This is a genomic window from Dactylosporangium sp. NPDC000244 (assembly GCF_040300725.1).
Classification (GTDB): Bacteria; Actinomycetota; Actinomycetes; order Mycobacteriales; family Micromonosporaceae; genus Dactylosporangium.
Map to the genome: position 1 here is coordinate 1 of NZ_JBEPEH010000023.1, position 55,959 is coordinate 55,959.

Sequence of the window (55,959 nt, forward strand, 5' to 3'; positions counted from 1 at the left end):
CCGAGGACGCCGTCTCACGTCAGTCCTCACAGGACAAGCGGCCAAAGCGTTCCTCGGGAGCTCCCGATGACAAAAGAAGGTAATGCCATCAGCGGTCCGGAGCGGAGCGGAGGGGCCGCTCACCAGAGGCTCAGTTTGACCGCGTCGGCGCCGGAGCTTGCGGAGGCGACGACGTGAGCATTGCCCTGCTCGCTCTGGCGGGTCTGCTGCTCGGCGGGGCGCTCTCGCTGCGGCAGCAGAGCAAGTCGAAGGTACCGTTCGTCATCACGCTGCTGCTGGCCGCGATCTCCGCGGCCGCCGGCGTGCTGTGGCTCAACTAAGGGGAGGCGGATCGTGGCGAAACGCGTGGTGATTCTCGACTACGGCTCCGGCAACCTGCGCTCGGCGGAGCGGGCCGTGGCCCGCGTCGGCGCCGACGTCGAGGTCACCGACGACCTCGGCCGGGCCGCCCGCGCGGACGGCCTGGTCGTGCCGGGCGTCGGCGCCTACGCGGCCTGCATGGCCGGCATCGAGACCCTCAGCGCCGGCCCGATGATCGCCGAGCGGGTCCGCACCGGCGCGCCCGTGCTCGGCATCTGCGTCGGCATGCAGATCCTGTTCGACGCCGGCGAGGAGCACGGCGTGGTCACCAAGGGCCTCGGCCTCGCGCCCGGCACGGTGACCCGCCTGCACGCGCCGGTCGTGCCGCACATGGGCTGGAACACGGTCACCTGGCCCGGGGGCTCGGTCCTCGGCGCCGGCCTGCCGGACGACACCCGCTTCTTCTTCGTGCACTCCTACGCCTCGACGGTCACCGACGCCCAGACCGAGGCCGGGGTCCGTGTCGCGACCGCGGTGCACGGCGAGCAGTTCGTCGCCGCGTTCGAGACCGAAGTGCTGCGGGCCACCCAGTTCCACCCCGAGAAGTCCGGCGACGCCGGGGCGACCCTGCTCGCCAACTGGCTCGGGACGCTCTGATCCCGCTTGTCCAAGGAACGGGCGAAACGGCGCGCGCTGCTGGAGGCCGAGCGCGCCGAGCGGATGCGCCGGCACGAGCGCAAACGGGCCCGCCGGGCCGCCGTGCGCCGGCTGGTGCCCAAGGTCCGCCTAGGGCGGACCGGTAAGATCTTTGCGCGCCGCTCCTGGAAGCAGCGCATCATCATCGCCATCCTCGTGCTGGCGGTCCTGACCCTGGTCTGGACGTCGATCGACTCCTGGCCGGCCCGGATCGGCATCAGCGCGATCCTCATCGTCGCCACCCCGGCGCTCACCGTGCTCGTTCTGGACCGAAGGATCTGACTCTCATGGCCCTGCAGCTCCTGCCCGCCGTCGACGTCGCCGACGGCCAGGCCGTCCGTCTCGTCCAGGGCGCCGCCGGCAGCGAAACCACCTACGGCGACCCGCTCGAGGCCGCCCTGGCCTGGCAGCGGCAGGGCGCGGAGTGGATTCACCTCGTCGACCTCGACGCCGCCTTCGGCCGCGGCTCCAACGCCGAACTGCTCGCCGACGTGGTCCGCCGCCTCGACGTGCAGGTGGAGCTCTCGGGCGGCATCCGCGACGAGGCCTCGCTCAAGGCGGCGCTGTCCACCGGCGCGACCCGCGTCAACCTCGGCACCGCGGCGCTGGAGAACCCCGACTGGTGCGACCACGTCTGCGCCACCTACGGCGAGCAGGTCGCGGTCGGCCTCGACGTGCGCGGGCACCAGCTCGCGGCCCGGGGCTGGACCAAGGAGGGCGGCGACCTCTTCGAGGTGCTCGACCGGCTCGAGAAGGCGGGCTGCGCGCGGTACGTGGTCACCGACGTGATGCGCGACGGCACGCTCACCGGCCCGAACCTGACCCTGCTCCTCGAGGTCACCGGCCGGACGAAGAAGCCGGTGATCGCCAGCGGCGGCGTGTCCAAGCTCGACGACCTGCGCCAGCTCGCGGCGCTCGCGCCCGCGGGCGTGGAGGGCGTGATCGTGGGCAAGGCGCTGTACGCCGGCGCCTTCACCGTCACCGAGGCCCTCGCGGCGCTGCAGGAGTCGGCGTGAGCGGTCCGGAGCGGAGCGGAGGGGCCGCTCACCAGGGGCTCAGTCTTCAGTCGTGCCGTTGCCGGAGCGAAGCGGAGGTGACGGCATGACCGTAGCTGTTCGGGTCATCCCGTGCCTCGATGTCGACGCGGGCCGGGTCGTCAAGGGCGTCAACTTCCTCAACCTGCGTGACGCCGGCGACCCGGTCGAGCTGGGCGCCGCCTACGACGCCGCGGGCGCCGACGAGCTCGTCTTCCTCGACGTGACCGCCTCCTCGGACGGGCGCGCCACGATGCTGGACGTCGTCCGCCGTACCGCGGAAACGGTCTTCATCCCGCTGACCGTCGGCGGCGGCGTGCGCAGCGTCGGCGACGTCGACACGCTCCTGCGCGCCGGCGCGGACAAGGTCGGGGTCAACACCGCCGCGATCGCGCGCCCGGAGCTCATCGCCGAGATCGCGCAGCGCTTCGGCAACCAGGTCCTCACGCTCTCGCTCGACGTGCGGCGCGGCGAGGGCCAGCTCAGCGGCTTCGAGGTCACCACCCACGGCGGGCGCCGGGGCGCGGGCCTCGACGCGGTCGAGTGGGCGGCCCGGGTCGCCGAGCTCGGGGCGGGGGAGATCCTGCTCAACTCGATGGACGCCGACGGCACCAAGGACGGCTTCGACCTGGAGCTGATCCGGGCCGTGCGCGAGGTCGTCGACATCCCGGTGATCGCCAGCGGCGGGGCCGGGAAGGTCGCCGACTTCGCGCCGGCGGTCGAGTCGGGCGCCGATGCCGTGCTCGCGGCCAGCGTGTTCCACTTCGGCGAGCTGACGATCGGCGATGTGAAGGGTGCCCTGCGCACGGCCGGGCACCCGATCCGGTAGGGGTCAGTCGGCCTTCTTGCCGGCGGCGACGGCGATGCCGACGATCCAGCCGACGAACAGGCCGTAGCCCGACGCCGCCGCGGCGGCGTTGAGCGCCCCGAGCATCGTCGGGTCGGCGATGATGAACGCGGTCGTGAACGCGGCGAGCGCGGCGCCGAAGATCAGCGCCGCCCAGCCCACCACGACCGCGCCACCGCCGCCGGCCACCGTCTTGGCGGAGACGGCGAGGACCAGCGCGACGAACAGGATCAACAGCAGTGCGCGCAGGTCGTTGGCGAGCAGCTCCCGGGCGGCGTTGCCGGAGCCGTCATGCGGGCTGATCCACCAGCGCGGCCAGGCCAGCATGCGCAGGAAGAAGCCCCAAACGGTCGAACCGTCGCTGTGCCGGTCGACCCACTCAGTGAAAATCTGGTTGCCGAAGATCAGCACCAGCAGGACCGTTGCCAGAATGCCGGCGCCGGTCGCGGTCCGGGAACGGAAGAGGGCCATGCCAATGAATGTAAGGGGCGGCCCGAATCCGCGCAGAAGTGAACACGCTGAATGAACAGTGGGCGCGAACCGGGCCCGGCCCAGGTTTACGACCTGGGAAAACTTGCCTCACACCACATGAATTCCGGCCCCGCCGGTCACCCAATCGGGTAGATCACCCGAAGTCGGGCGCAGCGCCCAGGCCTCCTGCAGGGCCGTGACGGTCGCCCCGATCGCCGGCCGGGTCGCGGCCGCCGCCCGCCACGCGACGCTCACCCGCCGGGCCGCCTCCGGGGCCACCGGGCGCGCGACCACCCCGGGCGGCAGCGCGGTGCGGGCCAGCCGCGGGATGAACGCCACCCCGAGCCCCTCGGCGACGAACGTCAGCTGCGTCTCGAACTCGTTCACCAGGATCGCCGGGCGCAGCCCCGGCAGCATTCGCAGCAGCCACTCGTGGCAGACGGTCCCCGGCGTCGAGCCGATCCAGCGCTCCTCGCGGACCTCGTCGAGGGTGACCGGGCCGGCCCCGTCGGCCAGGGGGTGCCCGGCCGGCAGGATCAGGTCCCCGACGTCCAGGCCCAGCTCGACGCTGGCGATGCCGGGCGGGTACGTCACCGGGATCTCCAGCCACTCGTCGATCAGGGCGACGTCGACGATCCCGCGCAGGATGCCGGCGAAGCTCGCCTCCCGGTCCGTCTCCAGCAGCGTCGGCTCCAGCGCCGGATGGTCCGCCGCGAGCCGGCGCAGCGCGTGGGGGAGAAGGCCCCGGCACGCCGTCGGGAACGACGAGATGCTCAGCCGCCCCGACACCGTCTCCTGGTGCGCGGCGAGCGCCGCCTCGGCCTCCTCGACCGCCGCGAGGACCCGGCCCGCGTGCTCGGCGAGGACGCGCCCGGCCTCGGTCAGCCGCAGCCGCCGGCCGTCCTTCTCCACGAGCGTGGTGTGCGTCTCCCGCTCCAGCTTCGCGATGTGCTGGGAGACCGCCGACGGGGTGATGTGCAGCGCGCCCGCCGCGGCCGTGACCGTGCCGAACGTCTGGACCGCGCGGAGCGCCTGGAGGCGCGACAGGTCGAGCATGAAGCAATGCTAAAACCTTGATGCAGTACTTTTCGATGGTGCTTCACGGTTCGGGGGCCAATCATCGAGCCATGAAACCTCGCGACCTCGCCCTGGCGCTCGTGGTCTCGGTCATCTGGGGCGTCAACTTCGTGGTCATCCACGTGGGCCTGGACAGCATGTCGCCGCTGCTGTTCTGCGCCCTGCGCTTCGGGGTCGCGGCGCTGCCCGCGGTGTTCCTGGTCGGCCGGCCCAAGGCGCCCTGGCGCTGGGTGATCGCGACCGGGATCGCGCTCGGCGTGGTGAAGTTCTCGCTGCTGTTCGCCGGCATGGCGGCCGGGCTGCCGTCCGGGCTGTCGGCGCTGGTCCTGCAGAGCCAGGTCGTCTTCACGCTGGTCTTCGCGACGGTACTGCTGCGCGACCGCCCCGGCCCGAGGCGCATCGGCGGCGTGGTGCTGGCCGGGGCCGGGATCGTGCTGATCGCCACGCAGCTCGGCCTGGACCGCCCGCTGGGCGCGTTCCTGCTGGTCGTGGCGGCCGGCGCGGCCTGGGGCCTGGCCAACGTCGCGATGCGCAAGGCCGCGGCCGCCGACATGCTCAACTTCATGGTGTGGGTGAGCGCGGTCGCCACCCCGCCGCTGGTGCTGCTGACGCTGACCGTCGACGGGCCCGCGTACGTCTGGAGCGCCCTTCGGGGTCTTGACCTCGTCGCCGTCGCAGCGATCGCGTACATCGCCTACCTGAGCACGCTGCTCGGCTTCGGGGTGTGGGGGCGGCTGATCGGCCGTTACGGGGCCGGGACCGTGGCGCCGTTCGCGGCCCTGGCACCGGTGTTCGCGATCCTGTCGTCGGCGCTGTTCCTGCACGAGAGGATCCACTGGTACGACCTCGTGGGCGGCGCCGCGATCCTCGGCGGTGTGCTGTTGGGCGCAATGGCGAAATTGGACTTGCCCTCGGGAGCCACTGATGCCAGTCTGAGGCCAATCGAGCGCGTTTAGGGGGCCAATTTTGTCAGCGATTGTCCGCGGTGCCCAGCTGGCCCGCATGCTCAACGCCTGGCAGGTCGCCGTCGGGGTGCGCGGCCCGGGCGGGAAGCGGCCCGAGTACGTCGTGCTCGCCAACGCCGTGCGCGGCCTGCTCATCGACGGCCGCCTGGCCCTCGGCGTGCGGCTGCCCGCGGAACGGGAGCTGGCCGCGGCGCTGGGCATCAGCCGGACCACCGTGACCGCCGCCTACCGCGAGCTGCGCGAGAGCGGGCACGTGTCGAGCCGGAGGGGCGCGGGCAGCTGGACCGAGCTGCCGGCCGGGCACCGGGTGGGCACGTCGGGCCTGTGGACCCCGAGCGACGACGCCGGCCTGATCGACCTGGGCTGTGCCGCGATGCCGGCCCCGCCGGAGCTCGCGGCGGCCGCGGCGGAGGCGGTGACGGACCTGGAGCCGTACCTGTGCGGCCCCGGCTACCAGCCCATGGGCCTGCTGGTCCTGCGCGAGGCGATCGCGTGCGCCTACACCGCCCGCGGCCTCCCCACGGCCCCCGACCAGGTCATGATCACCGGCGGTGTCCAGCAGGCCCTGGATCTCCTGCTGCGCCTCCTGGTCGCACCGGGTCAGCGCGCGCTGGTGGAAACCCCCACGTACCCGAACGCCTTGAGCGCGTTCGTGGCCGGCCGGGCGAGGATCAGCTCCTACGCCATCGGCCCCGACGGCTGGGATGCCGACCTGCTGCTGTCGACGGTGCGGGCCGCTCAGGCGCGGGTGGCGTACCTGATTCCGGAGTTCCACAACCCGACGGGCCACCTGATGCCGGCCGCGCTGCGCGAGAAGCTCCCGCCCGCGGCCCACGCCGCCGGCACGGACCTGATCATCGACGAGTCCTTTGTGGACCTTGCTCTCGACCCGGACGTGGCCGCCGCGATGCCGCCGGCGGTCGCGGCGTTCGACCGCACCGCGCGGGTGCTCACGATCGGCGGCATGAGCAAGGCCTTCTGGGGCGGCCTGCGCATCGGCTGGGTGCGCGGCCCGGCCCCCTTGATCGCCCGCCTAGCGGCGGCCCGCGTCGGCGTGGACATGGCCTCGCCGGTGCTCGACCAGCTCGTGGCCGCACGCCTCTTGCAGCGCCGCGACACGATCGTGGCCGCGCGCCGCAAGCAGCTGCTGGTCCAGCGCGACACCCTGGCCGCGGCGCTGCGGGCCGAGCTGCCGGAGTGGCGCTTCGTCCTGCCGCGGGGCGGGATGGTCATCTGGGCCGAGCTCGACGCGCCCGTGTCGAGCGCGCTGGCCCGCTCGGCCGAGGAGCTGGGCGTGCGCGTGGCGCCGGGCCCCCGCTTCGGCGCGGACGGCACCATGGAGCGCTTCATGCGGCTGCCGTTCACGCTCCCGGAGGCGGACCTGGTCGAGGCGGTGCGGCGGCTCGCGGAGGCCCGCACCGACCTGGACCGGCCGCGCCGCCACTCCTGGTCCGCGCAGACGGTGCTCGCCTGATCTGCAGTCCGGGCTCGGCGCGATCGCGGCGGGTCCGGACTTCGGCCAGAGCCGCGTGATCGAGCCCCGAGGGCCGCGCCGCCACTCCTGGTCGACGCCCAGACGGCGCTCGCCTGACCCGCTCCCGCCCCCGGCGCGCGGGCAGTGCTCGTCTGACCCGCGCCCCGGCGCAATCGCGGCGGGACCGGACCTCGGTACGAGTCGCGCGATCGAGCCAAAAACCCACGCCGATCGAGCTCGCGGCCCGCGCCGAACAAGCCCGAAAGCTCCAGGTCGGAGCCGTGATCCAGGATCAAGCCGCGTGGCTCGCGCGGGCGTGCGCGCACTCAGCAGACTTCGAGACCAGGACGACTGCGACTGGCCAATCCAAGCGCGAACCCCATACGAGCGAACACGAGGACCACGCCGCGTCGGTGCCGTTCCGTTTCATTCACCACGGTACACCCGGCCTCCAAGTCGATCTCAGGTCGCGTGACCGGGCGATTACGCGTCGTGGCCCCCGGGGATGGCGGTTCCCGGGGGCCACGACACTGTGGGGTGTGAATAGAGGTCCTTATATCTCCGCGAGCGTCCCGGCGTACATCCGGTCGATGTCGGCCGCGAAGGACTTCTCCACGACCCGGCGCTTCACCTTCAGCGACGGCGTCAGCTCGCCGTCCTCGATGGACAGATCCCGGCCGAGGATGCTGAACTTCTTGATCTGCTCCCAGCGGTTCAGCTTCGCGTTGAGCTCGCGCACGTAGCCGTCGACGAGCTCGAAGGCCTCGGGGGAGGAGACGATCTCCGCGTAGGACTTCCCGGCGAGCGGCGTGCCCGCGGCCCAGCCGATGATCGCGTCCGGGTCGAGCGAGACGAGCATCGTCACGTAGTTGCGGGCCTGGCCGACGACGATGGCCTGGGAGGTGTACGGGCAGACCGACTTGAACAGGCCCTCGATGTGGCTCGGTGCGACGTACTTGCCGCCCGAGGTCTTGATCAGGTCCTTCTTGCGGTCGGTGATGCGCAGGTAGCCGGCGTCGTCGAGCTCGCCGATGTCGCCGGTGCGGAACCAGCGGTCCTCGGTGAACGCGGCCGCGGTCTCGTCGGGCAGGTTGTGGTACCCCCGCATCACCGGCGTGCCCCGCAGCAGCACCTCGCCGTCGGAGTCGAGGCGGATCTCGAGGTCGCCGAGGGCCTGCCCGACGGTGCCGATGCGCGCCTTGCCCTCCCGGTTGACGAAGGAGCCCGCGGACGTCTCCGTGAGCCCGTACCCCTCCAGGATCGGCAGCCCGGCGGCGAAGAAGAACTCGGCGATCTCCGGGGCGAGCGGCGCCGAGCCGGAGACCATCGCGCGCATCCGGCCGCCGAGGCGGGCGCGCAGCTTGCTGAAGACCAGCTTGTCGGCGATGCCGAGCTGGAACTTGAGCAGGCCGCCGGGCTCGCGGCCGGCCAGCCGCTCGGCGGAGGCGCGCTTGCCGACCTTGAGGGCCCAGGTGAAGATCTTGAGCTTGGCCCCGCCGTCGGCCTGGGCGCCGGTCACCACGCGGTTGTAGACCTTCTCGAAGACTCGCGGCGCCGCGCACATGAGCGTGGGGCGGATCCGGCCGAGGTTGTCGATGAGCTTGTCCACGCGGCCGTCGACGTACGTGGGCAGCCCCACGTACAGGACCCCGCACAGCAGCGTCTTGCCGAACGAGTGCGACAGCGGCAGCCAGAGGTACTGCAGGTCGTCGGCGGTCAGCACGCCCGTGTCCTGCTGCGTCTTGCCCTGCCAGACCCAGCCGGCGTGCAGCAGTTCGACGCCCTTCGGGCGCCCCGTCGTGCCGGACGTGTAGATGAGGGTCGCCAGGCGGTCGCCCTCGATGCCCGCGACGATGCCGTCGATGAGCCCGGGGTCCGCGGCGATCGCGGCGCGTCCGGCGGATTCCAGGTCCGCCATGGTCATCGTCGGTTTGGCTTCGGTACCGTCCGGAGCCCCGTCGATCAGCACGATGTGCGTGAGGTTCGGCAGTTCCGCGTCCTTGAGCTTCGCCGCCTGCTCGGGGTTCTCGGCGAAGAGCACCTTGGAGCCGGAGTCCGCGACGATGTACACGGCCTCCTCGGGCTCGGTCGTGGGATACACGGTCGTCGTCGCCGCGCCCGCGAGCATCACGCCGAGGTCGGCGAGGATCCAGTCCAGCCGCGTGCTCGACAGCACCGCGACCCGGTCCTCGGGCGCGACTCCCAGCGTGGTCAGGCCGGCGGCGATGGCCCGGGCGTGCTCGTCGACCTCGCGCCAGGTCATCCAGATCGGGTCCCCGGCGTCGTCGGGGGCGGGGCGGCCGAAGGCGTGGGCGTCGGGGTTCTCGGCGACCCGGTGCAGGAACATGTCCGGGATCGAGCGGTACGGCAGTACGAGCCGCTGGGTCTGGGTCATGATCGGGCTGCCTTCCGGGCGGTCCGGGAGAATACGCCGCCGGCCGTGAGCATCGTCACGTCCGTCGGTTACCAGACCGTAAACCGTCAATCCCGTTACCGGCTAGACCCGAAACCGAAACGTGAGCAAGCCGCGAAACGCGTGCTCTGGAACCAGATTCAAGACCCAGCAGTCGTACCTCAGATGCCGAGCCGGGCCCCGCGGAGCTTTTCGGCCAGATCGTCCGGGCCGGTCACCGATACCTCGGCGGCGGACTGGCGCCCGCTGAAGAACAGCACCAGCTCCCCGGGCGCGCCCGACACCCGCACGACGGGCTCCCGCTTCGGGTTGACCGTGAACGGCTCCACGCCGGGGCCGGAGACCTCGATGCGGGCGGGGAAGCGGCGGGCGGACAGGCGGGCCGTGGTCTTCGCGCGGGCGGCGAGGGCCTGGGCGTACGACGGCGGAAGGTCGCGCGGCGTCCACCCCGGCGCGGCCCGCCGCACGTCCTCGAGGTGGACGAAGAACTCGGTCACGTTCATCGCCTCGTCGAGCGGGCGCAGCAGCAGCGGCCCGCGCCGCACCCGGTCCACGAGCGCCGGGTAGTCGCCCGCGGCCAGCGCGTCCTGCACCTTCTGGGTGTGCCCGGCGGCGGCCTTGAGCATGATCCCGGCGGCGGCGTCCGGGCGGTGCTCGCGCAGCACGAGATGTGCGGCGAGGTCACGCGTCGCCCAGCCCTCGCACAGCGTGGGCGCGTCCGGCCCGGCGGCGAGCAGGGCGTCGGCGAGCGCCGCGCGCTCCGAACGGGCGAAGGCAGTCATGGGCATAACGCTAGCCCCGAAATTGTCGTACCTCGTCGGTAAGGTTTGTCGTGCGCTCGGGTCGCTTACCGGCGCGGAACCAGGGAGCGTGTGTTGACCAGTGGCAAGGTGCTCGCGAAGGGCTTCCGGGTGCTCGGCCACGCGGTCCGTGACGAGCCTCACATGTTCGTGTGGTCCGTCCTCGGCAGCGTGCTGTTCAGCCTGCTGACCATCGCCACGGCGTTCGTCTCGGGGCGTGTGGTCGGCGAGCTCGTGGTGCCGGCGTTCGACCGGGGCAGCGTCGCCACCGGCACGCTCGTGCTGGGCGGCCTGGCCGTGCTCGCGGTCAGCCTCGGCAAGATCGTGGGCATCTTCGGCCGCCGGCTCGGCGCCGGCGCGATGCAGTTCAACCTGCAGGCGAAGTATCGCCGGGCCGTGACCCGCCGCTACCTGCGCCTGCCGCTGGCCTGGCACCAGCGCCACGCGACCGGGACGCTGCTGTCCAACGCGAACGCGGACGTGGAGTCGGCGTGGTATCCGATCGCCCCGTTCCCGTTCGCGGTCGGAACCGTCGTGATGCTCGTGGCCGCGGTCGCCTCCCTCTTCGTCACCGACTGGGCGATGGCGCTGGTCGGCGTGGCCGTCTTCCCCGCGCTGCTGCTGGTCAACGTGGCCTATTCGCGGCGCATGTCGCCGCGGGTGGCGCGGGCCCAGCAGCTGCGGGCCGAGGTCAGCGCGGTCGCGCACGAGAGCTTCGACGGCGCCCTGGTCGTCAAGACGATGGGCCGCGAGGCCTCGGAGACCGAGCGGTTCGCGGCCAAGGCCGTGCAGCTGCGCGACGCCACCATCCGGGTCGGCCGGGTCCGGGCCATGTTCGACCCGGTCCTCGACGCCCTGCCCAGCATCGGCACCCTGGCGGTGCTGGTCGTCGGCGGGTATCGGTACCGCTCCGGCGCGGTCGGGGTCGAGCAGGTCGTCAGCGTCACGTTCCTGTTCACCGTGCTCGCCTTCCCGGTCCGGGCGATCGGCTGGGTCCTCGCCGAGCTGCCCCGCAGCGTCGTGGGCTGGGAGCGCATCCGCCGGGTGCTCGACGCCGAGGGCGACACCGTCTACGGCACCACCGCCCTGACCGGCACCGGCCCGGCCGCCCTGCGCTTCGAGGGCGTCGACTTCGCCTACACCGACGAGACGGGCACCGGGCCCAACGTGCTCACGGGGGTCACCTTCGACGTTCCCGCCGGGCGCACGGTCGCGCTGGTCGGGCCCACCGGCTCGGGCAAGTCCACCATCGCGGCGCTCGCCGCGCGGCTCGTCGACCCCGCGGCCGGCTCCGTGACGCTCGACGGCGTCGACGTGCGGGAGCTGCACCAGGACGCGCTGACCGGCAGCACCGCGCTCGTCGCGCAGGTCCCGTTCGTCTTCGACGACACCATCCGCGGCAACATCACCCTCGACCGGCCCGGCGTCGACGACGAGGCGGCCTGGAGCGCGCTGCGGCTGGCCCAGGCCGACGGGTTCGTCGGGCACCTCGCCGACGGTCTCGGCACCACGGTCGGCGAGCGCGGCACCTCCCTGTCCGGCGGGCAGCGGCAGCGGCTCACCATCGCCCGGGCGCTGGCCGGGTCGCCGCGGCTGCTCGTGCTCGACGACGCCACGAGCGCCGTCGACCCGCGGGTCGAGGCCGCGATCCTGGCCGCGCTGCGCCGCGACGACGGCTCCGCCCCGGCCCTGGCCCCGGAGACGCCGCTCGCGGGTCGCCCCGGCGCGGGGTCCCCGGGCCTCGAGTCCGGCTCGTCGGCGGCGGGCGCCGTGTCCCGGCCCGCGACCGGGGCCGCCGGGTCCGGCCCGGCCCCGGCGGCGCTGCAGGTGGACCGGCCGGCGCAGGCCGCCTCGATCCTCGTCGTCGCCTACCGCCGGGCCACGATCGCCCTCGCCGACGAGGTGGTCTACCTCGAACGCGGCCGGGTCGTGGCCCGCGGCACCCACGCCGAGCTGCTGGAGACCGCGCCCGGCTACGCCGACCTGGTCACCGCCTACGAGAAGGCGGAGGAGGAGCGGGAGCGCGAGCACGCCTTCGACGGCGACCGGCTGGACGACGGCCGCGACGGGCCCGGGGCCGGGCTCGGCGCCCAACGCTTCGACGAGGACCGCGACGGCCGGCTGGACGAGGAGACCCTGAGCGCATGACCACCGTCGAGAGCGCCACCGCGCCCGCCGCGACCGCCCCCCGGGCCTCGGTGCTGCGCCGCGGCCTGGCCCTGTCCCCGGAGCTGTTCACCGGGCTCGCCGGCACGCTCGGCCTGGCCCTGCTCGCCACCGCCGGCCGCGTCGCCGTGCCCGTCGCCATCCAGCAGGGCATCGACCGGGGCATCCGCGCGCCGGGCGGCCCCGACCTCGGCGTGATCACGCGCATCGTGGCGGTCACCGCCGGGGTGCTGCTCGTCACGATGGTCTGCTCCTACCTCATGAACGTGCGCCTGTTCACCGTGAGCGAGACGGCCCTGGCCGGCATCCGGGCGCGCACCTTCCGGCACATCCACGATCTGTCGATGCTGCACCAGCAGTCCGAGCGCCGCGGCGCGCTGGTCTCGCGGGTCACCGGCGACGTCGACCAGATCAGCCAGTTCCTGCAGTTCGGCGGCCTGCTCTTCGTGGTCAACCTGGGCCAGCTCACGGTCACCACGATCGTCATGCTCTGGTACTCCTGGCAGCTCACCCTCGTCGTGTTCGCCGCGTTCGCCCCGCTCGTGTTCGTGGTCCGGTTCTTCCAGCGGCGGCTCAGCGTGCTCTACCTCGAGGTGCGCGAGAGCGTCGGCACGATGCTCGGCGTGATCGCCGAGAGCGTCGTGGGGGCGCCGGTCGTGCGCGCCTACGGCATCCAGGGCCGCACCGGCGAGCGGCTCGACGGCGCGATCGAGCAGGCACGGCGCAACCAGTTCCGGGCCCAGAGCAACAACGTGATCAGCATGAGCTTCGGCGAGCTGGCGGCCGGCCTCGCGCTCGGCGGCGTGATCGTCGTGGGCACCCTGCTCGGCGTCGGCGGCCACCTCACCGTCGGGCAGCTCACCGCGTTCCTGTTCCTGGCCACGCTGTTCGTGCAGCCGGTGCAGGTCGCCACCGAGGTGCTCAACGAGGCCCAGAACGCGATCGCCGGCTGGCGCCGCGTGCTGGACATCATCGAGACCGAGCCCGACGTCGCCGACCCGGGCAAGGACGGCCGCACGCTGCCCGACGGCCCGATCGACGTGCGCTTCGACCACGTCCACTTCGCCTACCCCGACGGCCCCGAGGTGCTCAGCGACGTCGACCTGACGGTCACGGCCCGCACGCGCGTCGCGGTCGTCGGCGAGACCGGCAGCGGCAAGACGACCTTCGCGAAGCTGCTGACCCGGCTCATGGACCCGAGCACGGGCCGCGTGCTGCTCTCGGGCGTGCCGCTGGACACCCTCCGCTTCGACTCGCTGCGCAGCCGGGTCGTCATGGTGCCCCAGGACGGCTTCCTGTTCGACGCGACGATCGCCGACAATGTCCGCTTCGCCCGCCCGTCGCTGACCGACGCCGACCTGCTGCACGCCTTCACCGAGCTGGGCCTGATCGACTGGCTGGAGTCCCTGCCCGACGGCCTGCGGACCGAGGTCGGCGAGCGCGGCGAGTCCCTGTCGGTGGGCGAGCGGCAGCTGGTGGCCCTGGCCCGCGCGTACGTGGCCGACCCCGACCTGCTGGTCCTGGACGAGGCGACGAGCGCCGTGGACCCCGCGACGGAGGTCCGCCTGCAGCGCACCCTGGACGCCGTGACCCGCGGCCGCACGACCATCGCGATCGCCCACCGCCTGTCCACGGCCCAGTCCGCGGACGAGGTCATCGTGGTGGACAAGGGCCGCATCGTCCAGCGCGGGCCGCACACGGCCCTGCTGACCGACCCGGCATCGATCTACGCCCGCCTCTACGCCTCGTGGCTGGAACAAACCCGCTGACGCCCTGACCCACCCGCCAACGCGACCGCCCCAGCCCCGGGGCGCTCTTCCAGCTCGGCGTCCGCGGCCCGGACGCGTTCGCCTCGCTTCGGCGCGTTGCGTTGCGGGCACGCGTCCGGCTCGGCGTCCGCAGGTCGGACGCGTTCGGCTCGCCAGGGTGCGCTTGCGGTTCGGGCGTCGTGGCCGGCTCGGCGTCCGCGGCTCGGACGCGTTCGGCTCGCCTCGGTGCGTTGCGCTGCGGGCACGCGTCTGGCTCGGCGTCCGCGGCTTGGATGCGCCCGGCTCGCCTTGGTGCGCTTCCGGGTCGGGCGTCGCGGCGGCTCGGCTTCGGCGGCTCGGAGGCATTCGGCTCGCCTCGGTGCGTTGCGCTGCGGGCGTGCGGCTGGCCTCTGCGGCTCGCCTTGGTCCGGTTTCGGCTCCGGCGCGCGTCTGGCTCGGTGCGTAGGTGTGCTGTGTGCGGCTCGGGCCCGAGCCGCGATCGTGGAAGGTGCGCGGGCGGGGCGGGATCTTGAACTCGAGAAGGTGCTAGGGCGCCTTGGCTCAACGATAAGTCGGGCGCTTCGCGCCGCGACTTATCGGATTTATACCCTGACGGGCCGTAAATCCGATCTGAGGGGATTTGCAGCGGGTCGATTCACGTCTGGCACTATGTGTCGGGCGTTCTCGCAGGCCGGGGATGGCCTACATTGGGCGCATGGCAGCCGGTGGGCGCCGATTCGTGCCGATGCAGGTGCGCGTCGCGGTGACGGGGTTCCACGCGGTGGGCGGGATCATGCTCACGCTCGCGCTCATGGCCCTCGGCGTGCTGCTGTCGGGGATGCAGGTGGATCCGGTGGCTCAGGGTGGTACCGGATATCTGGATTTTGTGCTGTTCTTCAACGCGGTGCTGTTCCTGTCGCCGCTGGCCGGGGTCCTGGTGTTCCTCGGTGTGCGGGTGCGGCGGGGCGAGCATTGGGCGTGGCTGGCGAGCCTCGTGTTCTGGGCGTTCGCGGGGACGATGACGCCGCTGCTCGCGTGGGTGCTGGAAGCGCCGGTGTCGCTGCGGTACGTGCCGGTCGTGTGCGCGGCCGCGATGGTCGGGCTGCTGCTGACCCCGCAGGCGCGCACGCACTGCGCGGACCTCGCGGACGACTGACGACCGGCGGCTCGTGGGCCCCGCGGACCTCGCCGACGACTGACGGCCGTGGCCGTGGACGCCGTCAGGGGAGCGGGTCGGCCAGGTAGCGCTGGATGGTCGGGGCGATGTAGCGCACCACCTCCTCGGGGGGCATGGAGGCGAGGGGTTCGAGCTTGAGGATGTACCGCAGCATCGCGAGCCCGATCAGCTGCGACGCGACCAGGGAGGTGCGGATCGGGGCCTCGGCGGGGTCGAGGTTCAGGGCCCGCGTCGCGCGGCGCAGGATCTGGCTCACCAGGAACTCGCGCAGCATGCGGGCGGACCAGTCGTGCTGCATCGCGCTGCGGACCAGGGCCACGACCGGCGTGCCCGCGGGCGAGTCCCAGACCGACACGAACATGCGGACCAGCCGCTCGCCGACGCCGTCGAGGCCGGGGTCGAAGACCTGCGGGAGGACCTCGCCCGGGTCGAACGGGGCGTCCATGGTCGCCAGGAACAGCCGGTCCTTGGCGCCGAAGTAGTGGTGCACCAGCGCCGGGTCCACACCGGCGCTGGTCGCGATCTGCCGGATGGACGCCCCGTCGAAGCCCCGCTCCGCGAACGCCTGGCGGGCGGCGTTCAGGATCGCCTCTCGGGTGTCCTGGTTGCCGGGGCGTCGTCCGGTGCGCGCCATATGCCTCTTCCTGATGTCGTACCGTGCGGTGCCCGCCGGCCCCGCCCAGCGCCCGATACCGGGCACAAGCCTATTCGGCCGGTATTCATGCTCCCGGGTCCCGGGCCTGGCGCACCGGACCTGGTGCGCGTTCGGCGCGGGCGGGCCGGAACCGGGTGCTACGCGGTGCGGCGGCGCAGGGTGGCCGCGCCGAGGAGCAGGGCGACCAGGACGCAGCCGACGATGATGGCCAGGTCGCGCCACATGACGGCGGTCGGATCGGTGTGGGTGCCCAGTTCGGTGAGGGCCTGCACGGCGTACGACATGGGCAGCACGTCGCTGATCGCCTCCATCCACCCGGGCATCCGGTCGCGGGGCTGGAGCAGGCCGCACAGCAGCACCTGGGGCAGCACGACGGCCGGCATGAACTGCACCGCCTGGAACTCGCTGTCGGCGAAGGCGCTCACCAGCAGGCCGAGCGCCATGCCGAGCACCGAGTTGCCGACCGCGATGACGGCCACGAGCCACGCCGGGCCGGCGGTGTCGAGGCCCAGCAGCCAGTACGCGAGCGCCGACACGATCGCCGCCTGCACCGCGGCCGCGACGGCGAAGGCCAGCCCGTACCCGAGCAGGATGTCGACCTTCCCGATCGGCGTGGTGAGGAGCCGCTCGAGGGTGCCGCTCGTGCGCTCGCGGAGCATCGCCACGCTCGTGAGCAGGAACATGATCACGAGCGGGAAGACCCCGAGCATGATCAGGCCCACGCGGTCGAACAGGAGGGGGTTGTCGTCGTAGAGGTACCGCAGCAGGGTGAGCAACACCGTGGGGACCACGAGGATCAGCGCGATCGTCCGGCGGTCATGGCGAAGCTGGCGCAGGATGCGCCCGGCGGTGCCGAAGGTCAGTCGCAGCGACATGGGATCAGCCCGCCTTGGTCGTGTGGCCGGTGGATTCGGGTGCGCCGGCACTCGTGCGGCTCGGCATCGCCGCGTCCCCGACCGTCTCGGTCTCGTGGGCCTGCACGAGCCTGAGGAACGCTTCGTCGAGGTCGTCGGTGCCGGCTGATGCGCGTACGGCGGCCGGGGTCTGATCGGCGATGAGGTGGCCCTCGCGGATCAGCAGCAGGCGGTCGCAGCGGCCGGCCTCGTCCATCACGTGGCTGGACACCAGCAGGGTGGAGCCGGCCTTCGCGAGGGCGTGGAAGCGTTGCCAGAGCTCGTTGCGCAGGACCGGGTCCTGCCCGACGGTCGGCTCGTCGAGCACGAGCAGCCGCGGCTTGCCCACGATCGCGCAGGCGAGCGAGGCGCGGGCGCGCTGGCCCCCGGAGAGGCGGCCGACGAGCTGGTCCTTGGCCTTGCTCAGGCCCACGTCGCTGACGGCCTCGTCGGCCTCGTGCGCGCCGAGGCCGTAGAGCGACGCGAAGTAGCGCGCGTTCTCGCGGACGGTCAGATCGGCGTACACACTGGGGGCCTGGGTCAGGTAGCCCACCTTGTCGCGCAGCGGCCGCGACCCGGCCGGGTGGCCGAGGACGGTGACGGTGCCGCTCGCGACCTTCTGCACGCCGACGACGGCCCGCATGAACGTGGTCTTCCCGCTGCCGCTGGGCCCGAGCAGGCCGGTCACGCTGCCGGAGGGGACGGCGCAGGTGAAGTCGTGCAGCACCCGCCGCTTGCCGCGCGCGACGACGAGGTGCTCGACCTCGATCGCGTTGTCCATCGTGGTTGGTCCTTCCTGGCGGAGGGGCAAAGAACTCAACGCTTGATGAAATCAACGGTAGATGAAATCGCGACCGCGGGCAACGATATGCATGCGGCAAGGGGGCGGACCGGTTGCCCGGTCCGCCCCCTTGTGCTGGGATTTGGGTCAGAGCGAGAGGACCCGCTCCAGGAAGTCCTTGTACTGCCGCAGCGCCACCCGCAGCGACTCGGTGTCGGGGTGCTTCGAGCTCTTGTTCGGGTTGAGCGCGTGCTGCTGCTCCTGCAGCTTCTCGGCGAGCGTCTCGATCGCGTCGCTGACCACGGCGCTGGCCCGGGCCACCGCCTTCACCGGGTCGTCGACGAACTTGGACTCGGCCTTCGCGATGCGCGTGCGGAACTTGTCGGCCCGCTTGCGCTTCCAGAGCACGATCCGCTCCTCGACGATGTCGCCGGGGCGCAGCTGAGCCGGGGCGACCGCCGCGTACTCGAGCTCGTCGTCCTCCTCGACCTCGTCCTCCTCGTCCTCGGCCACGATGAGCAGCACGCCGTCCGCGGCGTCCTCCTCGTCGCCCGCGTCGGCTACGAGGAGCACGACGTCCTCGACCTCGTCGTCTTCCTCGTCGTCCTCGGCCTCGGCCACGGGCTCACCCGCGTCCTCGTCCTCGTCCTCGTCTTCGTCGTCCGCCTCGGCCACGAGGTCGTCGGTGTCCTCGTCCTCTTCGTCGTCGGCTTCGGCTACGACGTCGTCGCTGTCGTCCGCAGCCTCGTCTTCGTCGTCGGCGGCTTCGGCCACGAGGTCGTCGCTGTCGTCCGCGGCCTCTTCGTCGGCTTCGGCCACGACGTCGTCATCCGCGTCCTCGGCGTCGGTCTCGGCCACGAGGAGCACGACTTCGCCGGCCTCCTCATCGCCGTCCGCCTCGACCACGACGAGCACGACGTCCTCGGTGCTGTCGTCCTCGGCAACCGGCTCCTCGGCGACGTCCTCGTCCGCGGCGTCGTCGGCCTCGGCCGCGATCTCCTCGGCGGCGTCTTCCTCGGCGGCGTCGTCGGCTTCGGCGGCAGCTTCCTCGATCGTGTCGGCGTCGTCGGCTTCAACCGCGACGAGCACGACGTCTTCGGCGCTGTCGTCCTCGGCAACCGGCTCCTCGGCGGAGTCCTCGTCCACGGCGTCGTCGGCCTCGGCCGCGATCTCTTCAACGGCGGCGTCGTCCTCGACAAGCACCACGTCGTCGGCAACAGCTTCGGCGTCCGCCTCGTCGGCGTCACCGGCCTCCGAGGCGACCTCCTCGACGGCGTCAACTTCCTCGGCGTCGGTTTCGGCGGCGGGCTCGTCGGTCGCGTCGCCTTCTTCGGCGTCGGTTTCCGCTGCAGGCTCCTCGGCGTCGTCGGCTTCGGCGGCCGGCTCCTCCGCGGCCTCCTCACCATCGGCGTCGTCGGCCGCGGCGACCTCCTCGGCCACGTCGGCGTCCTCGACCACGGGCACCGCGTCAACCTCGGCGGCGGGCTCCTCGTCGGCGACGACGACCGCGACATCCTCGACCGCGTCGCTCTCCTCGGCCTCGTCAGCCTCGGCGGCGGGCTCCTCGGCGGCCTCGATCTCTTCGGCGTCGGCTTCGGCGTCGCTCTCCTCGGCCTCGGCAACGGGCTCGTCCGAGTCCGCGGTGTCCTCGTCGGCGGACTCTTCCGCTTCGGCGGCGGGCTCCTCGGCGGCCTCGATCTCTTCGGCGTCAGCTTCGGCGGCGGGCTCGTCCGAGTCCGTGGCGTCCTCGTCGGCGGACGCTTCCGTCTCGGCCGCGGGCTCGTCGGCTTCGGCGGCCTCGTCCGAAACGACGACGGCAGCTTCGGCGTCCGGCTCGTCCGAGTCCGCGGCGTCCTCGTCGGCGGACGCTTCCGCCTCGACTACGGGCTCGTCGGCCTCAGCGGCTTCGTCCGACACCACGACGGCAGCCTCAACCTCCGGCTCGTCGGCGGTCTCGGCCTCAGCCGCGGGCTCCTCGTCGGCGTCGCTCTCCTCCGCGTCGACCGAGGCGGCAGGCTCCTCCTCAACGGCCGGCTCGTCGGCAGCGTCCACGTCCTCAGCAACAACGTCCTCGGCAACAACGTCCTCGGCGACGACGGCGTCCGGCTCCTCCGTAGCGTCCACGTCCTCGGCAACGACGGCGTCCGGCTCCTCGGCGGCAGCCGGCGAGTCGGAAGCGTCCTCAGCCACGACAGCCTCGGCGACCGGCTCCTCCGCAGCGCCGCCCTCCTCGGTCTCGTCGGCCGCCGACGTCACGTCCGCGGGTGCCTCGTCCGCAACCGCGACGTCCGTCGCCGCCGCAACCGGCTCGTCGCTCTCCGCGACCTCCCCATCCGAGCCCGGCGCGCCATCCTCCACCGCCTCGCTCTCCACGACGGCCGAATCGGTGACAGCAGGAGTGTCGTCGCCCGCGACGACCTCGGCATCCGCAACCCCAGTGGTCTCGACGAGGGCCGAGATGTCGTCCGGCACCGCGACGGAGATGGCCGGATCATCAGCGAGCGCCGCGGTTTCCTCGGCGGCGGGAGGGGCAGTGGCGGCAGGAGTGGCGTCGTCGAGCGGCTCGCGCGGCGCCGGTACGACGGCCTCGGCGGGCGCTTCCGCCTCGGGAGTGGAAGAAGACGACGACGAGGAGGGCGGCTGGTCGTTCGGCGGGGTGATGTTGGGGTGCATGGGTCCTCCGTCCGGCTCGGTCCGAACGGGGGCAGCCTCCCGGTCGGACTGCTGGTTGGCTCAGCGCAGGGGTCGCGGACGCCGGGAGGCCGTGCGGCGCCCGCAACCGACGACCGCATGGCCGGCGAGGGGGTGCCCCCTGGGAGACGGGTAGGGGGTGGCCGTCGGCAGGCGGGGAAGGGTGGGCGACCGCGCAGATCTTCCGTGCGGCGCACCGCCAAGGTACCCCCTCAACACCAGCAGCCATAGACCCCAAACTGCCGAGTCTGCGCGGTGCGGGAGAATTGCCGTCGTGCCGTCGAACCTTGATCCAGAAGTGGCCGACCGTCTGCGCCGCAACGAGGCCGGACTCGTGCCGGCGATCGTGCAGGAGCACGGCACCGGCGAGGTGCTGATGCTCGCGTGGATGGACGACGAGGCCCTGCACCGCACGCTCACGACCGGTCGCGCCACGTACTGGTCGCGCAGCCGCAACGAGTACTGGGTGAAGGGTGAGACCTCCGGGCACGTCCAGCACGTCAAGTCGGTCGCGGTCGACTGCGACGGCGACACGCTGCTGATCACGGTCGAGCAGACCGGCGCCGCCTGCCACACGGGCAACCACACCTGCTTCTACACCCCGCTGGAGGTATCCGGATGACGACCGGCGCCGTGGCCCCCGACGAGGCCACCTTCCGCGAGCTCGCCCGCACCCGGCGTGTCGTTCCGGTGACGCGGCGCCTGCTGGCCGACGGCGAGACCCCGGTCGGCGTGTACCGCAAGCTGGCGGGCGGCCCCGGCACGTTCCTGCTGGAGTCCGCGGAGCAGGGGGCGGGCGCGGCGGGTGCCGTCTGGTCGCGGTACAGCTTCATCGGCGTCCGCAGCATGGCCACCCTCGTGGAGCGGGACGGGCGCGCGCTCTGGCTCGGGGCGCCCCCGGCGAACATCCCGGCCGACGGGGCCCCGACCGAGGTGCTCCGCGCGACCATCGCCGCGCTGACCGCCGACGACGCCGACCTGCGCGAGCTCAACCTGCCGCCGCTGTCGGGCGGCCTGGTGGGCTTCCTGTCGTACGACGCCGTCCGCCGCTTCGAGCGCCTCCCCGAGATCGCCCTCGACGACCTCGGCCACCCCGAGCTCGGGATGATGCTCGCCACCGATCTCGTCGCGCTCGATCACTTCGAGGGCGCCGCGCTGCTCATCGCCAACGCGGTGCTGCCCGCGGCCGGGGCCGACGACGCCGCGGTCGCCGCCGCGTACCACCAGGCCATCGGCCGGCTCGACGCGATGACCACCGCGCTGTCCCGCCCGACACCGCCGCTGGTGTCCACTGTGGACCGGGTGCCGCTCGGCGACGTGGTGAGCCGGACGCCGGCCGGGGAGTACCCGAAGGCGGTCGAGGCCGCCAAGGAGGCCATCCGCGCGGGGGAGTGCTTCCAGATCGTGGTCGCCCAGCGCTTCGAGCGCGCGACCGACGCCGATCCCCTCGACGTCTATCGCGTACTGCGCACGACCAACCCCAGCCCGTACATGTACCTGCTGCGCTTCGACGGCTTCGACGTGGTCGGGTCCTCACCCGAGGTACACGTGAAGGTCGACGGGCGGCGGGCACTGCTGCATCCGATCGCGGGCACGCGGTGGCGCGGGGCGACGCCGGAGGAGGACGCGGCGCTCGCGGCCGACCTGCTCGCCGACCCCAAGGAGCGCTCCGAGCACGTGATGCTCGTCGACCTGGCCCGCAACGATCTCGGGCGGGTGTGCAAGCCCGGCACGGTGGAGGTGCCCGAGTTCATGACGGTCGAGCGGTACTCGCACGTCATGCACATCGTCTCGACCGTCGTCGGCGAGCTGCACGACGACCGCACCGCCTTCGACACCCTCGCGGCCACGTTCCCGGCCGGCACCCTGTCCGGGGCGCCGAAGGTCCGCGCGATGGAGATCATCGAGGAGCTCGAGCCGACGCGCCGCGGCCTGTACGGCGGCGTCGTCGGGTACTTCGGCTTCGGCGGCGACATGGACACCGCCATCGCCATCCGCACCGCGCTGCTGCGCGACCGCACCGCGTACGTCCAGGCCGGCGCCGGCATCGTGGCCGACTCCGACCCGGCGGCGGAGGAGACGGAGACGCGCAACAAGGCCGCCGCGGTGCTGGCCGCCATCGCGACCGCCGAGACGCTGCGGCCGGCCCGGTGAAGGTGAACCTGTCGGGGCGGCGGGGCCTGGCGACCACGACGGTGGCCTGTGCCGTGGCGGCTGCGGTCGTACTGTTCGCCGCCACCCGATCCTGGCAGACAGTCGTCACCGTGCAGCCGGCCCCGCTGCCGCCGCTGAAGGTCGACCGCACCGGCACCGAGATCGCGCCCTGGCTCACCGCGCTGGCCGTCGTCGGGCTCGCCGGCGCCGGCGCGCTGCTGGCCACCCGGGCCGCCGCCCGGCTCGCGGTCGGCGTCCTGCTCGTCGTCGCCGGTGCCGGCGTGGCCGTCGCGTCCCTGGTGGCCCTCGGCGACCACGTCCGGGTGGCCTGGCCGCTGCTGTGCGTGCTCGGCGGCCTCGTCGTGGCCGCGGCCGGCGTGGTCACCGTGCGCTCGGGCCGCTCGTGGCCGGGCATGGGCGCGCGCTACGAACGCACCTCCACGCCGGCCCGCCGCCAGCACGCGCAGACCGACATGTGGGACGCGCTCGACCGGGGCGAAGATCCGACGAGGGGTGATCGACCCGAGTAGGGTTCGGCCCATGGCGAGCAGCGCTGAGGAAGTGATCGAGGTCGCCGGGCGCGAGGTGACGATCACCAATCCGCACAAGGTGTACTTCCCGAAGTCCGGCCGCACGAAGATCGACGTGGTTCGCTACTACCTGGCCGTCGCCGACGGTGCCCTGCGGGGCGCGGGCGGGCGGCCGATGGCCCTCAAGCGATACGTCAACGGCATCGAGGGCGAGGCCTTCTTCCAGAAGCGCGCGCCCGCCAAACGGCCGGACTGGATCGAGACCGCGGAACTGCGCTACCCGTCCGGCCGCACCGCCGAGGAGATCGTCCTGCGCGACGCCGCCCAGCTCGCCTGGGTGGTCAACCTCGGCTGCCTGGAGCTGCACACCCACTCCGTGCTCGCCGAGGACCTCGACCACCCCGACGAGCTGCGCATCGACCTCGACCCGGTGCCGGGCGTGCCCTGGGGCCAGGTCGTCGACGTGGCGCTCATCGCGCGGGAGGTCCTCGAGGAGTACGGGCTCGCGGGCTGGCCGAAGACCTCCGGCTCCCGCGGCTTCCACATCTACGCGCGCATCGCGCCCCGCTGGACCTTCGCCGAGGTCCGCCGCGCCGCCGAGGGCTTCGCCCGCGAGGTCGCCCGCCGCGCCCCGGACCTCGCGACCGGCGCGTGGTGGAAGGAGGAGCGGCAGGGGGTGTTCCTCGACTACAACCAGAACGCGAAGGACCACACCACCGCGTCCGGTTATTCGGTACGCCCGTCGGAAGAGGCGAAGGTCTCGGCCCCCCTGAGCTGGGACGAGGTCCCCGGCTGCGACCCCGCCGCCTACACCGTGGACACCGTGCCCGCCCGCCCCGACCCGTGGACGGGCATCGAGTCCGCCCGCGGCTCGCTGGAGCCGCTGCTGGAGCTCGCGTCCACCTTCAAGAAGCGCGCGCCCGCCAAGAAGGGCGCCGGCCGCCGCCAGCCGAGCATGCCCCTGATCGAGATCACGCGCACCGCCACCCGCGAGGAGGCCCTGGCCGACCTCGACCGCTGGAAGGAGCGCCACGCGACGGTCTGGCCCCTCCTGGAGCCCGCCGACGTCCTGGTCGACTCGATGCGGGGGATCAACTCGGTCTGGTACCGCATCCGCATCAACCTCATCCACGTCCCCGAGGCCGAACGCCCGGAGCAGGAGCCGCTGGAGCACGAGTTCGACCCCTTCGCGAAGTGGAAGGAAATGCAGGCGAGGGGCGAGATCCCGGCCCGCTGGCGCCGCCCGGAGCCGGAGCCGGTCCCGGAGCACGAGGAGTCCTGACCGTCCCAGCCGCGACGCCCGCAAGTCCGCACTGCGGCCCGGCCGGTCCTGCGGCGCACGCGCTCGTCTTCGCCTTCGCCTTCGTCTTCGCCGAGGCCGACGGCAACGACTGGATCAGCGCCACCGCGAGCATGATCGCGACGGGCCGGGAGCGTGACGTGCTACGTCGTGCCGGAAGCAGCCGGATCCCGCGCGGACCACGGCCGGCGCGTGCGCTGAGGCCCGGCTGGCACGGCCCGGAAGGACGGCGCCGCAGGAGCCGGGACGAGCACGGGCGGTGCGGGAAAGCTGGCCCCGCGTGCATCGCGGCCGGAATGCGGTGTGCCGGAAGATCGGCGCCTGTCCGCGAGGTGCGAAGCCGAGGCCGGAAGCGATGCAGGAGCCGGGGACGAGTTGCGGGGTGTGCGGGAAGGCCGGTCCGCGTGTGGATCGTGGCTGGCGTGTGCGCGCTGCGGGCCGGCGCGGCGTGGTGTCGGAAGAGTGGCGCCCGTCCGCGAGGTGCGAAGCCGAGGCCGGGAGCGGTGCAGGAGCCGGGGCCGAGTGCGGGGCGGCGGAAAGGTCAGTCGCGTGTGGATCGTGGCTGGCGTGCGCGGTGCGGCCCGGTCGGCGCGGTGCCGGAAGAGCGGTGCCTGTCCGCGAGGTGTGAAGCCGGGGCCAGGAGCGGTGCGGGAATCGGCGGACGACCGGCAGAGGACCCGCAGATGAGGGGCGTGCGGCGCCTGTCCGCGAGGTGTGAAGCCGGGGCCGCGAGTGGCGCGGGAACCGGCGGGCGAGCCGCGGATGAGGCTGTGGAGGAAGACGGGCGTCACCGGGCCTCCTCGGGGGTGTCGACCCAGCCCGCCATGAGCACCAGCCCGGTCGGGCGGTGCACGGCGAGATAGCCGAACGGCTCGTCGAAGCGCACCGTCACCCGCAGCGCCCGGGCCGTGCCCTCCGCCGGACCCGGCAGCATCGGCACGACCGGTGCGCGCGTCACCGGCGCGGCGCGGAACCCGGGGCCGGTGAAGGCCGCCGCCACGCTCACCCCCGCCGCCGCCACCCGCAGCGGCTCGGTGCTGATGCCCGGGAACAGGCCGGGAGCGGCGGCCGCGCGCAGGCCGAACACGTCGGCCGCGCCGAGCAGGTCGTGGGCGGCCGAGGCCGCGAAGCGGGGCACCTTCACGACGAGCTCGGGCGCCGGGTCGTCGGCGTCGACGAGGGCCGCGGTGATCCCGGGGCCGCGGCGGCCGACGGGGGCGGCCGTGAACGTTTCCACGGCCGCGGCGAGCACGGCCGGTGCCGGGGCCGTGCCGCCCGCGGTGCACAGGACCACGTCGACGTCGCCGGTGCCGCGGACGGTGAGCAGCGTGACCGGGCCGGCGGGGGTGGTGGCGCAGCGCAGGGCGGTCAGGTCGGGGTCGCGGCGGTGCAGCGACGCGAGGCGCCGGCCCGCCCACGGGCCGGTCGCGGGGCGCAGCACGCCGTCGGTGAACGGGTCGGCCCAGTCGGCGGTGACGGCCAGGGCCGCGGCCAGGACCAGGGCGCCCTCGTCGGCGACGGCGAATCCGAACGGGGGCACCGGTGCGCCGGTCTGGGCCGCGGCCCAGGCGTCCAGCAGCGGGCGGTCGATCGCGGGGTCGCCGGTCAGGCGCGGGTCGGCGCGGGCGGCCCAGTCGAGGGTGAGCGGCACCCCCTCCCGCGCCCACAGCCCGAGCGCGCCGCGGACGGGAAGATCGAGCGGCGTGGGGGCGACCGCGAGCAGCTCGCTGCGGGCCCGGCCGCCGGCGACGGAGGCGAGCAGGGCCAGCAGGGGATAGATCGCCGCCGCCGAGAGGACCGCCGCGGCGGACACGGACGCCCAGGTGGCCGTCAATGTGTTCGCTCGCGTCACGCTCATGCCGACACCCTAGAGCGGGGGTACGACAAAACGCGGCGGCGAGGCATTATGCCCTAGTCCATCAGGTGATGTCGGCCATACCCCCGCGACCGTCCACTGACCGGGGGCGACCTAGCATCGGTCGCATGACCACCGGAGAGGGGAGCTCCTTGATCAACGCGGAAAGCGGCCGGGTGCTCGACGAGATCCTCGCCGGAGTGCGCGAGGACCTGGCGGTCCGCGAGGCCCAGGTGCCCCTGGCAGAGATCAAACAGCGCGCCGCCGAGGCCCCGCCGCCGAGGGACGCCTACGCCAAGCTGCGCGCCCCCGGCGTCGGCGTCATCGCCGAGGTCAAGCGCGCCTCGCCGTCGAAGGGCGCGCTGGCCGAGATCCCGGACCCGGCGGAGCTCGCGAAGGAATACGCGGCCGGCGGTGCCCGCTGCGTGAGCGTGCTCACCGAGGGCCGGTGGTTCGGCGGCAGCCTCGACGACTTCGCGGCCGTGCGGGCCGCGATCGACATCCCGATGCTGCGCAAGGACTTCGTGGTGTCGTCGTATCAGGTGCACGAGGCCCGGGCCTACGGCGCCGACCTGGTGCTGCTGATCGTCGCCGCGCTCGACCAGAACACGCTCTCCGGGCTCCTCGACCGCATCGAGAGCCTCGGCATGACGGCCCTGGTCGAGGTGCACGACGAGGAGGAGACCGACCGTGCGCTGGAGGCCGGCGCCCGGGTCATCGGGATCAACGCGCGCAACCTGCGCACGCTCGAGGTCGACCGGACGGTGTTCGAGCGCATCGCGCCCGGGCTGCCGGCCGAGGTCGTCAAGATCGCCGAGTCGGGGGTCCGCGGGCCGCACGACCTGATCCGCTACGCCTCCGCCGGCGCCGACGCCGTGCTGGTCGGCGAGGGCCTGGTCACGCAGAAGAGCCCGCGCGACGCCGTCGCCGAGCTCGTCACCGCAGGCAGCCACCCGGCCACCCCGCGGGCGGCCCGGTGAGTGCCGGCGCGTTCCTCTCGGCGGCGGGCCTGCTGCCCGACCCCGAGGGGCACTTCGGCACCTACGGCGGCCGGTTCGTCCCCGAGGCGCTCATCGCCGCGCTCGACCAGCTCGACGCCGCCTACCGCCACGCCCAGGCCGACGAGGCGTTCCAGGCCGAGTTCGGGCGGCTGCTGCGCGACTACGCCAACACGCCCAGCCCGCTCTACCGGGCCGAGCGGCTCGCCCGCGGTACCGGTGCGACGATCTTCCTCAAGCGCGAGGACCTCAACCACACCGGTGCGCACAAGGTCCGAAACGTCCTCGGCCAGGCGCTGCTGACCAAGCGCATGGGCAAGACCCGGGTCATCGCCGAGACCGGGGCGGGCCAGCACGGCGTGGCCAGCGCCACCGCCTGCGCGCTGCTCGACCTCGAGTGCGTCGTGTACATGGGCGAGGAGGACACCCGCCGTCAGGCCCTCAACGTCGCCCGCATGCGCATGCTCGGCGCCACCGTCGTGCCCGTCACGACCGGCTCCAAGACGCTCAAGGACGCGATCAACGAGGCCCTGCGCGACTGGGTGACCAACGTCGACGACACGCACTACCTGCTCGGCACGGCGGCCGGCCCGCACCCGTTCCCGGCGATGGTCCGCGACTTCGTCGGCGGGATCAGCGTCGAGGCCCGCCGGCAGATCCTCGAGCAGACCGGCCGGCTGCCCGACGCGGTCGCGGCCTGCGTCGGCGGCGGCTCCAACGCGATCGGCGCGTTCCACGCGTTCGTGCCCGACACGGACGTGCGCCTCTACGGCTTCGAGGCGGGCGGCGACGGCGTCGACACCGGCCGGCACGCGGCCAGCATCACCGGCGGCTCGACCGGCGTGCTGCACGGCGCGCGGACCTACCTGCTGCAGGACGAGGACGGCCAGACGGTCGAGTCACACTCGATCTCGGCCGGCCTGGACTACCCGGCGGTCGGGCCCGAGCACGCCTACCTGCACGACACCGGCCGCGCCCGCTACGAGCCGGTGACCGACGCCGAGGCGATGGACGCGTTCAAGCTGCTGTGCCGCACCGAGGGCATCATCCCGGCGATCGAGAGCGCGCACGCCGTCGCCGGGGCGCTGCGCGTCATCCCGGCCCTGGCCGCCGAGCTGGGCCGCGAACCGACCGTGGTCGTGTGCCTGTCCGGCCGCGGGGACAAGGACATGGACACCGCCCGGGAGTGGTTCGGCGTATGAGCGTCCAGACCGCGTTCGACAAGGCCAAGGCCGAGGGGCGCAGCGCGCTGATCGGCTACCTGCCGGCCGGGTTCCCGGATGTCGCCACCGCGACGGACGCCGTCCGCGCCATGATCGACAACGGGGTCGACATCGTCGAGGTCGGCCTGCCGTACTCCGACCCGGTCATGGACGGCCCGGTCATCCAGCGCGCCACCGAGGCCGCGCTCGCCGCGGGCTTCCGGGTCCGCGACGGCCTGGCCACCGTGGAGGCCGCGGCGGCGACCGGCGCGCCGATCCTCACCATGACCTACTGGAACCTCGTCGAGCGCTACGGCGTCGAGCGCTTCTCCGCCGACCTGGCCGCGGCCGGCGGGGCGGGCCTCATCACGCCCGACCTCATCCCGGACGAGGCCGGCCCGTGGCTGGCCGCGTCCGACCAGCACGGCCTCGACCGCGTCTTCCTGGTCTCGCCGTCCTCGACCGACGCCCGCATCGCGAGCACCGTCGCGGCCTGCCGCGGCTTCGTCTACGCCACGAGCGTCATGGGCGTCACCGGCGCCCGCGACCGGACCAGCAGCGCCGCCCCCGTGATCGTCGAGCGGGTCCGCGCGATCGGCTCGAGCGTGCCGGTCGCGGTCGGCCTCGGCGTCTCCAACGGCGCCCAGGCGGCCGAGACCGCGGCCTTCGCCGACGGCGTCATCGTCGGCAGCGCGCTCGTGCGGTGCCTGCTGGAGGCCGACAGCCCGGCGGCCGGCGTCGCGGCGGTGGCCAAGCTGAGCGCGGAACTGGCCGAGGGCGTTCGCCGCCACTAACGGGCGGGTGGGCTCGTTGAGTCCCCCGTGCGGCTTTCTTTCCGTTTTGTACCACACGTGCTCCTCCTGGCGGCCATGTCCTCCGCGCTGGTCTCCCTGCCCGGCGGGGCGGAGGCGGCCGGCATCGGCTACGGCTCCACCGCCGACGCCGACTGGCGGCAGGACGGCGGCGACCCCGGCCGCTCCGGTCACCAGGCGCTGACCGGCCCCCTGGACGCCGCCACCGCGAAGCACCTGCGTCCGGCCTGGGCCGCGCCCGCCACCCGCCCCGGCGAGCAGGTCGGCGGCGCGATCGTGATCGACGGCACCGTGTTCCGTTCGTCCGGCGGCCCGTCGGGGCAGATCCGCCGCTACGACGCCGCGACCGGGCACGACCTCGGCCCCGTGGCCGACGCCCCGGGCCTGGCGTTCGGGCAGCTGGCGGCGGCCGGGGACACGCTGCTCGTCGAGGCGATCGAGCGCCCGGCGCTGCGGCGCACGCTGCGCGCGTACACCTTGCGGGGCGAACGGCAGTGGACCGTGGACCTGCCCGACGCGGTCTCGGGCGGCTTCACCGCGGCCGGCGACCTGATCCTGCGCGCGGCCGGCGACATCCTCACCGCGTACCGCACCGCCGACGGCTCGGCCGCCTGGACCGCCCCGCTCGGCGGTGAGCCCGGCTTCCACGTCCCGGTCCGGCTCGGCGGCCTCGTCCTGCAGGGCATCGAACCGGGCGGCATCACGACGATCGGCACCGAACCGAACACCGTCGAGACGAGCGGGTCCAACGGCACCCAGCCGGGCATCGCGGCCTTCGACGCCCGCACCGGCGCCCAGGTCTGGCGGCGACCCGCGAGCGGCGCCGAGCTCGTGGCGGCCGGCGACGCCGTGTACGCGGTCGGCGAGCGCGGCATCTGCGCCTACGCCGCCGCCGACGGCGCCGTGCGCTGGTGCGACGCGCAGACCCTGGAGGCGCCGGTGCACGCGAGCCTCGGCGACGGCGCGCTCTTCGTCGTCGACGGCCACGGCGGCCTGGCCGCGTTCGACACCGGCACCGGGGCCCGGCGCTGGCGGACCTCCTACGGCCTCGGCGGGGAGGTCGACGCCTCCTACTGGGCGCCGGTGAACGGCGGTGGCGTCGTCTACGCGGTGGTGTACCACTTCGCGGTCCGTGGCGGCGTGAGCACCCACCGCGTCGAGCTGATCGCGGCCGACACGAGCACCGGCCGGCTCATCCGGCGCCTGGAGATCGGCGTGGACGCCATGCGCGGCGAGGAGCCCCTGCTGCTGGCCGGCGATCACGTGTACTTCGCCGCCGTCCAGAAGCTCCACGCGTTCTCAGCCTCGTAGCGCGGCCCGCCAGGTGTCCCGGATCGCCTGAGCGCCCCAGGCGTTCGGCTCGATGTGCCCGCACAGCCACAGCTCGCGGTTGGCCGGGTGCGAGTCGGACCGGGTGATGTCCCCGGCCTGCGCGCCGTGCCCGAGGAACGCCCCGTGCAGGTCCGCGACGGCCGCGCCGTGCCGGGCCGCCGCCGCCCGGATCGCCGCGTTCATGGAGTGCAGCAGCGCCAGGCCCTCGTCGACGTCGGGCAGCCCGGCCCACGAGAGGTCCCCGGTGCCGTCGGTGGGGTCGTACACGGTGCTCACCACGATCCGCGCGCCGGTCGCGGCGAGGGTCGCCAGGGTCGCGTCGTAGTTCGCGGCGGTCGCCTCGACCGCGGCCGGCACCTTGTCGGGGGACTCGACGATCGCGGTGAGCAGGTCGTTGCCGCCCATCGTGATGGTCACCAGGGCCGGGCGCCCCGCGACCTGGCCGAGCTGGCGGCGCACGACGTCATCGCTCGTCGCGCCGTCGCGCGCGAGCAGCTTCAGCTCGATGCCGAGGTCGTCGGCGAGCAGGGAGGCGGCGCCCAGTCCGGGCCCGCCCGCGTAGTCGTCGATCGACATCGAGTCGCCGAGCGCGTAGTACCGCGGGGCCATACCGAAGATCATCGCGGATGGGGGGCACCGCGATCCAGAGGGCGAGGCGGCGGTCCCGGTCCCTCATGAAAACTACGGGAAAACTTCAGGCGTCGATGACTTCGGGCTCGGGGTCGCGCTCGAGCTCGCGGATCACGCCGGCCCGCCTGGCGGCGGCGTCGGCGAGCGCGGTGCGCGTCGTCGCGGTCATCGGCTCGGGCAGCGCACCGGGGGAGTGCCACGACAGCCGGCTGATCCGGCCGGGGGCGTTGACGGCCGGGCCGCCGCCGTCGAGCCGGCCGCGGAAGACGTGCACGAACAGGTCGGGGGTGCTGCTGCCACACCCGTCGCCGGTCAGCTGATACATGCCGAGCAGCTCGACGACCTCGGTCTCCAGGCCGGTCTCCTCGCGGACGTCCCGGATGACTGCGTGTACCGGGCTCTCCTCCGCGCGGATCTTCCCGCCCGGCAGGCCCCACAGCCCGTGGCCGCCGGCCTGCCGGCAAAGAAGAACGCGGCCGGCCGCGTCCTCGATGACCGCGGCGACCGCGCAGGTCACCTTGCTACCGTTACTCAGCGTTGAGTAGCTCATGTCCCGACTCTAGGCCGACCTGCACAGCGTCGCGAGACCTTCGCTGGTGGTGATCTCTCCAGGGTGTCCACCCGGCCCGGGCATCGCTTCCTGGCGGATCGGCGGTAGCGTGTGCACCCGTGAATGCTGCCCTCTCTCCGCTGGCCGAGATCCCGAGCCCGACCCGTGGCGTCTGGGACCTCGGACCGATTCCCCTGCGCGCCTACGCACTCTGCATCGTGCTGGGCATCGTGGCCGCCTGCTACATCGCCGACCGCCGCCTGCGGGCGCGGGGCGCGCCGCCGTGGGTGATCCTCGACGTGGCGATCTGGGCGGTGCCGTTCGGCATCGTCGGCGCCCGGCTCTACCACGTGATCACGTCCCCGGAGGCGTACTTCGGGGAGAACGGCTCGATCCTCAAGGCATTCAAGATCTGGGAGGGCGGCCTCGGCATCTGGGGCGGCATCGCGGCGGGCGCGCTCGGCGCCTACATCGCGTGCCGCCGGATGAACCTGCCGTTCGCGATGACGGCCGACGCGCTCGCCGTCGCGCTGCCGGTGGCCCAGGCGCTCGGGCGCTGGGGCAACTGGTTCAACAACGAGCTGTACGGCAAGGAGACCTCCCTGCCGTGGGGCCTCAAGGTCTACAACTGGGACACCGAGCACGGCCGGGCCCTCGAGGCCGGCGGGCAGCCGATCGTCCTGGGCGTGTTCCAGCCGACGTTCCTCTACGAGTCGCTGTGGTGCATCGGCGTCGCCGTGGCCGTCTGGCTGCTCGACCGCAAGTACCGCTTCGGCCGCGGCCGCGCCTTCGCGATCTACGTGATGCTCTACACCGTCGGGCGCTTCTGGGTCGAGCTGCTGCGCATCGACGACGCGCACCACTTCCTGGGCATGCGCCTGAACAACTGGACGTCGATCATCGTCTTCGCCGCGGCGCTCGTGTACTTCCTGCGCGTGCGCGGCCCGCAGGAGCACGTCACGTACGACGAGGACGGCAACATCACGCTGGTCAACCCGGACGCCGCCCCGGCCGACGCCGGAGCCGGCGAGGAGCCGAAGGCGGTCGGGGCCGAGGCGGCTCCCGAGCCCGAGGAAGAACCCGGGGAAGAACCCGGGGAAGCGGCGAAGGAAGACCAGGAAACCAAGGAAACGCAGGGCTGATGCGCACGGCGGTAGTGGTCGGCGCCGGCATCGGCGGGCTCGCCGCCGCCGGCGCGCTGGCCCGCTCCGGCTGGAAGGTCACCCTGCTCGAACGCGACGACCGGCTCCGGCCCGGCCGCGCCGCGCTGGTCCTGTGGCCCAACGGGGTCCGCGCGCTGCGGGCCCTGGGCCTGGCCGCCGGCCTGGACGGCATCTCCACGCCGGTGCCGCCCGCGGGCATCCGCCGGCCGGACGGCTCCTGGCTGGTGCCGCCGGCCGCGGTCACGACCACCGGCGACGTCGGCTCGCCGCCGGTCGTCGTGCACCGCGAGGACCTGCACGACGCGTTCATCGCCGGCCTCGGCGACCAGGTCGACGTCCGCAGCGGCATCGCCGTGCAGAGCGCCCGGGTGCGCCGCGACCGGCCCGCGGTCGGCGACGGCCGGGTCACGTTCGAGGCCGACCTGATCGTGGCCGCGGACGGGCCGGACAGCGCGATCCGGCGCCGGCTCGCCGCCGCGACCACCTTCGCCAGCGCCGGGTTCGCGGCGTGGCGGGCGGTCATCCCCTGGTACCGCGTTCCCGAGCTCCCCGCCGGCCTCCCCGCGCACGGCGAGCTCCTCGGCTCCGGGCAGCGCTTCGCCTACGCGTCGCTGGGGGAGCGCGGCTCGGCCGGCGGCTCGACCCGCGGCGGTATCTACTGGGTCGCGACCGTGCCCGGGGCGCTGCGCCCCGAGCCGCCCGCCGGCCAGCTGGCCCTGCTGCGGCGCTGGTTCGCCGGCTGGCACGCGCCCGTGGCCCAGCTGCTGGACGCCACCGAGGCCGAGGACCTGGTGCAGGAGCCGGTCGGCGAGCTAACCCCGCTGCCGGACACGTTCGGGCCGGTGGCGGGCGCGGGCGGCTACGCGCTCGTCGGCGACGCGGCCCACGCCATGCCCCACCACCTGGCCCAGGGCGCCTCCCTCGCGCTGGAGGACGTGGCGACCCTGCAGACGGTGCTCGCGGGCGGGGCGGTGCCGGCGGCGCTGCAGGAGTACAACCGGCTGCGCCGTCCCCGGATTCTGCGGGTGCTGCAGCAGACCCGCAAAGCCGCGGCGGTGCTGCAGAGCCGCGGCCGGATCGCGGCCTCCATCGCCCGGGTGAACCCCCGCACGCTGGAGCGCGCCGCGGCCGCGGCGACCGAGTGGGGCGGCCCTACCTCGTGAGCACGCCGTGCTCGACGCAGGCGGCCGACCACCCGCTCGGCAGCACCTGGACCTTCATGCGGCGGCGGCAGTGGGTGCAGTACCGCGGCGGCTCGAGCGTCCTGGCCTGCGCACACGCGTCGTGCGAGCCGCCGGCCAGCGGCTCCCCGCACCGGTCGCAGTAGGTCACAGCGTCGCCGACAGGGCCTTGACCGGCATGCTCAGCTCGTCCAGCAGCGCCAGGTCCTGCTCGGGCGAGCGGCCCAGCGTGGTCAGGTAGTTGCCCACGATCACCGCGTTGACGCCGCCGAGCAGCCCGTCACGGGTGCCGAGGTCGCCCAGGGTGATCTCCCGGCCGCCCGCGTACCGCAGCAGCGTCCGCGGCAGCGCCAGGCGGAACGCGGCGATCGCCCGCAGCGCGTCCTTCGGGTCGAGCACCGGCTGCTCGGCCAGGGGCGTGCCCGGGCGCGGGTTGAGGAAGTTCAGCGGCACCTCGTGCGGGTCGAGCTCCTGCAGCTGGATCGCGAACTCGGCGCGCTGCTCGACGCTCTCGCCGAGGCCGAGGATGCCGCCGCAGCAGACCTCCATGCCGGCCGCGCGGACCATCCGCAGCGTGTCCCAGCGCTCGTCCCAGGTGTGGGTGCCCACGACGTTCGGGAAGTAGGACTTCGCGGTTTCGAGATTGTGGTTGTACCGGTGGATGCCCAGCTCGGCCAGCCGGTCCACCTGCGCCTGGGTGAGCATGCCGAGCGAGGCGGCGATGTTGATGTCCACGGCCGCGCGGATCGCCGCGACCCCGTCGGCGAGCTGCGTCATGAGCCGCTCGTCGGGCCCGCGCACCGCGGCCACGATGCAGAACTCGGTCGCGCCCGTCGCCGCGGTCTGCCGCGCCGCCTCGACCAGCGAGGGGATGTCGAGCCAGACGGCCCGCACCGGCGAGGCGAACAGGCCCGACTGGGAGCAGAAGTGGCAGTCCTCGGGGCAGCCGCCGGTCTTGAGCGACACGATGCCCTCGACCTCGACCTCCGGGCCGCACCAGCGCATCCGCACGTCGTGGGCGATCGCGAGGTATTCCGGCAGCTCCTCGTCGGCGCAGGTCAGCACCGCGAGCACCCCGTCGAGGTCGAGGCCCTTGCCGGTGTCCAGCACGGCCTTGGCAGCATCAAGCATGCTCGTACCTTACAAATCGTTCGGGTCGCCTGTCCGTACCCGATGACTTTGTGCACACCGCACAATCGGTATCGTAGGGGTCCTACAACGGCAGGGGGAGTCCCGGTGGAGTGGCTGACCGCGCTCGATGAGGAGGCCGCGGCCCGGCGGGCGGCCGGTCTGCGCCGTGAGCTGCGGCCCCGCGCTGCCGATCTGCTCGACCTGGCGGGCAACGACTATCTCGGCCTCTCCCGCCACCCGGCGGTGCTCGCCGCCGCCGCTTCCGCATTGTCGGCGTACGGTCTCGGCGCCACGGGCTCGCGCCTGGTGCGCGGGACGACCGCGCTGCACGAGGAGCTGGAGGACGGCCTCGCCGCGCTGCTCGGGTTCGAGTCGGCGCTGGTGTACTCCTCCGGCTACCTGGCCAACCTCGGCGCCGTGCGCGCCCTGGCCCGCCCCGGCGCGCTGATCGTCTCCGACGCCCACAACCACGCCTCCATCGTCGACGGCTGCCGCCTCGCCCGGGCCGGCCGCGACGGGACCGAGACCGTGGTCGCCCCGCACGCCGACCCCGACGCCGTCCGCGCTCTCCTCGCGGCGCACCCGGGCCGCCCGGCGCTGGTCGTGACCGAGAGCGTCTTCTCCGTCGACGGCGACCTGGCGCCGCTGCCCGAGCTCTACGAGGCCGCCCGCGCCCATGGCGCCCTGCTGCTCGTCGACGACGCCCACGCCCTCGGGGTCATCGGCCCCCGCGGCGCCGGCGGGGTCGCCGCGGCCGGCCTGGCGGGCGCGCCTGGCCTGGTGGTGACCGCGACCCTGTCGAAGTCCCTGGGCGCGTCCGGCGGCGTGATCGTGGGCCCGCCCCAGCTGCACCGCCAGCTCGTCGACACCGGCCGCACCTTCATCTTCGACACCGCCCTCCCGCCCGCCGTGGCCGCCGGCGCCCGCGCCGCGCTGGACCTGCTGGCCGGCGGCGACGACCTGCGCGCCGAGCTGCGCGCCCGGGCCGCCCGCGCGGCCGAGCGCCTGGAGGTCCCCACCCCGGCCGGCGGCGTCATCTCGGTCGCGGCCCCCGGTCCGGACGAGGCCCTGGCGTGGGCGCAGGCCTGCCGCGAGCGGGGCGTGGCGGTAGGCTGCTTCCGCCCACCGTCCACACCGGACGGACGTTCCCGCCTGCGCCTGACCGTCAACGTCGGCCTCGCGCCCGAGGCCTTCGACGAGGCGCTCGACATCATCCTGAAGGAACGCCCTTGAACGCCCCCCTGGACGCACTGTTCGGCGAGGAGATCCCGGGCCCGCTCACCGGCCCGCTCGTGATCACCGGAACCGACACCGGCGTGGGCAAGACCATCGCGACCGCCGCCATCGCCGCCGCCGCCACGGCCGCGGGCCAGCGCGTCGCCGTGGTCAAGCCGGCCCAGACCGGCACCGCCGACGGCGACGAGCCGGACGCGACGACCGTGGCCCGCCTGGCCGCCCCGGACACGACCCGCACCCTGTCCGAGTTCCCGGACCCGCTCGCCCCGCTGGCCGCGGCCCGGGTGGCGGGCGAGGACGCGCTCACGGCGGTGATGGCCCAGCTGGCGATCCGCTCCGTCGTCGAGGACCATGACGTGACGCTGATCGAGGGCGCCGGCGGCCTGCTGGTCCCGCTCGGCGAGGGCGGCTGGACGATCCTGGACCTGGCCGCGGCGCTGCAGGCCACGGCGATCGTGGTCGCCCGGCCCGGGCTGGGCACCCTGAACCACACGGCCCTCACCCTGCGGGCCCTGGCCGAGCGGGAGATCCCGGCGCTGGTGGTCTTCGGCACCTGGCCGGCGGAGCCGGAACTCGTACACCGCACCAACCTGCACGACCTGGACGGCGACCTGGCCGGCGCGATCCCGGACGGGGCGGGGGCGATGACGCCGGAGGTGTTCCGGCGGGAGGCCCTGCACTGGCTGGACGCACGCCTGCATGGGCGCTTCGATCCTGTGGCGTTCCGCTCGCATAGCCGCTGACGTTTTCGCGCGAAAAGTCGGGCGCTGCGCGCTGCGACTTTTCGGACATTTCGCCTGTCGGGCGATAAATGCGATGTCAACGTCTGGGGGTCTTTACCTTCGCTGGGCGGTCGGAGGTGTGGCCGGTGCGGGCCGTCGTTGGTCGCCCAATGCGTAAGCGTGGTCCAGTGGCGTCGTTGCCCACTGGGCATTCCTCTCGGCCGTTGTGAATGTGCCTGGTTCGTGCGGGTCATCATTCGGTGGTCCCGGTTTCAATATGTTCGCCATTTGTGCTTCGGCGTGGTCCAGGGTCGAGGTTTCGGTCGTATTCTGGGATAATTCTTGGTATGGGGCAGATGCAGTTGTTCAGTTCTCGGGAATTGGCTGCTATGCGGGATCGGACGAAGGCCCGGAATTGGTGGCCGGGGAAGGGCGAGTTTCGTCGGGAAGCACAGCGGCGGCGTGATTGGGGTTTGGTGATGCGGCATGCTGAGAAGCTGCGCCGTATCCATGGACCTGCAGAAAACGCCCCGGCACAAACGCAATCCGACGCAAACCAGCCCGTCGAGGAAAATCCCGCCAGCGTCTGCTCCGAGGCTGCCACAACTCAACAATCTCGCAGGCCGCAGCCGCGCAATTGCACCGCCGAAAGCGACCGGGACACCGCCACCCGCGCACGCCCAGTCCGACCCGAACCAGCGGCACCGATCCAATCGGCGATCACATTCAACCGCTTTTTTGCCACGGCTCGGACCATCGTGCCGCGCGACAGCGGCGCGTGGCTGTCGTGCGCAGGGGAGGGTTGCGCGCGAGTAGGAGTTGAGGCGCTGTCCGTGTCGCGTGCCGGGAGCGTCCGTCGATGGCCCCGCGATGCCCGACCGCCGACGCAGCTCGTGGTGCTCGGACGCGCGCCGTGTGAATCCGGAGTGCGGGCCGCGCGGCGTTCGGCCGCCTATGCGGATGCGGCGCATGGCGGCGTGCGGCGCTCGGGCGCCTGCGTGAACGGGACGCGTGAGGGCATACGGAGGCGCCCAGCGCTCAGGCCCCGGGGTGCACGCAGCGCGGGGACATGCGGCTTGGGCATCTGCGTGGATGCGGCGCCGGCGGGAGCGTGCCCGTGGACGCGGCGTGCGGCTCGGGTGCCTGCGTGGAGATGGGGCCTGCGGCGCTTGGATGCCTGCGTGAACAAGGCGCTCACGGGCGCGCGTCGTGCGAACAACGTTCGCGTGAACAAGGCGTCCAGCGCTCAGCCGCGCGCCCGGGCGCCCGCGTAAACACGCCGCGCTCGTGGATGAACGCGGCTGAGCCGTGCGGAAAAGCGAGAAGAATCAGCGCGGCGACGGGGCCAGGACCGAGGACGGCAGTGACAGCCGGAACGAGGTGTCGTCCAAGCGCAACTCCCCGCCGCACAGGTTCGCCACCGCCCGAGCAACCTGTACGTCCGGGGCCGGCTTCGGGGGTGAGTCGCTCGGGCGTCGCTGGGGGGCGGCCGACGTCAGTTCGCCCGCCGGCACGATTCGGGCGTCGAGGCGGATGGACGGGTCGCGGCGCAAGGTTATCTCCACGTGGGCGCGCGGCGGTGCCGCGATCGTCAGCCACAGGACGAGCTGGCCCACCAGGTGGCGGCAGATCATCTCGTCCACGGCGACCCGGGCGGTCTCGGGCACGTCGGCGTGCACGCTCACCGCACCGGCGACCGCCACCCGGCGGGCCAGGTCCACGGCGTCGCGTACCACGGCCACGAGGTCCGTCGCGCCCTCCCGAGCGGGCGGGGTGGTGGTCGTGGAGGCCAGGGGGAGCACGACGCTGTCGACGTACCGCTCCAGCCGCAGCGCGTTGCGATCGATCGCGTCCAGGCATGCCGCACCATCGCCGGGGCCGTCCGGCGGCAGGTCGTCGCGCAGCAGGCGGGTGTACGCCTTGATCGAGGTCAGCGGCGTGTGCAGCTCATGGCGCATGCGGGCCGCCGCATCATCACCGGTGGTGAACACAGAACGTCAAACCGGGTGCGGCACCGCGAAGGTTCGCCCAGTCACTCGTTCGCGTTGACAGGCAACCAAATGGCTGCCTAACATAGGCAACCGAAAGGCTGCGTATTAAGGTGCGACGGTGACTGATGTGTTCCGGGCGCTGGCCGACGAGAGCCGGCGCGCGCTGCTCGACCGGCTCAACCACGCCAACGGGCAGACCCTGCGCGAGCTCTGCGCGGGCCTGGACATGACCCGCCAGTCGGTCAGCAAACACCTGGCCGTGCTGGAGGAGGCCGGCCTGGTGACCACGGTCCGCCGGGGCCGGGAGAAGCTGCACTACCTCAACGCCGCCCCGATCAGCGACATCGCCGAGCGCTGGATCAGCCGCTACGACCGGCGGCGGGTCGACGCGCTCGCCGACCTCAAGAAGGCTCTGGAGGGACCATCGATGAGCAGACCCGAGTTCGTCTACACGACCTACATCCGCACCACGCCCGAGCAGCTCTGGAAGGGCATCACGGACCCCGCGTTCACCCGGCAGTACTGGGGGCTGGCCTTCGAGACCGACTGGCGCCCCGGCTCCGTGATGACCTGGCGGCTCGACCGCAACGACACGGTGCTCGCCGATCCCGAGCAGGTGGTGCTCGTCGCAGACCCGTTCACCCGCCTGTCGTACTCATGGCACAGCCTCACCCCCGAGTGGGCCAAGGCCTACGACATCGACGAGCGCTACCTCGACGAGGTCGCGGGGGAGCCGCGCTCCAAGGTGACGTTCGAGCTCGAGCCGCGCGGCGAGCACGTGAAGCTCACCGTGACGCACGACGGCTTCGAGGAGGGCAGCGCGGTGCTCCCGGGCCTGTCGGAGGGCTGGCCGGAGCTGATCGCGAGCCTGAAGTCGCTGCTGGAGACCGGCGAACCCCTGAACACGGCATGAGATACCGCTAAATCGTGAAATGTCCGATATGTCGCGGCGCGAAGCGCCCGACATATCGCCGCCCCGAACGGTCCCGCGCAAACCCAAGCACATGACTCGGGTCCGCGGTGGTGCGGACCGTCGCTCCCGCCAGACACCGCTCGGCGCTGCGCGCCGTCGCTGCCGGGTCCGCCGCCGGTCACCCCGATCCGATCCCTACGGGAGCACGACCACCGAGGTGCCCGAGCCGATGTTGTCCAGCAGGGTCTTCTGGGCCGCCGGCGGCATCCGCACGCAGCCGTTGGACTTGCGGTAGCCGAACTCGTTGCGGTACCAGGCGTGGATGCCCGTGTGTGCGTCGGCCAGCCCGCTCGCGACGGCCTTCTTGTCGTCCGGCACCGCGCCGAGGGCGAGCACGTCCAGCCCCGCGTACACCTTGCTCGGCTGCGCCGAGCGCCCCAGCACGAAGGTCCGCCCGAGCGGCGTCTCGGTCGCGGGCGCGCCGACGGTCACGGTCCACGTCTGCTGGGCCTGGCCGTCGCGCACCCAGGTGAGCGTGTAGGCGCCGCGGTGCACGACGATCTGGTCGCGCAGCGGGGTGGTGCTCCAGCCGCCCGGCGGCAGCCAGCCGATGCTGCGGTTCATCGACGGCAGCAGCACCGCCACCCAGCCGTCCTGCCGGGCGACCACCGGCATCACGAGGTTCACGCCGCTGATCTGCGGGGTCAGGTACGCCCGCGCCGTGCCCCCCACCCCGTCGTACACCGGCTGCTTCTCCCGCACCTGCAGCCCCTCCGTCAGCGGGACGGTCGAGGCCTGGTCGGGGTCGGCCGGGAACCCGGCCGCCGCCTGCGTGTAGGTGATCGTGGTCAGCCCCGCGGCGGGCGGGGCCGCGCTCGGCGGGGCGGTCGACGGCGCCGGCGAGGAGGGCCCGGCCACGAGCGTCGCCGGGTCCGGGGCGGCCGGCGTGGCGCCGGGCCCGGCCTGGTGGTGCTTGGCGGAACACCCCGTGAGGGTGATCGCGAGCGCGGCGAGGACGACGGCGCGGCGGGCGAGCATGGGTATGAACTTAGCGGCTCAGGGCCGCCGCCGTGTCGGTCAGCCGGTCCAAGGCGGCCGGCAGATCGGCCGTGGCGATGGCGCCGAACCCGATGGCGAGCCCGGGATCGTCGGCCGGGGACGCGTAGAAATGCGACAACGGCTCCACGGCCACCTCCGCGGCCCGCAGCGCGCGCACGAGCGCGCCGACGTCGACCGGTCCGGTGCAGCGCAGTGCCAGGTGCAGCCCGGCGCTGGACGGGACCGGCGCGAACCAGGGCGCCAGCGGCCCGGCGGCGGCCTTGACCACGAGGTCGTGGCGGGCCGCGTACACCCGGCCGACCTTGCGCAGGTGCCGCCGCAGCAGCCCCTCGTCGATGAACGCGGCGAGGGCCGCCTGCGCCGCGGGCTCGCCGTGCCAGTCGGCCAGGGCGCGGGCCGTGCGCAGCGCCGGGCGCAGGGCCTCGGGCGCGACCAGGAACCCGAGGCGCAGCGACGGCAGCAGCGTCTTGGAGAACGAGCCGACGTAGATGACCCGGCCCGTGCGGTCGAGGCTCTGCAGCGGCTCCAGCGGCCGGTCGGAGTAGCGGAACTCGCTGTCGTAGTCGTCCTCGACGATCGCGGCGCCGTGCTCCTGGGCCCAGGCCAGCAGCGCGGTGCGCCGCGGAAGCGACATCGCGGTGCCCAGCGGGTGCTGGTGGGAGGGGGTGACGTACACCAGCCGCGCCGCCGCGGGAATGCGGTCCACGACGATCCCGTCGGCGTCGACCGGCACCCCGGCGACCCGCGCGCCGTGGCTGCCGAACAGCCGCCGGGCGGGCCGGTAGCCGGGCTCCTCGACGGCGACGACCGCGCCCGGCTCGACGAGCACCCGCGCGACGAGGTCGAGCCCCTGCTGCGCGCCCGCGGTGATGAGCACGTCCGCGGGGGCGGCCCGCACCGAGCGCGACAACCCGATGTGCCGGGCGACGGCCGCGCGCAACGGCGGCAGCCCGGCCGGATCGTCGTACTCCGCGGACGCCCGCACCGAGCGCGCCAGCAGCCGCCGCCAGGTGGCGAGCGGAAACAGCGACGCGTCGGGGTGCCCGATGCGCAGGTCGAGCCGGGCCCCGGGGGTGGGGGACGCGTCGGGCGGAATCCCCAGGAACCGCGGCGTCGGCCGCAGCGGGCCGGCGGGCGCGCGGCGGGAGAGGGCGGGCGACCCGCCGTACGACACGAACGTCCCCGCCCCCGACCGCCCGGCGAGGAATCCGTCCCCGACGAGGCGGTCGTAGGCGGCGGCGACCGTGTTGCGGGCGACCGACAGGTCCCGGGCCAGCTCCCGGCTCGGCGGCACCCGCTCCCCGGGCCGCAGCCGCCCGTCGAGGATCGCGTCGCGCAGCTGCCGGTAGATCCGGTCGGTGCGGTCGCCGCGGCCCTCCAGGCTGATGTGCAGGTCCACCGGCTTGGCCCAATCGATCATGCGCGGGATTGGCCCTTCAGCGGGGCCAAATCCGACCCTAGCGTCGGTGGCATGCTCACCGTCAAGCAGGGCGCCGCGCTCTCCGTCGGCGCGGTCCTCGGCACCGGCGTCATCGCCCTGCCCGGGCTGGCCGCGCAGGTCGCCGGCCCGGCGTCGCTCGCCGCCTGGGTCGCGCTCGTCGCCCTGTCGGCCCCGCTCGCGCTCACCTTCGCCGCCCTCGGCGCCCGCTTCCCCGACACCGGCGGCGTCGCCTCCTACGCCGGGCGCGCGTTCGGCCCCCGCGCCGCGGCCGTGGTCGGCTGGGCCTTCTACTTCGCCGTGCCGGTCGGGGCCCTGCCCGCGGCCACGTTCGGCGGCGCGTACGTCACCGCCGTCCTCGGCGGCGGCCAGCGCACGACGCTGCTGACCGCCGCGGCCCTGGTCGCGCTGGTCACCGCGGCGAACCTCGGCGGTGTCCGGCTCAGCGGCCGCTTCCAGCTCGGCCTGGCCGCGGCCCTGGTCGCCCTGCTGCTGGCCGCGATCGTCACCGCCCTGCCGCACGCCGACCCGGCCAACCTGCGCCCGTTCGCCCCGCACGGCTGGGCCGCGATCGGCCCGGCGATCGCGGTGCTCGTCTGGGGGTTCGCCGGCTGGGAGGCGCTCACGTCCCTGGCCGCCGACTACCGCGACCCGCGCCGCGACGTGCCCCGCGCCACCTGGATCGCGGTCGCCGTCGTCGGCGTGCTCTACCTCGCCGTCGCCGCCACCAGCCAGCTCGTGCTGCCCGAGCCGTCCGACGCGCCGCTGGCCGACCTGCTCGCGCTCGGCTTCGGCCACGGCGCCCGGGCGCTGACCGCCGTCGTGGCGCTGCTGCTGACCGCCGGGGCAATGAACGCCTACTTCGCCGGCGCCGCCCGCCTCGGCGCCGCCCTCGGCCGCGACGGCGGGCTGCCGGCCTGGTTCGGCCGCGGCGCCGACGCCGGCCAGGTGCCCCGCCGCAGCCTCGCGGTCGTCGCCGCCCTCGCCGCCGCCACGCTCGCGGTGGCCGCCGCGACCGGGCTCGGTCCCCGGCCCCTGATGCTGCTCACGACGGGATCGTTCGTCGTGGTGTACCTGCTGGGCACCGCCGCCGCCGTGAAGCTGCTCCCGCGCCGCTCCGCCGCCCGTCGCACGGCCGCCGTCGCGCTGGCCTCCGTTGTGGGCCTGCTCGCCCTGACCGGCGCCTACCTGCTGTGGACGGGGCTGGTCGCGGCGGCGGCCCTCGCCTACCAGGCCACCGCCGCGCGCCGTCAGAGGTCGCGGTCGTCCACGATGTGCATGGCAGCCTCCTCGGCCGAGGCCGCGCCGCCGTCGATGCCCACGTCGGAGCCGATCTCGTCCTTCTCCTCGTCCTCGCCGACGCCCTCGTCGGGCGCGACGAGCCGCCCGGCCCGCCGGTCGCCGACCTCGCCGCCGTCGAAGAACTCGCCGGACTCGGTGGTGCGGCCGTAGTCGTCGAGGTCCGGGCGGGTGGACGGGTCCGGCTCCTCCTGGCGCAGCCGCTGGTCGAGCGACTCACCCCGCTCGGCCTCGGCCTGGGTGACCCCGAACGCGGTCACCCCACGCGGCTTCTCCGGCGGCGAGTACCCCTCGTCGAGGGAGTCGTCGAGCCCGCGGTCGGACAGCGTGTCCTCCGCGGACAGCTGGCCCTCGTCGTCCGGATCCGGATCCCAGCTGTCGGTCTGCTGCGTCATGTCGAAATCCCCTCGAAGGCTTCTGATTCGGGCGCTGCCTCGTCCTCTATACCCAGCGGCGCCCGAATCCGAGCCTAGATCACGGCTTCGCGTGAACGCTTGTGCGCGGCGATCAGCTCCGCGTACCGGTGCCCGCTCGCCTTGATCGTGCGCGCCTGGGTGTCGTAGTCGACGCGGACCAGCCCGAACCGCTTGTCGTAGCCGTACGCCCACTCGAAGTTGTCCAGCAGCGACCACGCGAAGTACCCGTCGACCGGCGCCCCGCGCAGCACCGCCTGCCGCACGGCGTCCAGGTGCCCCTCCAGGTAGTCGGTGCGCTCCTTGTCCTGGATCTCGCCGCCGGCCTCCACGGTGTCGTGCCACGCCGAGCCGTTCTCGGTGACGAGGATGCTCGCCGGGCGGTAGGTGCCGGCCACGGAGACCAGGATGTCCTCGAGGCCCTTCGCGTACACCTCCCACGGCATCGCCGTCTCGAGCGACCCGGGCACCGGGATCTGCCGCGCGAACGGCGCCGTCCCGGCCGGGTCGTCGACCACGATCTGGCGGAAGTAGTAGTTGACGCCCAGGAACTCGGTCGGCGCCGCGATGATGCCGAGGTCCCCGTCGCGCACCGGCGGCTCGACGCCGTAGCACTCGACCATGTCGGCCGGGTAGCCGCGGCCGAACACCGGGTCGAGCCACCAGCGGTTGGTGTGCCCGTCGGCGCGCACGGCGGCGGCGACGTCCTCGGGCCGGTCGCTGCCCGGCTCGATCGGGCTCAGGTTGAGCACGATGCCCACGTTCGGCGCGAGCCGCGCGTTCGCCCGGATCGCCCGATTGACGAGGCCGTGGCCGAGCAGCACGTGGTGCGAGGTGTGCACCGCGCGGGTGAGGTCGCGCTCACCCGGCGCCATGCGGCCCTCGAGGTGCCCGATCCAGGACACGCACAGCGGCTCGTTGACGGTGTTCCAGTCGGCGACCCGGTCCCCGAGCCGCCCGGCCACGATCGCGGCGTAGTCGGCGAAGGCCAGGGCCGTGTCCCGGTTCGGCCAGCCGCCGGCGTCCTGCAGGGCCTGGGGGAGGTCCCAGTGGTACAGCGTCGCGAAGGGCCGGATGCCCTCGGCCAGCAGCGCGTCCACGAGCCGGTCGTAGAAGTCCAGGCCGGCCGCGTTCACGGCGCCGGTGCCGTCGGGGAGCACCCGCGGCCAGGCGACCGAGAAGCGGTACGCGTCCAGGCCGAGCCGCCGCATGAGCGCCACGTCCTCGGGCCAGCGGTGGTAGTGGTCGCACGCCACGTCGCCGGTGTCGCCGTTGTCGACGTTGCCCGGCGCGTGCGAGAAGGTGTCCCAGATGGACGGCTTGCGGCCGTCCTCGGCGGCGGCGCCCTCGATCTGGTAGGCGGCGGTGGCGGCGCCCCAGATGAAGCCGGGCGGGAGTGCGGACAGATCCAGCACGGGGCGGTTCTCCTCAGGTCAGATCTTGCCTTCGGCCGAGCTGAGCTTGGCCTTGATGGACTCGGTGGTGACCGGCTTGCCGGCCGCCGCGTCGGCGAACAGCTCCGCCATCGCCGTGCCGACGAGGGTCTCGAACCGGCTCTCCTCGGGCACCTGCGGTAGCGGGGCCGCGGTCGAGTTGAGCACCTGGAAGAGCACTTCCTGCTCGGGCGTGCGAAACGCCGCGTCGGAGTAGGCCGAGCGCACCGACGGCAGCGAGCCGTAGGCCTTGTTCAGGATGATCTGCTCCCGGTCGCTGGTCATGAACTCGACGAACTCCAGCGCGCCGGTGAGGTTGCGGGTGTGCTTGTAGACGGCCATGTTGATGCCGGCGACCATGCTGTTGATCCGCACGCCGCCGGCCTTGTACGGGTCGGCGAGGAACGGCATCGGGGCGACCCCGTACTCGTCGGGGTTCATCCCGGCCTGCTGCAGCGACGGCCCGGCCGCCTGCCACAGCAGCATCGCGGCCTTGCGAGCGGCGAAGTCGGCCCGCGACTCGTTCTTCGCGTAGCCCGCCCCGGCCGGGTTGACGATGTGCTCGTCGGCCATCAGCCCGACGTAGCGCTTGATCGCCGCGACGTTCTCGTCGGTGTCGAAGGTGGGGCTGCCGTCGGCGGCGAACCACTGCCCGCGGTACTGCTGCGAAAAGGTGAAGGCGTGGTGCGCGTTCTCGGCCGGGTTGCCGCCCTCGATCGCCAGGCCCCACTGCCCCTTCGCGGGCCTGGTGAGCCGCTTGCCGTCCGCGACCAGCTCGTCCCAGGTCTTCGGCGGGCTCGCGATGCCCGCGTCGGCGAACATGCGCTTGTTGTAGTACAGCGCGTAGGACAGCGAGTACAGCGGCACGGCCGACGGCGGCGTGCCGGGCGCCCCCGCGGCGGCCAGCGCGTTGGGCACGAACCGGTCCCGGCCGCCGACCTTGTCCAGGGTCCGGCCGTCGAAGGGCACGAAGGCCCCGGTCGCCTGCAGCGAGGCCGACCAGGTGTTGCCGATGTTCACCACGTCCGGCCCGCCGTCGTCCTTCGTCGCGGCCATGAGCCGGTCGAGCAGGTCCGACCAGGGCACCACCTCGAGCTTCACGTGGATGCCGGTGCGCTGCTCGAACTCGTCCAGCTGCGGCTGCAGGGTGGCCCGGTCGAAGTCGAGGCTCGGGCCCTGGTTGCTGGCCCAGTAGACGAGGGTCTTCGCGTCGGCCGCGGGGTCGTCGCACGCCGCGACCGACCCGGATAAGAGGGTGAGCGCGGCGAAACTGAGGATGGCGCGTCGCAGCGGCATGGCGGGGCCCTTCTCGACAGGAGGGGTGGCGGCGGTGTCCCTTATCTATCGAGACGCAATCGATCGAGACTTAATTTATGTCGTCATTTAAATGGTGCTCAGATCGTGCGTCAAGGTCTCTGCCCTTAGAGTTGCCAGCGCGGGCGGCGACGACGACGGGGGCTGGCGTGCAGGTCGAGCGGGCGAGCAATCGAGGAGTACGACTCCGTAACCGCTCCGCCCTGCTGACCCGGCTGTTCCTGGAGGGCCCGCTCACCCGCCAGGACCTGTCCCGCCGCACCGGCCTGAGCCAGCCCGCGGTGAGCAACGTCGTGAGCGACCTCATCGACGACGGGATCGTCGAGGAGGCCGGCGCCCTGGAGTCCGACGGCGGCCGGCCCAGCATGATGCTGCGCGTCGACCCCGGCTTCGCCGTCGTCGCGGGCGTCGACGTCGGCGAGACCCGGGTCCGCGTCGAGCTGTTCGACCTGGGCCTGCGCCGGCTCGCCGAGCACGACCACCCGATCGAGCCGGGCGGGACACCGCCGGAGGCCGTGGCCGGGCACATCCTCGCCGGGCTGCACGCGGTCGCGGCCGGCCGCGAGGTGCTCGGCGCCGGGGTCGGCGTCTCCGGGATCGTCCAGCAGCGGCCGGAGGGTGCCCTCGTGCACGCGCAGACGCTCGGATGGGACGCCGTACCGCTGGAGGCGCTCCTGCGCGCCGGCACCCGGGTCCCGCTGCACCTCGAGAACGGCGCGAAGACCCTCGGCCAGGCCGAGATGTGGTTCGGCGCCGGCCGCGGCCACCGCCACGCCGTCTTCGCCCTCCTCGGCTCCGGGGTCGGCGCGTCCGTCGTCACCGGCGGCACCACCTACCGCGGCGCGTCCAGCAGCGCGGGGGAGTGGGGCCACACCACGCTCGTCTACGGCGGCCGCCCCTGCCGCTGCGGCTCCGCCGGCTGCCTGGAGGCCTACGCCGGCGCCGAGGCGATCCTCGAGCGCTACCGCGAGCGCTCCGGCCGCCCGGCCCCCGGCCGCGACGAGGAGTCCCGGCTCACCGCCCTGGCCGCCGCGGCCGCCGCCGGCGAGCCCGCCGCCCGCGCGACCCTGGACGAGACCGCCGACTACCTCGGCGCCGGCGTCGCCAACCTCGTCAACCTGTTCAACCCGGAGCTCGTCGTCCTCGGCGGCTGGGCCGCGCTCGCCCTCGAGGACGTCCTGCCGCGCATCCGCGCCTCCGCCGGTCGGCACGCCCTGCGCCAGCCGTTCGCCCAGGCCCGCATCGAGCTCGGCCGGCTCGGCCTGGACGCGGTCGCCCTCGGCGCGGCCACCCTGCCGATCGCGCGCCTGCTCACCGGCGGCGGGGTGGGTCCGCCGGCCGTGTGACCCGGCTCGGCCTGGACGCGGTCGCGCTCGGTGCGGCCACTTTGCCGATCGCGCGCCTGCTCACCGGCGGCGGGGTGGGTCCGCCGGCCGTGTGACCCGGCTCGGCCGGCTCGGCTTGGACGTGGTCGCCTTCGGCGGCGGGGTCGGCCGCCCGCCGCGTGACGCGGCGAGTATCGAAGCAGGCGACTTGATCGATGCCGGTATCGTGCGCGTCGTGGTCCAGGACGCGCGCAGGCGCCGGGGAATGCGCGACGTCGCGGCCGCGGCCGGCGTCTCCGTCAGCACCGTCGCCAACGTCCTCAACAACCCCGCCGTCGTCGCCGAGGCCACCCGCTCCCGGGTCGAGGCGGCGATGGACGCCATCGGCTTCGTCCGCAGCGCCGCCGCCCGGCAGCTGCGCGGCCTGCCCAGCCGGCTCGTCGGCTCGATCACCCTCGACCAGAGCAACCCGTTCTACGCCGAGCTCAACCGCGGCATCGAGGACCACCTCGACGAGGCCGGCTGCATGCTGCTGGCGTGCAGCACCGACCTGAGCCCCGACAAGGAGCTGCGGGCCCTGCGGCTGCTGGAGGAGCAGTCCCCGCGCGGCGTCATCATCACGCCGACCGGCGAGCAGCCGCAGCGCCTGACCGCCGTCAGCTCCCGCGGCACCCCCGTCGTCCTGCTCGACGCCCGCCAGGCCGGCACCGACCTGTGCGCCGTCGCCGTCGACCACGAGCTCGGCGGCCGGCTGGCCGGGGAACACCTGATCGGCCTCGGCCACCGCCGCATCGCGTTCGTGACCGCCGGCCCCGACATCGAGCCGGTCCGCCAGCGCCGCGACGGCCTCGCCGCGGCCTCCCGCGGCCGAGACCGGCGGCAGGAACGCGCCGCGGACCTCGTCGAGCTGCGCATGGCCCCCGCCGGGTTCGCCGAGGGCACCGACGCCGTGATCAGCGCCATGCTCGACCGGGCCGACCCGCCGACCGCCGCCGTCTGCGTCAACGACGTCGTCGCGCTCGCCCTCATCCGCGGCCTGGAGGCCCGCGGCCTGCGCGTGCCCGGCGACCTGTCCGTGGTCGGCTACGACGACCTGCCCTTCGCCGCGCACGTGCGCCCCGCGCTGACCACGATCGCCCGCCCGATCCGCGAGCTCGGCCGGGTCGCCGCCGAGCTGCTGCTGTCCGAGGACGCCGCCGGCCACCGCCACCAGGAGCTGGTCTTCCGGCCGCGGCTCGTCGTGCGCTCGACGACCGGGCCGATAGGCTGAGCGCATGGCCGTCGCGCAGTCGCTGGGGGAACTCCCGTACGCCGCCTACCTCCAGCGTCACGCCGACGGAGAACCCCTCGTGCCCGACGGCGACTACACCGAGGTCCACTTCGACGGGGCCGCGTTCGACGGCGGCGAGGCGACCAGCGCCAAGTTCATCGAGTCCGCGTTCACCGGCACGAGCCTCACCACTGTCGGCCTCGAACGGGCCCGGTTCAGCGACGTGTGGCTGAGCCGCAACCGCTGGGTCGGGGTGCGCGTCGCCGACGGCGAGTGGCTCGACGTGGCCGTGCTCGACAGCGCGCTCGCGGGCGTGCAGGCGTACAGCTCCCGGCTGCGCCGCGTCACCTTCCGCGGCTGCAAGATCGACACCCTGAACCTGCGCGGGGCCACGCTCGCCGACGTCGTCTTCGAGGACTGCGAGCTCAACGAGCTCGACTGCGCCGGGGCGAGCCTCACCAACGTCACCTTCCCCGGCTCGTCCCTGCGCAACGCCCGCTTCTCCCAGGTGACGTGCAAGAAGGTGGACTTCCGCGGCGCCCGCGAGCTCGACGTCGCCGACGGCGCCGACGCGCTGCGGGGCGCGACCGTGGACGAGCGTCAGCTCATGGAGCTCGCACCCGCCCTGGCCCAGGCGCTGGGCATCCTGGTCAAATAGCCTCGTCGAGGAGCGCCGCGACCGCCTTGGCCACGCGGCGCTGCCGGGTCTCGGCGGTCTTCGCGCCCTCCACGGACAGCACGTGGCGGCTCCGGTTGCTGTACGACAGCGCGTCGAACCGCGCCCGCGCCGCCGGCTCGGCGTCCAGCGCCGCGGCCAGGTCGGCCGGCACCTCCACCGTCCGCGGCGCGCCGTCCGGCTCGACGTCCACGTCGAACGTGTCGCCGGCCGCGACCCCCGCCCCGGCCCGCACCTCGGCCGAGACCGGCAGCAGGAACGCGCCGCGCATCGAGGCGACGGTGCTGCGATACGTGTACCCGTTGATCGTCACCGTCACCGGCGGCTTCCTGCTCGTGCCGAGCGCCTCCACGACCTCGGCGGGCACGGTGATGCCGGTCGCGGTCCTGCCGTGCAGCTCGAGGGTCGCGCGGAATCTCATGGACATCAGCCAAGCAGGCGCAGCGCCTGCCGTACAGGAAAACGCTCGACCGTGCCCGCGAAGGACGTCTCCCCGTGGCAGAAGCGCTCGAACATGCGCCAGCCCGGCGGGGTGCGCAGCAGATTGTGGAACAGCCGCGGATGGCGCGCGAACACGGCCAGCAGCCGGCTGCCGGCCCGCATCGTCGGCACCAGCGTCTCGGTGACATCCCGCTCGTACCTCGGCAGGTCCTTCCCGGCCGCCGCCGCCCCGGCCAGCGCGCCCGAGCGGGTGGCGAAGCTGATCCCCTCCCGCGTCCACGGTTCGAGCAGCCCCGCGGCGTCCCCGGCGACGATGACGTTGCCGCGGCGCAGCGGCGAGGACTCCGTACGGCACCGCGTCAGATGCCCCGAGTCGTGCACCGGCTCGATCCCGTCGAGCCCCAGCCGCACCAGAAAGTCCCGCAGATAGGCCTTGGTCCGCTCGCCGTCCCCGCGCGCCGAGATCACCCCGACGGTGAGCAGGTCACCCTTCGGGAACACCCACGCGTAGGAGCCGGGCAGCGGCCCCCAGTCGATGAGCAGCCGCCCCTTCCACTGCGCCTGCCGGTCCGCGCCGATCGGCAGCTCCACCTCGAGCCCGAGGTCGACCTGCCCGTACTCGACGCCGACATGCCGCGCCGTGACCCCCGACGACCCGTCCGCCCCGATCGCGGCCGCGGCCGTCACCGTCTCGTCGCCGGCGAGCCGGATGCGCACCCCGCCCTCGTCCTGCTCGACGGCGCGGACCGGGGTCGCCTGCCGTACCGTCGCACCCGCCTGTTCCGCGGCGAGCCGCAGCGCGTCGTCGAACTCGGGCCGCCGGACCATCGCCAGCAGCGGCCGCCGCCCGGATGTGCGCGTGAACGCCGCCCGCCCGTCGTGGGTGAAGTCGGCCCGCTCGATGCGGTCGTCGGCCGGGATCGTGATGCGATCGGCGACCGCCGTCACCGATTGGCCGATCAGCCCGCCGCCGCATGTCTTGTACCGCGGGTGCGTCGCCTTCTCCAGGACGAGCGTGCGCGCGCCTCGCCGGGCGGACTCGTATGCGGCCGACAGTCCCGCCGGCCCGCCGCCGATGATCGCCACGTCCCAGTCAGTCACCCGAGCACCTTAACGGTCCGGCCCGATGTCTCGATGCTCGTGCTCCGGCCGTCCGGCCAGGGTGACTTTGGCCTCGTGTGACCAACACATCAGCCGTTCGGGTGACGAACATGCTTCACTCGGTTCATGTCCGCGATCGACCACCTGATCCACGCGAACGCCCGGTACGCCGAGACCTTCCCGGGCCCGCGCCCGCTGCGCCCGAAGCTGCGCCTGACCGTGATCTCGTGCATGGACTCGCGGCTGGATCTCTTCGGCGCCCTGGGCCTGGAGATCGGCGACGCCCACCTGATCCGCAACGCCGGCGGCCTGCCGACCGAGGAGGTGCTGCGCTCCCTCGCGATCAGCCAGCGCAAGCTCGGCACCCGCGAGGTGGTGCTCATCCACCACACCGAGTGCGGCATGGAGGGCTTCGACGATCCGGAGTTCCGCGCCGAGCTGGCCGCGACGGGCGTGACCCCGACCTGGAACGTGCCGGGCTTCAGCGACCTGCACGACACCATGCGCAACTCGATCCGCACGGTCCGCGAGTGCCCGTGGATCCCGCACCGCGAGGACGTCCGCGGCTTCATCTTCGACGTGGCGACCGCCAAGATCGAAGAGGTCGTCTGACGCCCGGCCGCGCTCCCGAATGCCGGACATCGACGTCCGCATGGTGAACGCGGCCCGGTACTGCGCGTAGACGCCTCCGTGCGGTGCGTGTCGACCCGTGACCCCTTACCGCAAATTGCATAGGGGAGGGGTTGCGCCGAGGGATCCACGCCGTCCGCATGGGGTGATGCATGCGGCACGATCGGACCCATGCGATACGGGGGGAGACTCAACCGGATCGAATTCACAGCCCTGATCGACCAGCAGGCCGGCCGGGTCCGCGCGAACGCCGCGACCCTGCCGCTCTACGGCCCGGCGACCTGGCCGGGCCCGTGCCGCCTGGGCGCGTGGGGCTGGGAAGACGACCGCCTGATGCACGCCGGCCTGCTCTTCGGTGCCCCCCTCACCGCGACCGCCGCCCCGGCCCTGGCCAGCGCCGGCCGGGATTCGCCCGGCACCACCGTGACGGCCACCGCTCCGGCCCCGGACGGCCCCTGGGTCGAGGTGATCACCACCGCCGGCCCGCCGATGCCCCAGCTGATCGACCTGCGCATGGCCGCGACGGTCGCCACGAGGACCGACCGCCGCAGCGTCGAACGCGCCCTGCGCGCGGCCTCGACCCCGGCCCCGGAGCGCGTCACGATCCCGGTGGACGGCGTGCCCCGCGAGTTCTCCCGCTGGCCGGACGAGCCGCTGGGCGACGCCCTGGGCCGCGGCTGGCTGGCGATCCTCGACGAGGTGCCGGGCCTGCTGCTGCGCGTGTCGGGCCTGGCGCCGGCGGACCTGGCCCTGGCGCGGGTCCGCGACATCGAGCCGCACCTGACGGGCACGCGGGCGCACCTGCTGGCCGGGTACGACGCCTACGGAACCGGCTGAGCCGGCCGTAGTCACCCGGCGGCGGTCACTGGACGGCCAGGGCCTGCGCGAAGTTGACCCGCTGGATAGCCTCCGCCGTGTGCAGCGGCGAGTACACGATCTCCTGCGCCAGATACTGATTCGGCCCCGACTGGATCGACACGAGAAGCGGCCCCGACATCGCGTGCGTCTTGGCGGTCAGGAACAGCAGGCCGAACAGCAGGAACAGGCTCAGCCCGCACGTGAAGATCGACAGCAGCAGGGCCAGCACCGCGCACGTGACCGCCAGCCCGATACCCCAGCCCGCCGTCGTCGTGATCGGAATCGGCTGCGAGACCACCATCCAGCGGCTGCCGCGGATCGGCCACACGCCGACCGGCGTGTAGATCGCCACCCCGTCGACGCGAACGTCGCCGATGCGCACGTCGGGGCCGTTGTAGAGCGGGGCGCCGCTGTACGGCACGGGCAGCGTCACCCCCGGATTCTCGCCCAGCCCCGGCCCGGCGAGACACCGGCCGGAAGGACGGAATGCGCTAGGCCATCTTCGCGCCCGGGGCCGCCACGCTCCCGGCGCCGCTGAACGTGCTTGCGCAGCCGGGGACGCCGCCGGACGGCGAGCTTCCCACGAAAGCCGCGCGGGCCGATCCTGGGACGCCATCCAGGGGCCTCCAGCGCCGCCTCCAGGACGAACTGGACGCGCGAAAGCCGCTGCATGACGCGTCCGCAAGCACCGCGAGCCTGGCCGGGTGGTCCCCGTCCAGGCCCTCGCGGGACCGCCCGATGTCCAGCAGGCGCAACGACCCGCGGATGCCACGACTTCGAGCAGTAAATCCAAAAATTTCAGGACATAAGCGAATTCAGCTCACCGAAGTCATACGAGTCCGCCAGCGAGCTGTACGTACCAGCGGTGTACGCCTCCCGGGCAGCCCGCCGAGCCAGCGCATACGCGGCCTCGGCAATCCACGACCCGAGGCTGACCCGAGCGACCCCAAGCCCCGCAAGCTCCCCGACCGGCGGCGTCCCCGGCTGCGCAAGCACGTTCAACGGCGCCGGAATCGCCTTGGCGAGCGCGGCGATCGTCCCGGCATCGGCGACCCCAGGCACGAAGACCCCGGTGGCGCCGGCCGCGAGGTACGCCTCCGCCCGTGCGACGGTCTCGTCGGCCCGCCCGCGGAAATACGTGTCGACGCGCGCGTTGATGTAGAGGTCCACACCCGCGTCGTCGGCGGCGGCGCGGGCCGCCGCGATGCGCGCCTGCTGGCCGGCGATGTCGCGCAGCCCCGCCACGTCGCCGTCGCGGGCGGTGTCCTCGAGGTTCACGCCGACGGCGCCGGTCGCGAGGACGCCGCGGATCGTCTCGGCGACGTCGGCCGGGGTAGCGCCGAAGCCGGACTCGATGTCGGCGGTGACGGGCAGGTCGGCGGGGACGGCGCGCACGATGCGGGCGAGGTGCTCGAGGGCCTGGTCGCGGGCGAGCGTGTCGCCGTCGGGGGCGCCGAGGGTCCAGGCCACGCCGGCGGAGGTGGTCGCGATCGCGGGGGCGCCGGCGGCGGCGACGACGCGGGCGGACGCGGCGTCCCAGGCGTTGACGAGCACGAGCGGGTCGGTGGCGGTGTGCAGGGCCCGGAAGCGAGCGGCGCGGTTGGTCATGCGCGTCATTCTTCCGCCGCCGCGCGGGGCTGCCCCAACGTTTCAGTCCACACTAAATTGTTCCCGTGGTGTCGATCGGTCTGTCCGCGTCCGCGATCGCGCGGATCCGGTTCGCGGTCTCCCCGCTGTGGGAGACGATCGCGAGCCTGCGTGTGCTGCGCGACCCGGGCGCGCACGCGATCCATCTGCCGTGGGTGTCGCGGGTGCGGGGCCTGGACGCGCGGGGCCTGGACCTGCCGGGGCTCGCCGGGCTGGTGCCGCCGGCGCCCGGCTACATCCCGGACTTCCTCACCCCGACGCCGCCGGGCCCGTTCCCGGAGCTCGACGACGAGCTGGCGCTGCTCGCGGCCACCCCGGCCGGCGTCGTGCGGGCGCAGACGGGCAGCGACCTCGATCCGGGGGTGCTGGCGGGGCGGCTGCGGGAGTACTTCGCCGCGGCGATCGCCCCCGACTGGGCGCGCATCCGGGTGCTGCTGGAGTCGGAGGTGTACGCGCGGGCCCGGTCGCTCGCCGCCGACGGGGTGGGCGGGCTGCTCAATGACCTGCACGCCAACGTGTCCTTCGCGGACGGGACGCTGTCGGTGTTGCAGCGCTGGTGCGCGGCCGGGGACGTGCGCGACGGCGGGGATCTGGTGCTCGTGCCGTCCGTGTTCGTCTGGCCGTCGGTGCTCACGGTCTTCGGGGAGCGGGCTCAGCTGGCGTATCCGCCGCGCGGGGTCGGGGCGCTGTGGGAGTCGCGAGGGGACGGGAGCGGCGGCGCGTTGGGGGCGCTGGTCGGGCGGGCCCGGGCGCGGTTGCTCGCCGAGCTCGCGGTGCCGGCCTCCACGAGTGATCTCGCGGGGCGGACGGGGCTCACGCCGGGCGGGGTGTCGCAGCATCTCGCGGTGCTGCGCGCGGCGGGGCTGGTGCGGGCGCATCGCGCCGGCCGGGCCGTGATCAACGTCCGGACCGAGGCCGCCGAGGTCCTGATTGAGGCCCAGGGATGAAAAAGATGACACGGGTGACTCAGGTGGTGCCGCGCTCCGCTTTCCAATAGCACCATACACCATGCCACCTAATCGATCTTCTGAAAGAACACGAGGAGTAATCAGAGGGCCGCACAAAAAGAACCGACCGGCGCCAATAGTAGCGCCGGCCGGCTCAAGAGCATTGACCGTGGTTACGGTCGGTGAAATGCCGTTACGGTCAGCTCTCCGAGGCGCCGAG

At 73.5% G+C, this 55,959-nt stretch carries 52 protein-coding genes and 2 pseudogenes (1 of these 54 only partly in view); 30 read left to right on the plus strand and 24 right to left on the minus strand.

What is annotated here, in order from left to right:
• The first annotated feature begins 173 nt into the window (after positions 1–173).
• From ABT369_RS30485 to hisF, 5 genes are all read left to right on the plus strand, one after another.
• The gene (locus tag ABT369_RS30485) at positions 174–320 is read left to right on the plus strand and encodes a CG2302 family histidine operon protein (protein WP_350617117.1); all 147 of its coding nucleotides are present in this window, start codon (positions 174–176) and stop codon (positions 318–320) included.
• 13 nt (positions 321–333) lie between these two features.
• Positions 334–957 carry an imidazole glycerol phosphate synthase subunit HisH gene (hisH, locus tag ABT369_RS30490; RefSeq protein WP_350617119.1) on the plus strand — a complete coding sequence of 208 codons (624 nt, stop codon included), beginning with the start codon at positions 334–336 and terminating at the stop codon, positions 955–957.
• Positions 958–963: 6 nt separating this feature from the next.
• A complete protein-coding gene (locus tag ABT369_RS30495; RefSeq protein WP_350617121.1) occupies positions 964–1,278 on the plus strand; it encodes a hypothetical protein in 315 nt (104 codons plus the stop codon).
• Positions 1,279–1,283: 5 nt separating this feature from the next.
• Complete coding sequence (gene priA / locus ABT369_RS30500) at positions 1,284–2,012, plus strand: bifunctional 1-(5-phosphoribosyl)-5-((5-phosphoribosylamino)methylideneamino)imidazole-4-carboxamide isomerase/phosphoribosylanthranilate isomerase PriA (RefSeq protein WP_350617123.1); 729 nt, start codon at positions 1,284–1,286, stop codon at positions 2,010–2,012.
• 85 nt (positions 2,013–2,097) lie between these two features.
• The gene (gene hisF, locus ABT369_RS30505; RefSeq protein ID WP_350617125.1) at positions 2,098–2,859 is read left to right on the plus strand and encodes an imidazole glycerol phosphate synthase subunit HisF; all 762 of its coding nucleotides are present in this window, start codon (positions 2,098–2,100) and stop codon (positions 2,857–2,859) included.
• A 3-nt stretch (positions 2,860–2,862) separates the two neighbouring features.
• On the opposite strand, the gene ABT369_RS30510 is transcribed toward hisF, so the two are convergent.
• Positions 2,863–3,348, minus strand: coding sequence for a hypothetical protein (locus ABT369_RS30510; RefSeq protein WP_350617127.1), 486 nt, complete (start codon positions 3,346–3,348; stop codon positions 2,863–2,865).
• A gap of 108 nt (positions 3,349–3,456) precedes the next feature.
• Positions 3,457–4,404 carry a LysR family transcriptional regulator gene (locus ABT369_RS30515; protein WP_350617129.1) on the minus strand — a complete coding sequence of 316 codons (948 nt, stop codon included), beginning with the start codon at positions 4,402–4,404 and terminating at the stop codon, positions 3,457–3,459.
• Between the two features lie 71 nt (positions 4,405–4,475).
• Between ABT369_RS30515 and ABT369_RS30520 the strand changes: the two genes are divergently transcribed.
• Together ABT369_RS30520 and yczR are read left to right on the plus strand one after the other, a co-directional pair.
• Positions 4,476–5,381 carry an EamA family transporter gene (locus tag ABT369_RS30520; RefSeq protein ID WP_350617131.1) on the plus strand — a complete coding sequence of 302 codons (906 nt, stop codon included), beginning with the start codon at positions 4,476–4,478 and terminating at the stop codon, positions 5,379–5,381.
• A gap of 10 nt (positions 5,382–5,391) precedes the next feature.
• Positions 5,392–6,864 (plus strand): MocR-like transcription factor YczR, encoded by a 1,473-nt coding sequence (yczR, locus tag ABT369_RS30525; RefSeq protein ID WP_350617133.1) that lies wholly within the window; start codon positions 5,392–5,394, stop codon positions 6,862–6,864.
• A gap of 553 nt (positions 6,865–7,417) precedes the next feature.
• Here yczR and ABT369_RS30530 read toward each other — a convergent pair.
• Together ABT369_RS30530 and ABT369_RS30535 are read right to left on the minus strand one after the other, a co-directional pair.
• A complete protein-coding gene (locus ABT369_RS30530; RefSeq protein ID WP_350617135.1) occupies positions 7,418–9,259 on the minus strand; it encodes an AMP-dependent synthetase/ligase in 1,842 nt (613 codons plus the stop codon).
• A gap of 179 nt (positions 9,260–9,438) precedes the next feature.
• Positions 9,439–10,059 (minus strand): TIGR03085 family metal-binding protein, encoded by a 621-nt coding sequence (locus ABT369_RS30535; RefSeq protein ID WP_350617137.1) that lies wholly within the window; start codon positions 10,057–10,059, stop codon positions 9,439–9,441.
• Between the two features lie 108 nt (positions 10,060–10,167).
• Between ABT369_RS30535 and ABT369_RS30540 the strand changes: the two are divergent.
• The 3 genes and pseudogenes from ABT369_RS30540 to ABT369_RS30550 all read left to right on the plus strand — a co-directional run.
• A pseudogene (locus tag ABT369_RS30540) lies at positions 10,168–12,117 on the plus strand (ABC transporter ATP-binding protein); the annotation flags it as partial.
• Between the two features lie 104 nt (positions 12,118–12,221).
• Positions 12,222–14,012, plus strand: a complete 1,791-nt coding sequence (locus tag ABT369_RS30545; protein WP_350617139.1) for an ABC transporter ATP-binding protein — start codon at positions 12,222–12,224, stop codon at positions 14,010–14,012.
• Between the two features lie 694 nt (positions 14,013–14,706).
• Positions 14,707–15,147, plus strand: a complete 441-nt coding sequence (locus ABT369_RS30550) for a hypothetical protein (protein ID WP_350617141.1) — start codon at positions 14,707–14,709, stop codon at positions 15,145–15,147.
• Between the two features lie 64 nt (positions 15,148–15,211).
• Here ABT369_RS30550 and ABT369_RS30555 read toward each other — a convergent pair whose 3' ends face one another.
• The 4 genes from ABT369_RS30555 to ABT369_RS30570 all read right to left on the minus strand — a co-directional run bounded on the left by ABT369_RS30555 (position 15,212) and on the right by ABT369_RS30570 (position 20,170).
• Positions 15,212–15,802, minus strand: a complete 591-nt coding sequence (locus ABT369_RS30555; protein ID WP_350617143.1) for a TetR/AcrR family transcriptional regulator — start codon at positions 15,800–15,802, stop codon at positions 15,212–15,214.
• 158 nt (positions 15,803–15,960) lie between these two features.
• Positions 15,961–16,698: an ABC transporter permease gene (locus ABT369_RS30560; protein WP_350617145.1), complete on the minus strand. Its 738-nt coding sequence runs from the start codon at positions 16,696–16,698 to the stop codon at positions 15,961–15,963.
• Between the two features lie 4 nt (positions 16,699–16,702).
• On the minus strand, positions 16,703–17,497 hold the full coding sequence (locus ABT369_RS30565; protein WP_350617147.1) for an ABC transporter ATP-binding protein: 795 nt from the start codon (positions 17,495–17,497) through the stop codon (positions 16,703–16,705).
• 147 nt (positions 17,498–17,644) lie between these two features.
• Complete coding sequence (locus ABT369_RS30570) at positions 17,645–20,170, minus strand: hypothetical protein (protein WP_350617149.1); 2,526 nt, start codon at positions 20,168–20,170, stop codon at positions 17,645–17,647.
• 292 nt (positions 20,171–20,462) lie between these two features.
• Here ABT369_RS30570 and hisI point away from each other — a divergent pair, with 292 nt between their 5' ends.
• From hisI to ligD, 4 genes are read left to right on the plus strand one after another with little or no spacing between them, the layout of a single operon-like run.
• Positions 20,463–20,810: a phosphoribosyl-AMP cyclohydrolase gene (gene hisI, locus ABT369_RS30575; protein ID WP_433609113.1), complete on the plus strand. Its 348-nt coding sequence runs from the start codon at positions 20,463–20,465 to the stop codon at positions 20,808–20,810.
• Positions 20,807–22,342: an anthranilate synthase component I gene (locus tag ABT369_RS30580; protein WP_350617151.1), complete on the plus strand. Its 1,536-nt coding sequence runs from the start codon at positions 20,807–20,809 to the stop codon at positions 22,340–22,342. The genes hisI and ABT369_RS30580 overlap by 4 nt, the downstream gene beginning before the upstream one ends.
• Complete coding sequence (locus ABT369_RS30585) at positions 22,339–22,872, plus strand: Trp biosynthesis-associated membrane protein (RefSeq protein WP_350617153.1); 534 nt, start codon at positions 22,339–22,341, stop codon at positions 22,870–22,872. Before ABT369_RS30580 ends, ABT369_RS30585 begins: the two co-directional genes overlap by 4 nt.
• Before the next feature lie 10 nt (positions 22,873–22,882).
• Entirely contained in the window at positions 22,883–24,154 is a 1,272-nt protein-coding gene (ligD, locus tag ABT369_RS30590) for a non-homologous end-joining DNA ligase (RefSeq protein WP_350617155.1), read from the plus strand.
• An 805-nt stretch (positions 24,155–24,959) separates the two neighbouring features.
• Here the strand turns inward: ligD and ABT369_RS30595 are convergent.
• The gene (locus ABT369_RS30595; protein ID WP_350617157.1) at positions 24,960–26,030 is read right to left on the minus strand and encodes a hypothetical protein; all 1,071 of its coding nucleotides are present in this window, start codon (positions 26,028–26,030) and stop codon (positions 24,960–24,962) included.
• A 173-nt stretch (positions 26,031–26,203) separates the two neighbouring features.
• Here ABT369_RS30595 and trpC point away from each other — a divergent pair, with 173 nt between their 5' ends.
• The 4 genes from trpC to ABT369_RS30615 are packed head-to-tail and all read left to right on the plus strand — an operon-like array spanning position 26,204 to position 30,350.
• Complete coding sequence (trpC, locus tag ABT369_RS30600; RefSeq protein WP_350617520.1) at positions 26,204–27,007, plus strand: indole-3-glycerol phosphate synthase TrpC; 804 nt, start codon at positions 26,204–26,206, stop codon at positions 27,005–27,007.
• Complete coding sequence (gene trpB / locus ABT369_RS30605; RefSeq protein WP_350617159.1) at positions 27,004–28,227, plus strand: tryptophan synthase subunit beta; 1,224 nt, start codon at positions 27,004–27,006, stop codon at positions 28,225–28,227. Before trpC ends, trpB begins: the two co-directional genes overlap by 4 nt.
• Positions 28,224–29,021 (plus strand): tryptophan synthase subunit alpha, encoded by a 798-nt coding sequence (trpA, locus tag ABT369_RS30610; protein ID WP_350617161.1) that lies wholly within the window; start codon positions 28,224–28,226, stop codon positions 29,019–29,021. Before trpB ends, trpA begins: the two co-directional genes overlap by 4 nt.
• Positions 29,022–29,078: 57 nt before the next feature.
• Entirely contained in the window at positions 29,079–30,350 is a 1,272-nt protein-coding gene (locus tag ABT369_RS30615) for an outer membrane protein assembly factor BamB family protein (protein ID WP_350617163.1), read from the plus strand.
• Here the strand turns inward: ABT369_RS30615 and ABT369_RS30620 are convergent.
• Both ABT369_RS30620 and ABT369_RS30625 read right to left on the minus strand, forming a co-directional pair.
• Positions 30,339–30,980 (minus strand): SGNH/GDSL hydrolase family protein, encoded by a 642-nt coding sequence (locus ABT369_RS30620; protein WP_350617165.1) that lies wholly within the window; start codon positions 30,978–30,980, stop codon positions 30,339–30,341. The genes ABT369_RS30615 and ABT369_RS30620 overlap by 12 nt on opposite strands.
• An 85-nt stretch (positions 30,981–31,065) precedes the next feature.
• Positions 31,066–31,551, minus strand: coding sequence for an NUDIX hydrolase (locus ABT369_RS30625; RefSeq protein WP_350617167.1), 486 nt, complete (start codon positions 31,549–31,551; stop codon positions 31,066–31,068).
• Between the two features lie 119 nt (positions 31,552–31,670).
• Between ABT369_RS30625 and lgt the strand changes: the two genes are divergently transcribed.
• On the plus strand, positions 31,671–32,693 hold the full coding sequence (lgt, locus tag ABT369_RS30630; RefSeq protein ID WP_350617169.1) for a prolipoprotein diacylglyceryl transferase: 1,023 nt from the start codon (positions 31,671–31,673) through the stop codon (positions 32,691–32,693).
• The gene (locus ABT369_RS30635; protein WP_350617171.1) at positions 32,693–33,877 is read left to right on the plus strand and encodes an FAD-dependent oxidoreductase; all 1,185 of its coding nucleotides are present in this window, start codon (positions 32,693–32,695) and stop codon (positions 33,875–33,877) included. Before lgt ends, ABT369_RS30635 begins: the two co-directional genes overlap by 1 nt.
• Here ABT369_RS30635 and bsaP read toward each other — a convergent pair.
• Complete coding sequence (bsaP, locus tag ABT369_RS30640) at positions 33,867–34,046, minus strand: biotin synthase auxiliary protein BsaP (RefSeq protein ID WP_350617172.1); 180 nt, start codon at positions 34,044–34,046, stop codon at positions 33,867–33,869. The genes ABT369_RS30635 and bsaP overlap by 11 nt on opposite strands.
• Positions 34,043–35,026, minus strand: coding sequence for a biotin synthase BioB (gene bioB / locus ABT369_RS30645; protein ID WP_350617174.1), 984 nt, complete (start codon positions 35,024–35,026; stop codon positions 34,043–34,045). Before bioB ends, bsaP begins: the two co-directional genes overlap by 4 nt.
• Before the next feature lie 105 nt (positions 35,027–35,131).
• On the opposite strand from bioB, the gene ABT369_RS30650 reads away from it, so the two are divergent.
• Both ABT369_RS30650 and bioD read left to right on the plus strand, forming a co-directional pair.
• On the plus strand, positions 35,132–36,259 hold the full coding sequence (locus ABT369_RS30650) for an 8-amino-7-oxononanoate synthase (RefSeq protein WP_350617176.1): 1,128 nt from the start codon (positions 35,132–35,134) through the stop codon (positions 36,257–36,259).
• The gene (gene bioD / locus ABT369_RS30655) at positions 36,256–37,005 is read left to right on the plus strand and encodes a dethiobiotin synthase (RefSeq protein WP_350617178.1); all 750 of its coding nucleotides are present in this window, start codon (positions 36,256–36,258) and stop codon (positions 37,003–37,005) included. Before ABT369_RS30650 ends, bioD begins: the two co-directional genes overlap by 4 nt.
• Before the next feature lie 1,307 nt (positions 37,006–38,312).
• Here bioD and ABT369_RS30660 read toward each other — a convergent pair.
• Positions 38,313–38,942 carry a histidine kinase dimerization/phospho-acceptor domain-containing protein gene (locus ABT369_RS30660; RefSeq protein ID WP_350617180.1) on the minus strand — a complete coding sequence of 210 codons (630 nt, stop codon included), beginning with the start codon at positions 38,940–38,942 and terminating at the stop codon, positions 38,313–38,315.
• A gap of 151 nt (positions 38,943–39,093) precedes the next feature.
• Between ABT369_RS30660 and ABT369_RS30665 the strand changes: the two genes are divergently transcribed.
• A complete protein-coding gene (locus ABT369_RS30665; protein ID WP_350617182.1) occupies positions 39,094–39,888 on the plus strand; it encodes an ArsR/SmtB family transcription factor in 795 nt (264 codons plus the stop codon).
• A gap of 195 nt (positions 39,889–40,083) precedes the next feature.
• Here the strand turns inward: ABT369_RS30665 and ABT369_RS30670 are convergent, their stop codons facing one another.
• A complete protein-coding gene (locus ABT369_RS30670; RefSeq protein ID WP_350617184.1) occupies positions 40,084–40,926 on the minus strand; it encodes a L,D-transpeptidase in 843 nt (280 codons plus the stop codon).
• Between the two features lie 10 nt (positions 40,927–40,936).
• Positions 40,937–42,367 carry a MocR-like pyridoxine biosynthesis transcription factor PdxR gene (gene pdxR, locus ABT369_RS30675; RefSeq protein WP_350617186.1) on the minus strand — a complete coding sequence of 477 codons (1,431 nt, stop codon included), beginning with the start codon at positions 42,365–42,367 and terminating at the stop codon, positions 40,937–40,939.
• A 51-nt stretch (positions 42,368–42,418) separates the two neighbouring features.
• Between pdxR and ABT369_RS30680 the strand changes: the two are divergent.
• Positions 42,419–43,615, plus strand: a pseudogene (locus ABT369_RS30680) (APC family permease); the annotation flags it as partial.
• A gap of 20 nt (positions 43,616–43,635) precedes the next feature.
• Here the strand turns inward: ABT369_RS30680 and ABT369_RS30685 are convergent.
• The 3 genes from ABT369_RS30685 to ABT369_RS30695 all read right to left on the minus strand — a co-directional run bounded on the left by ABT369_RS30685 (position 43,636) and on the right by ABT369_RS30695 (position 46,826).
• Complete coding sequence (locus tag ABT369_RS30685) at positions 43,636–44,079, minus strand: DUF5709 domain-containing protein (RefSeq protein ID WP_350617188.1); 444 nt, start codon at positions 44,077–44,079, stop codon at positions 43,636–43,638.
• A gap of 74 nt (positions 44,080–44,153) precedes the next feature.
• Positions 44,154–45,512 (minus strand): GH1 family beta-glucosidase, encoded by a 1,359-nt coding sequence (locus ABT369_RS30690; RefSeq protein WP_350617190.1) that lies wholly within the window; start codon positions 45,510–45,512, stop codon positions 44,154–44,156.
• An 18-nt stretch (positions 45,513–45,530) separates the two neighbouring features.
• Positions 45,531–46,826 carry an ABC transporter substrate-binding protein gene (locus ABT369_RS30695; protein ID WP_350617192.1) on the minus strand — a complete coding sequence of 432 codons (1,296 nt, stop codon included), beginning with the start codon at positions 46,824–46,826 and terminating at the stop codon, positions 45,531–45,533.
• A 167-nt stretch (positions 46,827–46,993) separates the two neighbouring features.
• Between ABT369_RS30695 and ABT369_RS30700 the strand changes: the two genes are divergently transcribed.
• From ABT369_RS30700 to ABT369_RS30710, 3 genes are all read left to right on the plus strand, one after another.
• Positions 46,994–48,190: an ROK family transcriptional regulator gene (locus tag ABT369_RS30700; protein ID WP_350617194.1), complete on the plus strand. Its 1,197-nt coding sequence runs from the start codon at positions 46,994–46,996 to the stop codon at positions 48,188–48,190.
• A 187-nt stretch (positions 48,191–48,377) separates the two neighbouring features.
• A complete protein-coding gene (locus ABT369_RS30705) occupies positions 48,378–49,439 on the plus strand; it encodes a LacI family DNA-binding transcriptional regulator (protein WP_350617196.1) in 1,062 nt (353 codons plus the stop codon).
• 4 nt (positions 49,440–49,443) lie between these two features.
• Complete coding sequence (locus ABT369_RS30710; protein ID WP_350617198.1) at positions 49,444–50,097, plus strand: pentapeptide repeat-containing protein; 654 nt, start codon at positions 49,444–49,446, stop codon at positions 50,095–50,097.
• Here the strand turns inward: ABT369_RS30710 and ABT369_RS30715 are convergent.
• Both ABT369_RS30715 and ABT369_RS30720 read right to left on the minus strand, forming a co-directional pair.
• A complete protein-coding gene (locus tag ABT369_RS30715; protein WP_350617200.1) occupies positions 50,090–50,536 on the minus strand; it encodes a YdeI/OmpD-associated family protein in 447 nt (148 codons plus the stop codon). The genes ABT369_RS30710 and ABT369_RS30715 overlap by 8 nt on opposite strands.
• 5 nt (positions 50,537–50,541) lie before the next feature.
• Entirely contained in the window at positions 50,542–51,657 is a 1,116-nt protein-coding gene (locus ABT369_RS30720; protein ID WP_350617202.1) for a geranylgeranyl reductase family protein, read from the minus strand.
• 126 nt (positions 51,658–51,783) lie between these two features.
• Here ABT369_RS30720 and ABT369_RS30725 point away from each other — a divergent pair, with 126 nt between their 5' ends.
• Together ABT369_RS30725 and ABT369_RS30730 are read left to right on the plus strand one after the other, a co-directional pair.
• Entirely contained in the window at positions 51,784–52,269 is a 486-nt protein-coding gene (locus tag ABT369_RS30725; protein ID WP_350617204.1) for a beta-class carbonic anhydrase, read from the plus strand.
• A 189-nt stretch (positions 52,270–52,458) separates the two neighbouring features.
• Positions 52,459–53,124, plus strand: coding sequence for a hypothetical protein (locus tag ABT369_RS30730; RefSeq protein WP_350617206.1), 666 nt, complete (start codon positions 52,459–52,461; stop codon positions 53,122–53,124).
• Between the two features lie 25 nt (positions 53,125–53,149).
• On the opposite strand, the gene ABT369_RS30735 is transcribed toward ABT369_RS30730, so the two are convergent.
• Complete coding sequence (locus ABT369_RS30735) at positions 53,150–53,578, minus strand: hypothetical protein (protein WP_350617208.1); 429 nt, start codon at positions 53,576–53,578, stop codon at positions 53,150–53,152.
• A 365-nt stretch (positions 53,579–53,943) separates the two neighbouring features.
• Entirely contained in the window at positions 53,944–54,753 is an 810-nt protein-coding gene (locus ABT369_RS30740; protein WP_350617209.1) for an isocitrate lyase/PEP mutase family protein, read from the minus strand.
• A 65-nt stretch (positions 54,754–54,818) separates the two neighbouring features.
• Here ABT369_RS30740 and ABT369_RS30745 point away from each other — a divergent pair, with 65 nt between their 5' ends.
• The gene (locus ABT369_RS30745) at positions 54,819–55,739 is read left to right on the plus strand and encodes an ArsR/SmtB family transcription factor (protein WP_350617211.1); all 921 of its coding nucleotides are present in this window, start codon (positions 54,819–54,821) and stop codon (positions 55,737–55,739) included.
• A gap of 199 nt (positions 55,740–55,938) precedes the next feature.
• Here ABT369_RS30745 and ABT369_RS30750 read toward each other — a convergent pair whose 3' ends face one another.
• Positions 55,939–55,959, minus strand: the 3' portion of a protein-coding gene (locus tag ABT369_RS30750; RefSeq protein WP_350617213.1) for a hypothetical protein. 411 nt of this gene lie beyond the right edge of the window; the window shows 21 of its 432 coding nt (coding positions 412–432); its start codon lies off the right edge, out of view; its stop codon occupies positions 55,939–55,941.

Bases quoted from the DNA above. Each gene is read 5' to 3' on its own strand.
- ABT369_RS30535 (WP_350617137.1), bottom strand. From the start codon at position 10,059: ATGACTGCCTTCGCCCGTTCGGAGCGCGCGGCGCTCGCCGACGCCCTG.
- ABT369_RS30580 (WP_350617151.1), top strand. From the start codon at position 20,807: ATGACGACCGGCGCCGTGGCCCCCGACGAGGCCACCTTCCGCGAGCTC.
- ABT369_RS30635 (WP_350617171.1), top strand. From the start codon at position 32,693: ATGCGCACGGCGGTAGTGGTCGGCGCCGGCATCGGCGGGCTCGCCGCC.
- ABT369_RS30685 (WP_350617188.1), bottom strand. From the start codon at position 44,079: ATGACGCAGCAGACCGACAGCTGGGATCCGGATCCGGACGACGAGGGC.
- ABT369_RS30570 (WP_350617149.1), bottom strand. From the start codon at position 20,170: ATGCACCCCAACATCACCCCGCCGAACGACCAGCCGCCCTCCTCGTCG.
- ABT369_RS30515 (WP_350617129.1), bottom strand. From the start codon at position 4,404: ATGCTCGACCTGTCGCGCCTCCAGGCGCTCCGCGCGGTCCAGACGTTC.
- ABT369_RS30560 (WP_350617145.1), bottom strand. From the start codon at position 16,698: ATGTCGCTGCGACTGACCTTCGGCACCGCCGGGCGCATCCTGCGCCAG.
- ABT369_RS30550 (WP_350617141.1), top strand. From the start codon at position 14,707: ATGGCAGCCGGTGGGCGCCGATTCGTGCCGATGCAGGTGCGCGTCGCG.
- ABT369_RS30510 (WP_350617127.1), bottom strand. From the start codon at position 3,348: ATGGCCCTCTTCCGTTCCCGGACCGCGACCGGCGCCGGCATTCTGGCA.
- trpA (WP_350617161.1), top strand. From the start codon at position 28,224: ATGAGCGTCCAGACCGCGTTCGACAAGGCCAAGGCCGAGGGGCGCAGC.
- priA (WP_350617123.1), top strand. From the start codon at position 1,284: ATGGCCCTGCAGCTCCTGCCCGCCGTCGACGTCGCCGACGGCCAGGCC.
- ABT369_RS30520 (WP_350617131.1), top strand. From the start codon at position 4,476: ATGAAACCTCGCGACCTCGCCCTGGCGCTCGTGGTCTCGGTCATCTGG.
- ABT369_RS30555 (WP_350617143.1), bottom strand. From the start codon at position 15,802: ATGGCGCGCACCGGACGACGCCCCGGCAACCAGGACACCCGAGAGGCG.
- ABT369_RS30670 (WP_350617184.1), bottom strand. From the start codon at position 40,926: ATGCTCGCCCGCCGCGCCGTCGTCCTCGCCGCGCTCGCGATCACCCTC.
- ABT369_RS30620 (WP_350617165.1), bottom strand. From the start codon at position 30,980: ATGGCCCCGCGGTACTACGCGCTCGGCGACTCGATGTCGATCGACGAC.
- bioB (WP_350617174.1), bottom strand. From the start codon at position 35,026: ATGCTTGATGCTGCCAAGGCCGTGCTGGACACCGGCAAGGGCCTCGAC.
- ABT369_RS30710 (WP_350617198.1), top strand. From the start codon at position 49,444: ATGGCCGTCGCGCAGTCGCTGGGGGAACTCCCGTACGCCGCCTACCTC.
- ligD (WP_350617155.1), top strand. From the start codon at position 22,883: ATGGCGAGCAGCGCTGAGGAAGTGATCGAGGTCGCCGGGCGCGAGGTG.
- ABT369_RS30725 (WP_350617204.1), top strand. From the start codon at position 51,784: ATGTCCGCGATCGACCACCTGATCCACGCGAACGCCCGGTACGCCGAG.
- ABT369_RS30530 (WP_350617135.1), bottom strand. From the start codon at position 9,259: ATGACCCAGACCCAGCGGCTCGTACTGCCGTACCGCTCGATCCCGGAC.
- ABT369_RS30660 (WP_350617180.1), bottom strand. From the start codon at position 38,942: ATGCGCCATGAGCTGCACACGCCGCTGACCTCGATCAAGGCGTACACC.
- ABT369_RS30595 (WP_350617157.1), bottom strand. From the start codon at position 26,030: ATGAGCGTGACGCGAGCGAACACATTGACGGCCACCTGGGCGTCCGTG.
- ABT369_RS30740 (WP_350617209.1), bottom strand. From the start codon at position 54,753: ATGACCAACCGCGCCGCTCGCTTCCGGGCCCTGCACACCGCCACCGAC.
- ABT369_RS30625 (WP_350617167.1), bottom strand. From the start codon at position 31,551: ATGAGCTACTCAACGCTGAGTAACGGTAGCAAGGTGACCTGCGCGGTC.
- ABT369_RS30565 (WP_350617147.1), bottom strand. From the start codon at position 17,497: ATGGACAACGCGATCGAGGTCGAGCACCTCGTCGTCGCGCGCGGCAAG.
- ABT369_RS30730 (WP_350617206.1), top strand. From the start codon at position 52,459: ATGCGATACGGGGGGAGACTCAACCGGATCGAATTCACAGCCCTGATC.
- ABT369_RS30545 (WP_350617139.1), top strand. From the start codon at position 12,222: ATGACCACCGTCGAGAGCGCCACCGCGCCCGCCGCGACCGCCCCCCGG.
- pdxR (WP_350617186.1), bottom strand. From the start codon at position 42,367: ATGATCGATTGGGCCAAGCCGGTGGACCTGCACATCAGCCTGGAGGGC.
- hisF (WP_350617125.1), top strand. From the start codon at position 2,098: ATGACCGTAGCTGTTCGGGTCATCCCGTGCCTCGATGTCGACGCGGGC.
- ABT369_RS30695 (WP_350617192.1), bottom strand. From the start codon at position 46,826: ATGCCGCTGCGACGCGCCATCCTCAGTTTCGCCGCGCTCACCCTCTTA.
- ABT369_RS30715 (WP_350617200.1), bottom strand. From the start codon at position 50,536: ATGAGATTCCGCGCGACCCTCGAGCTGCACGGCAGGACCGCGACCGGC.